At 36.1% G+C, this 57671-nt stretch carries 55 protein-coding genes (1 of these 55 running past the window's edge); 30 read left to right on the top strand and 25 right to left on the bottom strand.

The genetic code is table 11. The features are described from left to right. Positions 1 to 1707, bottom strand: the 5' portion of a protein-coding gene (gene ccsA, locus ACFSQ0_RS03510; RefSeq protein ID WP_379044190.1) for a cytochrome c biogenesis protein CcsA. 1533 nt of this gene lie to the left of the window's left edge; only the first 1707 of its 3240 coding nucleotides appear in the window; its start codon is at positions 1705 to 1707; the stop codon falls past the left edge of the window. 127 nt (positions 1708 to 1834) lie between these two features. Here ccsA and ACFSQ0_RS03505 point away from each other — a divergent pair, with 127 nt between their 5' ends. From ACFSQ0_RS03505 to ACFSQ0_RS03485, 5 genes are all read left to right on the top strand, one after another. Further along, entirely contained in the window at positions 1835 to 2584 is a 750-nt protein-coding gene (locus tag ACFSQ0_RS03505; protein ID WP_379044187.1) for a Rossmann-like and DUF2520 domain-containing protein, read from the top strand. Then, the gene (locus tag ACFSQ0_RS03500; RefSeq protein ID WP_379044184.1) at positions 2581 to 3087 is read left to right on the top strand and encodes a KdsC family phosphatase; all 507 of its coding nucleotides are present in this window, start codon (positions 2581 to 2583) and stop codon (positions 3085 to 3087) included. Before ACFSQ0_RS03505 ends, ACFSQ0_RS03500 begins: the two co-directional genes overlap by 4 nt. A gap of 1 nt (position 3088) precedes the next feature. Continuing rightward, positions 3089 to 4018, top strand: coding sequence for a geranylgeranylglycerol-phosphate geranylgeranyltransferase (locus tag ACFSQ0_RS03495; RefSeq protein ID WP_379044181.1), 930 nt, complete (start codon positions 3089 to 3091; stop codon positions 4016 to 4018). After that, a complete protein-coding gene (locus tag ACFSQ0_RS03490; RefSeq protein ID WP_379044178.1) occupies positions 4018 to 4608 on the top strand; it encodes a Maf family nucleotide pyrophosphatase in 591 nt (196 codons plus the stop codon). Before ACFSQ0_RS03495 ends, ACFSQ0_RS03490 begins: the two co-directional genes overlap by 1 nt. 71 nt (positions 4609 to 4679) lie before the next feature. Then, a complete protein-coding gene (locus ACFSQ0_RS03485; protein WP_379044175.1) occupies positions 4680 to 5228 on the top strand; it encodes a mechanosensitive ion channel domain-containing protein in 549 nt (182 codons plus the stop codon). On the opposite strand, the gene ACFSQ0_RS03480 is transcribed toward ACFSQ0_RS03485, so the two are convergent. Next, positions 5225 to 5722 carry a GTP-binding protein gene (locus ACFSQ0_RS03480; protein WP_379044172.1) on the bottom strand — a complete coding sequence of 166 codons (498 nt, stop codon included), beginning with the start codon at positions 5720 to 5722 and terminating at the stop codon, positions 5225 to 5227. The two genes, ACFSQ0_RS03485 and ACFSQ0_RS03480, sit on opposite strands and share 4 nt — an antisense overlap. A 51-nt stretch (positions 5723 to 5773) precedes the next feature. Here ACFSQ0_RS03480 and ACFSQ0_RS03475 point away from each other — a divergent pair, with 51 nt between their 5' ends. Continuing rightward, positions 5774 to 8278: a PIG-L family deacetylase gene (locus ACFSQ0_RS03475; protein ID WP_379044169.1), complete on the top strand. Its 2505-nt coding sequence runs from the start codon at positions 5774 to 5776 to the stop codon at positions 8276 to 8278. A 98-nt stretch (positions 8279 to 8376) separates the two neighbouring features. Beyond that, a complete protein-coding gene (locus ACFSQ0_RS03470; RefSeq protein WP_379044166.1) occupies positions 8377 to 10053 on the top strand; it encodes a sodium:solute symporter in 1677 nt (558 codons plus the stop codon). A gap of 45 nt (positions 10054 to 10098) precedes the next feature. Here ACFSQ0_RS03470 and ACFSQ0_RS03465 read toward each other — a convergent pair whose 3' ends face one another. Continuing rightward, entirely contained in the window at positions 10099 to 10947 is an 849-nt protein-coding gene (locus tag ACFSQ0_RS03465; RefSeq protein ID WP_379044163.1) for a DUF2911 domain-containing protein, read from the bottom strand. A 127-nt stretch (positions 10948 to 11074) separates the two neighbouring features. On the opposite strand from ACFSQ0_RS03465, the gene ACFSQ0_RS03460 reads away from it, so the two are divergent. Together ACFSQ0_RS03460 and ACFSQ0_RS03455 are read left to right on the top strand one after the other, a co-directional pair. Next, positions 11075 to 12598 carry a helicase HerA-like domain-containing protein gene (locus tag ACFSQ0_RS03460; RefSeq protein WP_379044160.1) on the top strand — a complete coding sequence of 508 codons (1524 nt, stop codon included), beginning with the start codon at positions 11075 to 11077 and terminating at the stop codon, positions 12596 to 12598. Then, a complete protein-coding gene (locus ACFSQ0_RS03455) occupies positions 12598 to 13188 on the top strand; it encodes a pseudouridine synthase (protein ID WP_379044157.1) in 591 nt (196 codons plus the stop codon). The genes ACFSQ0_RS03460 and ACFSQ0_RS03455 overlap by 1 nt, the downstream gene beginning before the upstream one ends. A 9-nt stretch (positions 13189 to 13197) precedes the next feature. Here ACFSQ0_RS03455 and ACFSQ0_RS03450 read toward each other — a convergent pair whose 3' ends face one another. Then, on the bottom strand, positions 13198 to 15144 hold the full coding sequence (locus tag ACFSQ0_RS03450; protein WP_379044154.1) for an endonuclease: 1947 nt from the start codon (positions 15142 to 15144) through the stop codon (positions 13198 to 13200). 176 nt (positions 15145 to 15320) lie between these two features. On the opposite strand from ACFSQ0_RS03450, the gene ACFSQ0_RS03445 reads away from it, so the two are divergent. Beyond that, positions 15321 to 15950: an NAD(P)H-dependent oxidoreductase gene (locus tag ACFSQ0_RS03445; RefSeq protein WP_379044151.1), complete on the top strand. Its 630-nt coding sequence runs from the start codon at positions 15321 to 15323 to the stop codon at positions 15948 to 15950. A 69-nt stretch (positions 15951 to 16019) separates the two neighbouring features. Here the strand turns inward: ACFSQ0_RS03445 and ribB are convergent, their stop codons facing one another. The 6 genes from ribB to ACFSQ0_RS03415 all read right to left on the bottom strand — a co-directional run bounded on the left by ribB (position 16020) and on the right by ACFSQ0_RS03415 (position 22764). Next, a complete protein-coding gene (gene ribB / locus ACFSQ0_RS03440; RefSeq protein ID WP_379044148.1) occupies positions 16020 to 17162 on the bottom strand; it encodes a 3,4-dihydroxy-2-butanone-4-phosphate synthase in 1143 nt (380 codons plus the stop codon). Positions 17163 to 17181: 19 nt separating this feature from the next. After that, positions 17182 to 18690, bottom strand: coding sequence for an LptF/LptG family permease (locus ACFSQ0_RS03435; RefSeq protein ID WP_379044145.1), 1509 nt, complete (start codon positions 18688 to 18690; stop codon positions 17182 to 17184). A 21-nt stretch (positions 18691 to 18711) separates the two neighbouring features. Further along, on the bottom strand, positions 18712 to 19353 hold the full coding sequence (locus ACFSQ0_RS03430; RefSeq protein ID WP_379044142.1) for a LolA family protein: 642 nt from the start codon (positions 19351 to 19353) through the stop codon (positions 18712 to 18714). Positions 19354 to 19366: 13 nt separating this feature from the next. Then, a complete protein-coding gene (locus ACFSQ0_RS03425; RefSeq protein ID WP_379044139.1) occupies positions 19367 to 21811 on the bottom strand; it encodes an FtsK/SpoIIIE family DNA translocase in 2445 nt (814 codons plus the stop codon). A 70-nt stretch (positions 21812 to 21881) separates the two neighbouring features. Next, positions 21882 to 22244, bottom strand: a complete 363-nt coding sequence (locus tag ACFSQ0_RS03420; RefSeq protein WP_379044136.1) for a diacylglycerol kinase — start codon at positions 22242 to 22244, stop codon at positions 21882 to 21884. Positions 22245 to 22503: 259 nt separating this feature from the next. Next, positions 22504 to 22764, bottom strand: coding sequence for a DUF983 domain-containing protein (locus ACFSQ0_RS03415; RefSeq protein ID WP_379044133.1), 261 nt, complete (start codon positions 22762 to 22764; stop codon positions 22504 to 22506). Positions 22765 to 22952: 188 nt separating this feature from the next. On the opposite strand from ACFSQ0_RS03415, the gene ACFSQ0_RS03410 reads away from it, so the two are divergent. After that, complete coding sequence (locus tag ACFSQ0_RS03410; RefSeq protein ID WP_379044130.1) at positions 22953 to 23819, top strand: helix-turn-helix domain-containing protein; 867 nt, start codon at positions 22953 to 22955, stop codon at positions 23817 to 23819. Between the two features lie 158 nt (positions 23820 to 23977). Here ACFSQ0_RS03410 and ACFSQ0_RS03405 read toward each other — a convergent pair whose 3' ends face one another. From ACFSQ0_RS03405 to ACFSQ0_RS03395, 3 genes are all read right to left on the bottom strand, one after another. Further along, positions 23978 to 24598 carry a peroxiredoxin-like family protein gene (locus tag ACFSQ0_RS03405; RefSeq protein WP_379044127.1) on the bottom strand — a complete coding sequence of 207 codons (621 nt, stop codon included), beginning with the start codon at positions 24596 to 24598 and terminating at the stop codon, positions 23978 to 23980. Positions 24599 to 25060: 462 nt separating this feature from the next. After that, on the bottom strand, positions 25061 to 25894 hold the full coding sequence (locus ACFSQ0_RS03400; protein WP_379044124.1) for a DUF5694 domain-containing protein: 834 nt from the start codon (positions 25892 to 25894) through the stop codon (positions 25061 to 25063). A gap of 74 nt (positions 25895 to 25968) precedes the next feature. Beyond that, a complete protein-coding gene (locus ACFSQ0_RS03395) occupies positions 25969 to 26952 on the bottom strand; it encodes a hypothetical protein (RefSeq protein ID WP_379044121.1) in 984 nt (327 codons plus the stop codon). 110 nt (positions 26953 to 27062) lie between these two features. On the opposite strand from ACFSQ0_RS03395, the gene ACFSQ0_RS03390 reads away from it, so the two are divergent. The 8 genes from ACFSQ0_RS03390 (at position 27063) to ACFSQ0_RS03355 (ending at position 36261) form a co-directional block, all read left to right on the top strand. Further along, positions 27063 to 27710: a hypothetical protein gene (locus ACFSQ0_RS03390; RefSeq protein WP_379044119.1), complete on the top strand. Its 648-nt coding sequence runs from the start codon at positions 27063 to 27065 to the stop codon at positions 27708 to 27710. Positions 27711 to 28999: 1289 nt separating this feature from the next. After that, positions 29000 to 30028 carry a serine hydrolase domain-containing protein gene (locus ACFSQ0_RS03385; protein ID WP_379044117.1) on the top strand — a complete coding sequence of 343 codons (1029 nt, stop codon included), beginning with the start codon at positions 29000 to 29002 and terminating at the stop codon, positions 30026 to 30028. Positions 30029 to 30238: 210 nt separating this feature from the next. Next, entirely contained in the window at positions 30239 to 30952 is a 714-nt protein-coding gene (locus ACFSQ0_RS03380) for a class I SAM-dependent methyltransferase (RefSeq protein ID WP_379044114.1), read from the top strand. A gap of 242 nt (positions 30953 to 31194) precedes the next feature. Beyond that, entirely contained in the window at positions 31195 to 31563 is a 369-nt protein-coding gene (locus tag ACFSQ0_RS03375; RefSeq protein WP_379044111.1) for a hypothetical protein, read from the top strand. 370 nt (positions 31564 to 31933) lie between these two features. Next, the gene (locus ACFSQ0_RS03370) at positions 31934 to 32344 is read left to right on the top strand and encodes a hypothetical protein (protein ID WP_379044108.1); all 411 of its coding nucleotides are present in this window, start codon (positions 31934 to 31936) and stop codon (positions 32342 to 32344) included. A 430-nt stretch (positions 32345 to 32774) separates the two neighbouring features. Continuing rightward, positions 32775 to 35279: a heavy metal translocating P-type ATPase gene (locus tag ACFSQ0_RS03365; protein ID WP_379044105.1), complete on the top strand. Its 2505-nt coding sequence runs from the start codon at positions 32775 to 32777 to the stop codon at positions 35277 to 35279. Between the two features lie 152 nt (positions 35280 to 35431). Beyond that, the gene (locus ACFSQ0_RS03360; RefSeq protein WP_379044102.1) at positions 35432 to 35656 is read left to right on the top strand and encodes a hypothetical protein; all 225 of its coding nucleotides are present in this window, start codon (positions 35432 to 35434) and stop codon (positions 35654 to 35656) included. Positions 35657 to 35847: 191 nt separating this feature from the next. Next, on the top strand, positions 35848 to 36261 hold the full coding sequence (locus ACFSQ0_RS03355) for a hypothetical protein (protein ID WP_379044099.1): 414 nt from the start codon (positions 35848 to 35850) through the stop codon (positions 36259 to 36261). 263 nt (positions 36262 to 36524) lie between these two features. Here ACFSQ0_RS03355 and ACFSQ0_RS03350 read toward each other — a convergent pair whose 3' ends face one another. The 3 genes from ACFSQ0_RS03350 to ACFSQ0_RS03340 form a co-directional block, all read right to left on the bottom strand. Beyond that, positions 36525 to 36773 carry a DUF6952 family protein gene (locus tag ACFSQ0_RS03350; RefSeq protein WP_379044096.1) on the bottom strand — a complete coding sequence of 83 codons (249 nt, stop codon included), beginning with the start codon at positions 36771 to 36773 and terminating at the stop codon, positions 36525 to 36527. Next, a complete protein-coding gene (locus ACFSQ0_RS03345) occupies positions 36754 to 37065 on the bottom strand; it encodes a thioredoxin family protein (RefSeq protein WP_147862375.1) in 312 nt (103 codons plus the stop codon). The genes ACFSQ0_RS03350 and ACFSQ0_RS03345 overlap by 20 nt, the downstream gene beginning before the upstream one ends. Positions 37066 to 37176: 111 nt before the next feature. Next, positions 37177 to 37815 (bottom strand): peroxiredoxin, encoded by a 639-nt coding sequence (locus ACFSQ0_RS03340; protein ID WP_379044093.1) that lies wholly within the window; start codon positions 37813 to 37815, stop codon positions 37177 to 37179. Positions 37816 to 38085: 270 nt separating this feature from the next. Between ACFSQ0_RS03340 and hutI the strand changes: the two genes are divergently transcribed. Beyond that, complete coding sequence (gene hutI / locus ACFSQ0_RS03335) at positions 38086 to 39321, top strand: imidazolonepropionase (RefSeq protein WP_379044090.1); 1236 nt, start codon at positions 38086 to 38088, stop codon at positions 39319 to 39321. Position 39322: 1 nt separating this feature from the next. After that, a complete protein-coding gene (locus ACFSQ0_RS03330; RefSeq protein ID WP_379044087.1) occupies positions 39323 to 40297 on the top strand; it encodes a formimidoylglutamase in 975 nt (324 codons plus the stop codon). A gap of 303 nt (positions 40298 to 40600) precedes the next feature. On the opposite strand, the gene ACFSQ0_RS03325 is transcribed toward ACFSQ0_RS03330, so the two are convergent. From ACFSQ0_RS03325 to ACFSQ0_RS03310, 4 genes are all read right to left on the bottom strand, one after another. After that, positions 40601 to 41044: a DUF4168 domain-containing protein gene (locus tag ACFSQ0_RS03325; protein ID WP_255504465.1), complete on the bottom strand. Its 444-nt coding sequence runs from the start codon at positions 41042 to 41044 to the stop codon at positions 40601 to 40603. Between the two features lie 152 nt (positions 41045 to 41196). After that, positions 41197 to 42738 (bottom strand): acyl-CoA carboxylase subunit beta, encoded by a 1542-nt coding sequence (locus ACFSQ0_RS03320; RefSeq protein WP_379044084.1) that lies wholly within the window; start codon positions 42736 to 42738, stop codon positions 41197 to 41199. 15 nt (positions 42739 to 42753) lie between these two features. Next, the gene (gene accC, locus ACFSQ0_RS03315) at positions 42754 to 44199 is read right to left on the bottom strand and encodes an acetyl-CoA carboxylase biotin carboxylase subunit (RefSeq protein ID WP_379044082.1); all 1446 of its coding nucleotides are present in this window, start codon (positions 44197 to 44199) and stop codon (positions 42754 to 42756) included. A 37-nt stretch (positions 44200 to 44236) separates the two neighbouring features. After that, entirely contained in the window at positions 44237 to 44722 is a 486-nt protein-coding gene (locus tag ACFSQ0_RS03310) for an acetyl-CoA carboxylase biotin carboxyl carrier protein subunit (RefSeq protein WP_379044079.1), read from the bottom strand. Positions 44723 to 44890: 168 nt separating this feature from the next. On the opposite strand from ACFSQ0_RS03310, the gene ACFSQ0_RS03305 reads away from it, so the two are divergent. From ACFSQ0_RS03305 to ACFSQ0_RS03265, 9 genes are all read left to right on the top strand, one after another. Next, positions 44891 to 45301, top strand: coding sequence for a hypothetical protein (locus ACFSQ0_RS03305; protein WP_379045385.1), 411 nt, complete (start codon positions 44891 to 44893; stop codon positions 45299 to 45301). Positions 45302 to 45475: 174 nt separating this feature from the next. Further along, entirely contained in the window at positions 45476 to 46945 is a 1470-nt protein-coding gene (locus tag ACFSQ0_RS03300) for a potassium/proton antiporter (RefSeq protein WP_379044076.1), read from the top strand. A gap of 203 nt (positions 46946 to 47148) precedes the next feature. Further along, the gene (locus ACFSQ0_RS03295) at positions 47149 to 47877 is read left to right on the top strand and encodes a DUF3667 domain-containing protein (protein WP_379044073.1); all 729 of its coding nucleotides are present in this window, start codon (positions 47149 to 47151) and stop codon (positions 47875 to 47877) included. A 49-nt stretch (positions 47878 to 47926) separates the two neighbouring features. Beyond that, positions 47927 to 48490: a pentapeptide repeat-containing protein gene (locus ACFSQ0_RS03290; RefSeq protein ID WP_379044070.1), complete on the top strand. Its 564-nt coding sequence runs from the start codon at positions 47927 to 47929 to the stop codon at positions 48488 to 48490. A gap of 174 nt (positions 48491 to 48664) precedes the next feature. Continuing rightward, positions 48665 to 48961: a hypothetical protein gene (locus tag ACFSQ0_RS03285; protein WP_379044067.1), complete on the top strand. Its 297-nt coding sequence runs from the start codon at positions 48665 to 48667 to the stop codon at positions 48959 to 48961. A 528-nt stretch (positions 48962 to 49489) separates the two neighbouring features. Beyond that, the gene (locus ACFSQ0_RS03280; RefSeq protein WP_379044064.1) at positions 49490 to 50368 is read left to right on the top strand and encodes an AraC family transcriptional regulator; all 879 of its coding nucleotides are present in this window, start codon (positions 49490 to 49492) and stop codon (positions 50366 to 50368) included. Positions 50369 to 50393: 25 nt separating this feature from the next. Then, the gene (locus ACFSQ0_RS03275) at positions 50394 to 51272 is read left to right on the top strand and encodes a pirin family protein (protein ID WP_379044061.1); all 879 of its coding nucleotides are present in this window, start codon (positions 50394 to 50396) and stop codon (positions 51270 to 51272) included. 340 nt (positions 51273 to 51612) lie between these two features. Then, a complete protein-coding gene (locus ACFSQ0_RS03270) occupies positions 51613 to 52329 on the top strand; it encodes a pirin family protein (protein WP_379044058.1) in 717 nt (238 codons plus the stop codon). Between the two features lie 173 nt (positions 52330 to 52502). Continuing rightward, a complete protein-coding gene (locus tag ACFSQ0_RS03265; RefSeq protein ID WP_379045361.1) occupies positions 52503 to 53027 on the top strand; it encodes a YceI family protein in 525 nt (174 codons plus the stop codon). A gap of 788 nt (positions 53028 to 53815) precedes the next feature. On the opposite strand, the gene ACFSQ0_RS03260 is transcribed toward ACFSQ0_RS03265, so the two are convergent. The 5 genes from ACFSQ0_RS03260 to ACFSQ0_RS03240 all read right to left on the bottom strand — a co-directional run bounded on the left by ACFSQ0_RS03260 (position 53816) and on the right by ACFSQ0_RS03240 (position 57545). After that, the gene (locus ACFSQ0_RS03260) at positions 53816 to 54199 is read right to left on the bottom strand and encodes an HU family DNA-binding protein (protein ID WP_379044055.1); all 384 of its coding nucleotides are present in this window, start codon (positions 54197 to 54199) and stop codon (positions 53816 to 53818) included. A 1104-nt stretch (positions 54200 to 55303) separates the two neighbouring features. Continuing rightward, on the bottom strand, positions 55304 to 55606 hold the full coding sequence (locus ACFSQ0_RS03255; protein ID WP_379044052.1) for a type II toxin-antitoxin system RelE/ParE family toxin: 303 nt from the start codon (positions 55604 to 55606) through the stop codon (positions 55304 to 55306). 1 nt (position 55607) lies between these two features. After that, a complete protein-coding gene (locus ACFSQ0_RS03250) occupies positions 55608 to 55829 on the bottom strand; it encodes a hypothetical protein (RefSeq protein WP_379044049.1) in 222 nt (73 codons plus the stop codon). Positions 55830 to 56030: 201 nt separating this feature from the next. Continuing rightward, a complete protein-coding gene (locus tag ACFSQ0_RS03245; RefSeq protein WP_379044047.1) occupies positions 56031 to 56462 on the bottom strand; it encodes a hypothetical protein in 432 nt (143 codons plus the stop codon). Between the two features lie 450 nt (positions 56463 to 56912). Further along, positions 56913 to 57545 carry a hypothetical protein gene (locus tag ACFSQ0_RS03240; protein ID WP_379044044.1) on the bottom strand — a complete coding sequence of 211 codons (633 nt, stop codon included), beginning with the start codon at positions 57543 to 57545 and terminating at the stop codon, positions 56913 to 56915. Between the last annotated feature and the right edge of the window lie 126 nt (positions 57546 to 57671).

The following is a 57671-nucleotide window of genomic DNA, read 5'->3' as shown; positions in this document are numbered from 1 at the left end:
TTCTGAAGAAAAAGTGTTTACAGGTTTCATCCTACCACCCGCATCCTGAATTACTAAATGCCCGAATTTATCTGCGTGCTCTTTAGAAACTTGTGTAGCTTTTAAGATAGAGTCAATTCGCTTTTTAGGCATCATAGCTTCTAACATATCCATATGGCTATGCTCTTCGTTGGGCGGTGTAGCCTCAGCAGCTGCTTGTGCTATACTATCTAAATCTGCCTCGTGGTGCGTATGATTTTCTTGTGCCCATGAGGTTAAACCAAATAGCAAAGCGATTATGGTTATTTTAGCCTTTTTGGCTTTTAACTTCTCTAATCTTTTAGTTAACTCTCCAAAACGAGATCCTGGTTCAAACAATAAAATCATCATGGCTAAATAAAGCAGGAAGTAACCGATATAGGTAATCCAAGTTCCCCACCAATCATGGTTCACTGACAAGATGGTACCTTTTTCATCTGGATTAAATGAAGCTTGGAAAAAGCGATACCCTTCATAGTCGAGCACATGGTTCATATAAATATCATAATCAAATCTTTCGTCCTCACCTATCACTTCTACCTTACTTTTAAAAGAAGCATAACTAGGAGTTGGATTATCCTCAGTACCCGGATGTTTTTCAGCAATAAAATCATTCAGCTTAAGCGAAAAAGGCAACTGATATTCTTTGCTTCCGTAACGCAAATAAACCTCTAAATCACCAATTTCTAGTTTTTTATAATCGTTCAGGTAACCCTTACCCCCTAATAACTTAATCTCTTTGGTTTCACCTTGGGTACTTACATTTAAAACCACACCATCTTGTTGGTTATCTACTCTTTTTTCTGAGGCTTTAACATCATACTTTCCTTTTACCATGGGATCTGGAAATACAAACTGCATTCCCGCCATCTGGTATAATGAACGCATCATAAGCGGCTGTACAGAATCTACTACAACTTTTCCTTGCTTCTGGTCGGCCATACGCATATAAGTCCCCTCAAAAGGAGTTGAGATGCTTTGTTGTTGATCATTGATAATGATGTTAATGGCTCCGTCGGTAGGCTTATTCAACGTAAAAAGTACATTATGAATTGAGGTAATTTCGCCCTCTTCTAAATAATGATCGTGTCGATCGCCACCTCCAGCTTCAACTATTTTTAAGTAATTCTTACCATTTTCATCCTCAATGAGCCCTTCTTCGGCACCGTGAATGAAATCTGTCACTGCAAACTCAATATGCTGACCTTTAAAATCGGTACTCAATGTTTGCTTATTATCTACCTTCGGGGCTAAAGTCAAAGGTAAATTAACGGTTCGTCTAAGATGTTCTCCTTCCACCTCACCATCTACTAAGACAGAAAGATAGGTTTTTTCAGATAACATTATATTACTTGTCTCGCCTTCACGAATGGGCATTACACCTTCATAACCAATATACCTTGTTACCCCGGCTCCAATTATTATCAAAATAAAAGAGAGGTGTAGCAGTAGCGTATTTAATTTTTCTTTTCGTAGCAAGCGATAACGCTTAATATTACCGATAAAATTCAAGGCAAAAATCAGCATCATAGCTTCAAACCACCAAGCGTTGTAAATCCAAGCTCGAGCTGTAGCAGTAGAATATGAATTTTCAACAAAAGTACCTACAGCCATGGCTACAGAAAATGCGATAAAGAGGAAGGCCATTGTACGTGTAGAAAAAAGAATTTTGGCCAGTTTATTTTGCATAGCAGTCATTTTTTTATAAACACTGCAAATTTACCACCTTTAAAGTTATTTTTACTGCTTTTTTCATAACTTATTGTAGGCATTATTTTAATTTTTTAATGCAAGAAACTTTTAATATTTTAGCCCCATGCTTGAAATTTGCATCATAGGAACGGGAAGAGTTGGGAGTCAACTTGTTAGGGTTTTATCGCACACAAATAGCGTAAAAATCACGCAGATTTACAACCGAACAAAAACAAAACTAAAGGCTTTTGAATCTATTGCTCCTACCACTTCTGAAATTAGCGATTTAAAAAGTGCCGATTTAGCCTTAATAGCGGTAAAAGACGATGCCATTGCTCCACTTATTTCTAGTATTGCCTCTATTTTTCCTACCATCGCACATACATCGGGTAGCTTAGGGTTGCAAAAGCACGGGCAAAATAATGCTGTATTCTATCCGCTGCAAAGTTTTAGTCAAAAAGAAATCGACTTTAATCAAGTACCACTATGTATAGAAGCTGATAACCGTCAAACTTTTGATACCATTGAAAATCTGGCAAAAAAAATAAGCACCCAGGTTTATAGCGTAACAACAGAGCAACGTAAATATTTGCATCTAGCGGCTGTTTTTGCCAATAATTTCACGAATCAAATGTATGCTATGGCTCAAAAAATTTGCCAGGCGAATAATTTAGATTTCGAAATATTGCATCCATTAATTCAAGAAACAGCGACAAAGATTAAAACTACGCCTGCTATAGAAGCACAAACCGGACCTGCTCTTAGACAAGATACTCAAACCATGCAAAGACACTTAAAACTTTTAAGCACACCAGAAGAAAAAGAAATTTATAGCCTGCTTTCACGGGCCATTCAAAACACGCATAAATTATGAACTACAAAGAAATTTTAAATCATATTCAAGCCTTTATTTTAGACGTAGATGGCGTACTTACCAATGGTACTGTACATATTGCTCACGACGGTGAATTGCTAAGGAGCATGAATATAAAAGACGGTTATGCATTAAAGAGAGCAATAGATGCCGGTTATCAAGTTTGTATAATTTCTGGTGGTAAAAATGAGGCAGTTAAGAAAAGGCTAAATGGTTTGGGCATAAAACAAGTTTATCTAGGAATTGAGAATAAAGTAGAGGTGTTAGAACAATTAGCAAAAGAATATAAACTGAACTTAAATCAAATGGCTTATATGGGCGACGACATACCCGATGTATCTCCTATGCAACGCGTAGGCTTACCAACTTGCCCACAAGATGCAGTACCCGAGGTAAAATCCATTGCAAAATATATTTCTCATAAAAATGGCGGCCAAGGATGCGTACGCGACTTAATTGAACAGGTAATGAAAGTACAAAACAAATGGATTAAAATTGACTAACATGCCAATTAAAGCTTTTTTCAACCTCATTCGTTGGCCCAATTTATTGCTAATTGCCTCGTGTTTATTTATCATTAAGTTCAGCTTATTTTCTATAGAAGCATACCCTGTAGCTATTACGCTAAATTGGTTTGGGTATAGCTTATTAATCGCTTCGAGCGTATTTATAGCTGCGGCCGGTAATATAATTAATGATATACAAGATGTTGTTGCCGATAAAGTAAATAAACCCAAACGCGTAATCGTGGGGCGTTTAATCTCTGAGAAGACTGCATTCAATTGGTTTCTGCTTTTTAATGTTCTCGGGATCCTGCTAGGATTTTATTTAGCTAATCTTATTGGCAAGCCCATATTTACCATGCTATTTATTGGTAGTTCGGGCTTGCTTTACTTATATGCCACTACGTTAAAATCGTATTTGTTAATTGGCAATATCTTAATAAGCGCCCTGGTAGCGCTGGTCTTTATTTTACCAGCTATTTTTGATTTAATGCCGGCTATAACTCCTCAAAACCAAAGTTTACAAAAATTTTTCTTCTCTATATTAACAGATTACGCAGTCTTTGCGTTTGTTGTTAATTTAATCAGAGAAATCGTAAAAGACCAAGAAGACATAGCAGGTGATCATAAAATGAAGTTTAAAACTTTACCTTTGGTATTGGGCAAACAACGAACCAATATAATATTGTTTGCATTGGGATGTCTAGCAGTAGTTGGTTTGGTATATTATGTGCTAACTTATTTTTATGAAAATACACTTGTTTTAACCTACAGCCTTATTGGTCTGGTCTTGCCGCTTTTACTTTTTGTAGTAAAGGTTCCTTCTGCCAACTCAAAAAAGGATTTTAGACAACTTAGTTTACTGCTCAAAATAACTATGAGCTTGGGCGTTTTATCTTTGTTACTTTACGGATTTATACACAGCAGCTAATGGCTAATTTAAGTTTACAACAAAAACTAAAAGATAGGCAAATAATATTGGCCTCGGGATCACCACGCCGACAAGCGCTTTTAACCGATTTAGGTCTACCTTACCGGATTGAATTAAAACCCGTAGAAGAGCTATTTCCAGATCATCTCCCACCAAAAGAGGCTGCAGAATACTTAGCAAAATTAAAAGCAAATGCTTTTGACCATTTAAAAGATTCAGAGATCCTAATTACTGGAGATACTGTAGTAGCCATCGATCAGTTAATATTAGGAAAACCCAAAGATAAAGAAGAGGCTATCAAAATGTTAGAATTACTTTCGGGTCGTAAACATCAAGTTATTTCTTCTGTTTTTCTTAAATCAAACCAAAAATCATGCTGTTTTTCTGCCATGACGCAGGTAAATTTTAAATCGCTTACGTCCGTAGAAATTGAATTTTACGTGAATACTTTTAAACCTTTTGACAAAGCGGGAGCATACGGTATTCAAGAATGGATAGGACAAATAGGTATTACAGGTATAGAAGGCTCTTATTATACTGTTTTAGGTTTACCTATACATTTACTTTATAAAAACTTGTTGCAATTTTAATTGTTAGCGAAGTATTAATTCTATTTTGTACTTGAACAGAATGCAATACCTTTGATTAAATAATTAACGGCATGCACAACTATTTTAACACCTACCAAAGAGAGCTTTTTATAACCCTTGGTATTCTTATCTTTTTAGGAATATTAAAGTACTTATTCAACAAGGCTACGCATAAAATTTATCAAAAAGAGGCGATCCATCAGGCTCGTTTTAGACTTATTATTCGCTATATCAATGTGTTTATTGTTTTTTTAGCCATCTTCTTATTGATGGTTGCTTGGGGTGTTAAGATCCAAGAGATTTCGTTGTTGTTCTCGTCTATTTTTGCAGTTATCGGTATTGCGCTTTTTGCCATTTGGTCTATTTTAAGCAATATCACTTCGGGTATAATTATGTTTTTCTCGTTCCCTTACCGTATTGGTGATCGCATCAAAATTCATGATAAAGATTTTATTGCTGAACCCGCAATTATTGAAGATATAAAAGCTTTTCATCTTTACCTAAGACTCGAGAACGGCGAATTGATTACGTATCCAAATAACTTGATTTTACAAAAACCGGTTTCGCTCATCCAGAAAGACGCCTTACTCGATAAAAACAATTCCGATTTTGTGGATTAAGCGGCAACACCCAAGGTTTTTTGGTAAAATTGAAACATAGCTTCCATATCGGGTCTTCCCTTCATTCGCCCTAAACGCCCACCAAAATATAAAACCACCCAAAAGAATACGATGAGTATCATTAAAAAAACCTGCCAAAAATAAGAGTTACCTAGATTGTATTGGGTGTAAGTCCATACTATTAAACCCAAAAAAGCGGTAGCCAGTATAAGATGAGTAAACATAAAAAGTGTCCATACCGAAGGATTAGGACCAAAAAAACCGTGAATTGAGGTTTTTTCTTCGTCTTTATTGAGTTCTAAATGCAGTTGTGGTGACCAAAAATGCTGTTCTTTTCTAGGTAATTTAATAAAAATGTGCTCGTCAAAATACACGATTTTATACCGAGATTGCTTAGTTTTTTGATCAACAAATCGTTTAACCACCTCCTCCAGCGGTAATTTTACCGTCTCTTTAAATCGAGGCCGTAAAACTATTTGGTTGTTTAACTCCATAGGCTTCTGTAATAAAAGCGAAAAAATAGTATATTCGAGCAAAAAAACGCTATGAAACAAAGCAGCCTTTGTTTATATATCTTTTTACTATTGCTAAGTAAAAGCTTTGCACAATACCAATCTGCTTTAAATTCTGCCGAAATATATCAAAAAATACAACAACTTAACGTATTAGGCAGTGTTTTATACATCGCAGCGCATCCCGATGATGAAAATACCGCTTTAATAAGTTATTTTGCTAATCATAGAAAAATGCAAACGGCATACCTCTCCCTCACTCGAGGTGACGGTGGGCAAAACTTGATTGGTCCTGAACTCCGAGAAAAATTAGGCTTAATTCGTACCCAAGAATTAATTGCTGCGCGTTCCATTGATGGCGGACAGCAGTTTTTCTCAAGGGCAAATGATTTTGGTTATTCAAAAACACCCGAAGAAACTTTTTCTTTTTGGAATAAACCCGAAATTTTACACGATGTGGTGTTAGCTATTAGAAGGTTTAAACCCGATATTATTATCAATCGTTTTGATCACCGAACATCAGGCACCACCCACGGTCACCATACGGCCTCGGCAATTTTGAGTTTAGAAGCCGTAGAAAAAGCTGCAGACCCACACTATAAATTAAAATCTAGTTTTAATTTTCCAACTTGGCAGGTAAAACGTGTATTTTTTAATACCTCCTGGTGGTTTTATGGAAGTCAAGAAAAATTTGATGCAGCTGACAAATCGAATATGATTAAACTTGATAAAGGATTATATTCACCCATCACAGGGAAATCTAATACAGAGATTGCATCACAAAGCCGAAGTCAGCACAAATCTCAAGGATTTGGAAACACACCTATTCGGGGTCAGCAACCCGAATACCTCGAACTGGTTTATGGTAAGCCCTTACAATCAAATGATATTTTCGAAGGTATAAATACACATTGGTTAAGTTTAGAAAACGGAAAGTCGGTTCAAAACCAACTCAATAAAATCATTCGAAATTATGATTTCACCGCCCCCGAAAATAGTATTGAAGCCTTAATAGACCTGAGAAAAAAAATTAAAACGGTAAAAAACAAACATTGGAAAGATATAAAATTAAAAGCTTTAGATAATATCATTGCCGCTTGTGCAGGGCTATATTTAGAGAATGTAACCCAAAAGGCGTTGGCTACACCACAAGACAAACTTAATTTACGACTAGAGGTTACACAACGAAGCGGTTCTCCTCTTACCCTTGAAAAGTTTTGGATTAAAGGTTTGGGGGTAAATCAAACCTTAAATCATCAACTAAGCACCAATCAACCCTTCCATACTACGGTAAGCGCCATAATACCCGCAAAAACGGCCTATAGTAACCCTTATTGGCTAAATAAAAAGCCATCCCTTGGATTGTATAAAGTTCCGAATGACTCTTTAATCGGTTTACCCGAATCAAATGCAGCTTTTGAAGTGACTTATCAATTTAAAATTAAACAGGAGACAATTCAATACAAAGTTCCTGTACTTTATAAATACAATGATCCAATTGCAGGCGAAGTTTTTGAATCTTTTTATATTGTGCCGCCTATTAGTATAGGCTTACCTAATAAACAGCTTATTTTTGCCGAAAATACACCTAAGGACATACAAGTTGAATTGAAGGCTTTTCGCAAAGATATAGCTGGCGAACTTACTCTTGATTTACCAGAGAACTGGAAATATACCAGCGAAAATAAAATTCTTCATTTTAAAGAAAAGGGTGAAATCAAAACCGTGAAACTACGCATATTTCCGCCAAAGCATTCCGCGCAAGCGCAATTAAAGATATCATTTAAGCACCAAAATAAAAATTACCCCTACACGGTTTCGTTTATCGATTATCCGCATATTCCTAAACAAGTCTTATTAGAACCAGCCGAATTGAAACTTAATCGTTTAGATTTAAAAACAAAAGCTGAAAAAATAGCCTATATTGTTGGTGCTGGCGATGCCGTACCCGAAGCTTTAAAAGTGATGAATTATAAGGTTGATCTGTTGCATTTAGATCAGCTTACAAGCGCGCAAAAACTTGAGCAATATGATGCTATTTTATTGGGGATTAGAGCATTTAATGTTTTACCCGAATTAAAATTTAAAAATTATTGGTTATTTGATTATGTAAAAAACGGTGGTAACTTAATTGTGCAATACAACACTAGCCGCGGATTAGTGACCGAGGAATTAGCACCTTATCCGCTGCAATTAAGTAGAGATCGAGTAACCGATGAAAATGCCAAAGTAACTTTTATCGATAAAAACCATCCGGTTTTAAATACCCCCAATGTCTTAGAAAAAAGTGATTTTGACAACTGGGTACAAGAACGCGGATTATACTTCCCCAATACTTGGTCTGATCGTTTTACGCCAATTCTTAGTATGGGAGACCCCAACGAGTCGCAAACACAGGGTGCTTTATTGGTAGCACCTTATGGTAAGGGCTATTATATTTATACCGGTTTGAGTTTATTTAGAGAACTGCCTGCTGGAGTGCCCGGTGCCTACAGATTATTAGCTAATTTAATTGCCTTAGAAAATGAAGAAAACTAAACCTAAATATGTTTGGAAACAAAAATATAGTCTATTGCTGCTTGCCAATTTGCTATACGTAATTTTATTTTATGTTTTTATGAAATCTTTAAGTTAGTATGCATCCATTAGATATAACCGTACTGGTAGGTACCTTAGCTTTTATCGTACTTTTTGGTTATTTTAAAACCAGAGGCAGTAAAAATGTAAATGATTATCTAAAGGGAGGAAATCAAGCTCGCTGGTGGACGGTAGGCCTTTCGGTTATGGCAACACAAGCTAGTGCCATTACCTTTTTGTCTACTCCTGGTCAAGCTTTTCACAGCGGGATGGGTTTTGTGCAGTTTTATTTGGGTTTACCCCTTGCCATGGTAATTATAAGTATGATTTTTGTTCCACTTTACCATCGTTTAAAGGTGTATACCGCGTATGAATTTTTAGAAAGTAGATTCGATTTAAAAACACGTAGCCTCACAGCGGGGCTGTTTTTAATTCAGCGCAGTCTGGCTGCAGGTATCACCATTTATGCACCATCTATCGTATTGTCTGCTGTAATGGGTTGGGATTTATATACCCTTAACATCATTATTGGTATTTTGGTAATTATATATACAGTTTCTGGTGGAACCAAAGCGGTTTCGGTAACCCAAAAACAACAAATGGGAGTGATTTTTATTGGTATGTTCACTGCTTTCTTTTTACTGATAGATTACTTACCGAACCCCATCGGGTTTACACAAGCCCTAGATATTGCTGGAGCTGCTGGGAAACTTGAGGTGCTCGACTTTTCTTTTGATTTTGAAAATCGTTACACCTTATGGTCGGGCCTTATTGGTGGAACCTTCTTGGCACTATCCTATTTTGGGACAGATCAAAGCCAAGTACAACGCTACCTAACGGCTAATTCTGTAAAACAGAGTCAAATGGGACTTATTTTTAATGGGTTTTTAAAAGTACCTATGCAGTTTTTCATTTTGTTGGTAGGTGTTTTTGTTTTTGTGTTCTATCAATTCAACCCTACCCCTTTAAATTTTAATCCAGCTGCCGAAGAAGCGGTATTGCAATCAAGTCAAGGTCCACAATATAATCAGTTAAAAGCAGAGCTAAAAGCTATAGAACAAGAAAAAGCCCAAGTAGCCCTTGCCCTTTCGCAGGATGAAAAGCATTTTGGTCAGAATAAATTGGTTTTTAATGAATTGCTTAGCGAGGAAAAAGACATACGCCAACGTGCTAATGCTTTAATAAAAGCTAGTGACGAAAAATTACAAACCAACGATAAAGATTATGTTTTCATACATTTTATTCTTCATAACCTCCCCAAAGGCTTAATTGGCCTGCTACTGGCCGTTATTTTATCGGCTGCCATGTCTTCTACGGCATCTGAGCTAAATGCTTTGGCCTCTACCACGGTAATCGACTTATACAAACGCAACATAAAAACAGAGAAAAGCGATAAGCATTACCTCCTAGCCTCAAAATTATTTACATTTTTTTGGGGGATTTTTGCTATAAGTGTAGCTTGCACAGCCGATTTGTTTGATAACTTAATTCAATTGGTCAATATTATCGGATCTATTTTTTATGGAAACGTATTGGGAATATTTCTATTGGCTTTCTTCGTGAAATATGTGCAGAGTAAAGCAACCTTCATTGCTGCCATCGTAACCCAAATTATAGTGTTGATTGGTTGGTACTTCGATTGGATGCCCTACCTATGGCTCAACCTATTTGGAGCGGCGCTAGTAGTAGGATTGGCCATTCTTTTACAAACCACCATAAAACAAAAAACAAACTAAGTTCTTTAACTTAGTTTGTTTTTATTATTTTAGGAAGGCTTATCCTTACATAGCTCCCCATTCTTTTAAAGAATCGGTATTCATCTTTATATAATCGGCATTACCTGCTTTTCTAGCACCCGCTAAAGAAGCTTTGGCTGATTCGATAGCTTGCTCTTTAAGGCCCGCTTTGGCTTCAATTAAAGATTTCTTGCGTAAAACCCAAAAAGGAGCTTTTCCTTTTTGCATTTCTACAGATTTACCAATCCAAGTAAGAGCTTGTTTGATATCATTACCCGACTCGTAATAGTAATTCGCAGCTGCATAATAATCATTAGCCGTAGGTCCGTTTAAGGTCTTCTCTATGTTTTTCATGGTTAATTCTTGGGTAGGAAGTTGCACAGGTAATTTTACCATTGTGTTTTCCCAATGCATCACCAAGTTTCCTCCATCATTGTGCAAGTCGCTAAAGTAAATTGTAAAAGTTTCTTGTGTGTTGGCTGTTTTGTGTGTTTCGGCTTTTAAGCTTGCCACCACCTTGCTCTCATCCCAATTTTGTGGTAACCCCCAATTACTGGTATCGTTGTACAGATAGATTTCCCAATATTTTTTATGTGGAGTTACATAGATAGCGTAACTACCCGGTTTTAATTCGGTACCGTTAAAGTTGACCATGGTGTTAAAGCTAATGACCGTATTTTGATTAGCTCCAGCTCGCCACATCTTACCGTAAGGCACTAAATTTCCAAATACCTCTCTATCGCGCATGGAGGGTCTAGAGTACTCAATATTAAATTCGGTTAAACCTACATTTTGCTTTATACTGCTCTTTGGACTTGGCTGAGGGGTTTGTAACTGGGCATGACCTTGAAAACTAAGCAAAATAGCGGTTACAAGTAAAAATAATTTTTTCATCTTTTTTATTTTTTAGTTATAACTACAATAATACTCAAATCAGTGCTTTTTTTTGCTTATTTTTTAATGATATCTTATCAAAATTATCTTAAAATTTAGTATACTCGCTCTACAATTCACTACTACAATGAACAACGAAGCTAACTTTATACAAGAAATACAAGGAGGATATAACTGCAAAGGAGATTCAATTTTTTTAGGTGCCGGTATGCTAAATGAAAAACCCATAGCCGATGCTGTGGTTAAAATACCTCTTAAAACCCTTAACAGACATGGATTAATTGCCGGTGCCACGGGTACTGGAAAAACAAAAACCTTACAAATTTTGGCTGAAAACATGAGTCAAAAAGGGATTCCGGTTTTGCTAATGGACTTAAAAGGTGACCTTAGTGGTTTGGCACAAGCTTCGTCTATAGCCGATAAATTAAAAGGACGTCACGAACAAATCGACTACCCTTTTACCCCAAAATCCTCTCCTGTAGAATTATTATCACTATCGGGTGAAAAGGGTGTTAAGTTACGTGCGACGGTTAGCGAATTCGGACCGGTTTTATTGTCTCGCATTTTAAACCTTAGCGATACCCAAACGGGTATTTTGGCTATTATTTTTAAATATTGTGATGACCATAAAATGCCATTGCTGGATTTAGAAGACCTTAAAAAAATGCTTCGCTTTATTACCGAAGAAGGAAAAACCGAATTTGAAGAAATTTATGGTAGTGTTTCTAAAGCATCAACAGGTGCCATGCTTAGAAAAATTGTTGCCCTAGAGCAACAGGGAGCTGATCTTTTCTTTGGCGAACCTTCTTTTGATGTAAATGACTTAATGCGCTTTAACAGTAAAGGAGAAGCTTATATCAACATAATACGACTTACCGACATACAAGATAAACCGGCATTGTTTTCAACTTTCATGCTAAGTCTTTTAGCCGAAGTATATTCTACTTTTCCCGAACAAGGTGATGCAGACAAACCTAAATTGGCCATTTTTATCGATGAGGCGCATCTGGTTTTTAAAGAAGCTAGCGATGCCTTAATGGGGCAAATTGAGAGCATCATTAAACTCATCCGTTCTAAAGGAGTAGGTGTGTTTTTTGTAACCCAAAACCCAACCGATGTACCCAAAGAAATTTTAAGTCAACTAGGGCTTAAGGTTCAACATGCTTTGCGTGCCTTTACGGCACGTGATCGTAAAGCCATTAAATTAACGGCAGAGAATTACCCTATTTCTTCTTTTTACAAAACCGAAGAGACCCTTACACAATTGGGAATAGGTGAAGCTTTTATTAGTGCACTCGATGAAAAGGGTAAACCCACTCCCCTAGCGGCTACTATGTTACGTGCCCCTATGAGCCGAATGGATGTATTACAAGATAATGAAATTGAACACTTGGTAAAAAGCTCTAGCCTGGTGACCAAATACAACCAGTCAATTAATCGAGAAAGTGCATATGAGATTTTAAATAAAAAGATAGAAAAAGCAAGCCAACAAGAACAACTTGAAAAAGCACAAGAGCAACGCAAAGAAGTGGCTAAAAAACAAACTCGAAAAATCGGTGAATCGGCTACTACAAAAGCAGTATTAAAAGTGCTAACAAGCGCCACCTTTATTCGTGGGGTAATGAGTATACTCAATAAAGCTTTTAAATAATGCATCGACATTTTAAGTTATATAAACCCTACGGTTATTTAAGTCAGTTTATCACCAATCAGCCTAAAGCTAAAAAGAAAAAGATGCTAGGAGAACTCTTTGATTTCCCAGAAAATACCATGGCGATTGGTCGTTTAGATTTAGATTCTGAAGGCTTACTCTTATTAACAACCGATGGTAAAATGAGTTTTGCTGTTTTGTCTAAAAACGTAGAGAAAGAATACTATGTTCAGGTTGATGGCCTCATTACCCCCACGGCACTAGAGCAACTTAAAAACGGCGTGCGTATTAGTATTCAGGGAAAGCCGTACGATACCTTACCTTGTAAAGCATGTAAATTGGAGCAGACACCAAATTTTCCACCTCGTGCAAAAAAAATAAGAGATGAACGCCACGGCCCAACAAGCTGGGTGTCAATTTGTATTAATGAAGGAAAGTTTAGACAGGTAAAAAAAATGACGGCTGCCGTTGGTTTTCCCACTTTGCGCCTCGTAAGAGTACGGGTAGGAAGTACCAAATTAGAGCAGATGAATGCCGGTGAGGTGCAAGAAATCACTTCTTCGCTTGAAGCGGAATTTGCTTCGCGTTAAGTAGATAATTTATTGCACTACAATTTTAAATCTTAAGCTTTTATCAATACTTTCTAGTTGCAGGAAATATATGCCACTTGGTAAATCAAGTTTTATTTCTCCTTGAGTATTTCCTTGTTGAACAAGCCTACCTAAGCTGGAGTATAGTGTAAATTCGCTGCGCTGTTTTAAACCTTTTATAAAAAGTGTTTTGTGTGCTGGGTTAGGATAAATCTGTAAAACCGAATTAGAGACTTTGGTATTTGATAACGGGTTGTTCCAAGTTTGCCCCTGCTTATTACCCCATATGTACTCAATTAAATCGGGATGATCTATAAACGGATTTCTGTTTTTTTGCCAAGTATAGATGATATTATTTCGATTCATCTCAAAATCATCGGGCGGATCGTTTCTATGCCAATTCAATAAGATGTCTAAATCACCTAATTCACCCGTAATTTGGCTGTAGCCAGAAACAATAGATAAACCATTGTAGCGCAACGCCAAAAAGAAAACACTTCTAGCCACATCACCTTTAAAACTCCCTTGGTTATTGGCGGGTCCAGTATACTGCCCGTAATGTTTATTCCCACGTGCAGAGTTTTCAGGGCCATCTACTGCTCGCAGTCCGTGTGCATCAGAGTTGGCGTGACGTAAAGAATCGGCGTTGGTTGCCCAATACACCGATATACCATCGGCTGTTTCATCTTCTTCTATGCTAAAAAATCCGCCTCTTGAGCGAGGAAAAGTATGTTCTCTATTCCAGGTACCCGTATTGATAGAGCTCGTCTGAAAATCTATTTTTTGTTTTACACTCTCGGTATACACTTGCCAAATTTGATTGTTATTTTCAGGATTTTCATCGGCTTGTTTTAAAATATCAATCACATCGCTATAGGTATGCGCTCGTACCAGGTTAGGGTCGGCAACAATCGCCTGCAAAGCGTCTCTTAGTGAATTTCCTGCCAGTTGATCGATACTTGAATAATATCCCGAAGGAGCGGTACTACTTACCGTATTATAAGTCGGATTTAAAGGAGTTCCCCAAGGAGATATGCTGAAATCATTATCGATAATACGCAAATCGATAAAATTATTTAATGCCAACAACTCAGGAGGTAAATTTACAAAGCGTACACGAGCAATTTCATCGCCTTCATCTAAATTGTCATCTATTATCTGTAAAGTTGTGCTGGTGGTATTGCTCCCTGCCGGTATGTTAAGCTGGATATTCCCTGTGAAATCGGCACTTGAAAATCCCCCTTGATCTAATTGTATACTAAAACTAGTAGTTTGCGCAACATTTTGTTCTGTAGTAAATTGTATTTGAATGCTTTCTCCTTCTTGAAATTCAGTTTTATTAAAACTCATTTGTATTCCGTTGAGTAGAATGCCACTGCCATCATTCAGTTGTCTCGGTGTAGGTGTTTTAACATCATAACCACCTTGATTGTTTAACTGAATGGATTCGTTGTCTTTATTGCCATTTGTATTTTCATCTATTTGCGTAGTTTCGCCCAACAGATTAAGCAAACTGGTGGCCGTTGGGTCGCTTGTGCCATACACCAAAGCGTCTATCAAATTGGTAGTTGTAGCTAGAGTCCCGTCGGGAAAATCGGTGGGAGCGGCTTGGTAAATAGCCACTGCGTCTGCTCCATTCTGTATTAGATTGGGTGCAATAATGTACTGAGGAACGGGTGACACTGTACTGCTTCCTATTAATAAAATGCCATTTACATCGGTCGTATAGCCGCTTAAATCTAGCGTGAGATAACTTGTATTTCCTCCAGAGGTAGACCCATTAAAGAAGACCAAAACAAAACCGGTTAAATCAAAATTAGGCGTATTCGACTTTAACTCTACAAACTCCTGGTCATCTATACTGGGGGTATCACAATCTAGCTCATTAATTACCAATTGAGCGTTAACCCAAGGAGAAAAAAGTAATAGAGAAATACCAAATATTAAATTGCGCATATTTATAATTTTTACAAAGGTAAGCCACTTTTCAACTAAAAACGCTGAATAAACAGACTTAATCTAGATTTTTAGTTTAATTAATGTTTTAATAGCCCTATAGATTTTATAAATCACCAAAGGTTTCTTGATTGCCTTTATCTTTGTAATTTAGCCTTATTTGAAAATTAGAACTTATGAACGTATTATCAAGCTTGAATTGGCGGTATGCAACTAAGAAATTTGATACCGAAAAGCAGGTGAAAGACGATAAAATAAACTTACTTAAGAATGCTTTTAACCTAACGGCAACCTCCTATGGTTTGCAACCAGTAAAGATGCTCATTGTAAAAAATAAGGATTTGCAAGAAAAAATGATGCCGGCGTGTTTTAATCAAAAACAAGTAAATACGGCGTCGCATATTTTGATTTTAGGTATACCTGGAACCATAGATGAGCAATTTGTACGCAATTATTTTGATTTGGTAAAAAGCATACGACAAACTCCTGATGCCGTCTTAAAACCATTTCAAGACTTTTTAGTAGACGATTTTAAGAAATCAACTACAGAAAAGATAGAGCGTTGGGCTACTAACCAGGTATATTTAGCGCTAGGTAATTTACTTACGGTGTGTGCCATTGAGTCAATTGATTCGTGCCCAATGGAAGGTTTTAATCCAGAAATACTAAGCGAAGTACTTTCGTTAAAAGACTATGATTTAAAACCCAAATTGCTTTTACCCATTGGTTACCGCGCCGATGATGATGCTTTTTCTCAGATGGCCAAAGTGAGAAAACCACTCGAAGAAACAATTATCGAGCTGTAAGTTATAGCAATCATTTAAAAAAAGCTTGTCTTGTTCGACAAGCTTTTTTTGTTATTTGAATAAAATCGACTAATAGTTTACATATTCGGTTATTTCTAAACCATAACCAATAATTCCAACTCTTTTGGTTTGCTCGGTATTTGAGAGTAATTTGATTTTATGTATACCTAAATCGTGTAGAATTTGCGCTCCAATACCAAAATCTTTATGATCCATTTCTAGTTTAGGTGCTTTCATAATACCTCGCTGCTGCTGTTCTTTGAGTTCTTCTAAACGATGCAACAAATTCAGCGTAGACTGCTCTTGATTGATGAATACAATTACTCCCGATTGTGCTTTTTCTATTGCTTTAAACATATCATCAAGTTTCTCATCGGCGTTATTGGTAAGTGTGCCTAATATATCATTATTCACTAGGGTCGAATTTACTCGTACTAATACCGGTTCGTCTTCTTGCCAGTCTCCTTTGGTTAACGCTAAATGAACTTGATCGTTAGTGGTTTGTTTATATGCCCTTAGGCGGTACGTTCCAAAGCGAGTATTGATAGTAAAATCTTCTTTTTTCTCAATAAGCGAATCATGACGCATACGGTATGCTACCAAATCTTCGATAGAGATAAGTTTTAAATCAAATTTTTTCGCCACCTCTACCAATTGAGGTAAGCGAGCCATGGTACCATCTTCGTTTAAAATTTCTACCAAGATTCCAGCCGATTTAAATCCGGCTAGACGTGCCAAATCAACCGCAGCTTCTGTATGTCCCGTTCTTCTTAATACTCCCCCATTTTTTGCTTTTAAAGGAAAAATATGGCCGGGCCTTCCTAACTCATGAGGTTGGGTTTTTTCATCGACTAAGGCTTTAATGGTTTTTGCTCTATCGTGAACAGAAATACCAGTAGTACAACCATGCCCTATCAAATCTACAGATACGGTAAATTGGGTATGGTGCAATACGGTATTATTACTCACCATCATTTCAAGATTAAGCTCATCACAGCGATCTTCTGTTAGCGGCGCACAAATAAGTCCGCGACCGTGTTTTGCCATAAAATTTATCATCTCTGGGGTTACGGCTTCGGCAGCAGCGATAAAATCGCCTTCGTTTTCACGGTCTTCATCATCTACTACAATAACCATTTTACCCTGCTTAATAGCTTCAATAGCTTCGGGAATGGTATCGAGTTGAATTTTCTTTTTATTTTCTTTAGTCATAGCTTTTTTTTCAAATTTACTATTTCTTTGGTTTACGCGTAAGACCTAACTTTGCCGATAGGCGCTTAATTGGTAAAACAATAGCATCTGTATTTATAAATCCTTGGTCTGTAGTCGCTCGATAAGTCAAATAAATGCTCAAAGGCATCATTATAAATGTAGATAACCAACTGGCTAAAAACGGACTAATAGCTCCGTTCTCGGCACTATTGGTAGCAAAAATACCAATAAAATGATAAGTTAAAAACAATAAAATTGCCACTACCATAGGTAACCCAAGTCCACCTTTACGGATAATGGCTCCTAATGGTGCACCTACAAAAAACAAAATAAAACACGAAACGGCCAAGGCAAATTTACTATGCAATTGGATTTCGGTTTTATTGATGCGGGTTGACTTGCGTCTTAGAATATTTTTCTTCCCTTTAATACTAGACAATGAACCACGTGCAGTACCTATTGCGATATTTAAAATTTGTTGAGTTTCGGTGGGATTATAACTCGCATATAGATCTTCTAAACTATCAATTTGATAAGACAAGGTATCGGTTTGCTTTACTTCTAGACCTTTGGTATTTTTTAAAGTACTGGCGGTTGTTTTTCTTACCCCAAAATTATCGCTATATGCCTGTACACCACTTCGGTTTATGATGTTGGTATTAAAATTTATTTTCTCTTGATTATAATCCGCCGAAAGCGAATCTAAAGCCACTCGAAGTTCCTGACTGTCTAGCATCTTGTAGCTGTAATTGTATTTCTCTTCGTTTAAATCAACATCGTTAAAATTTGATAAATCGATATTAATGGTATAAGTATCAAAATAACTTTTTACAAAGGGTTTGCGTTGCCGCTCTTTAAAGTCGTTAGGTTGAATTTCATCATAATAGTTACCTTCAAACAATATCAGCGACAAAAAGTCTGAATCTTCACTACTGGCTAGTTCTCCTCTTTTGGCTTTTATTACGGTAAAGTTACCCCTGTTTTTTTGATTTTTTTTGTGGATTATTACATCTCGTAAATATTGATCGTTATCGCCAGATTTTTCGGTAACCTTAATATTGACATCTCCAATATCATTAAAAGCCCCCTCAACAATAGCCATTGCGGGCTTAAGCTTAGATATATTTTTTCGCAGGTTAATCGACTTAAATTCGGCCCAAGGAATTACATTGTTTGCAAAGAAAAAAGCAATAATACTCAGTAAACCAATAAAATAAATCAAACTACGCATTGCCCTTTGCAGCGAAATGCCCGATGATTTCATAGCAGCAAACTCATAATTCTCGGCAAAACTACCAAAGGTCATTATAGAAGTAACCAAAATAGTTAACGGCAAGACCAGCGGTATTACTTTAGGCATAATGTAAAACAAAAACCTGCCAATTACAAAATAGTCTAGGTCTTTACCCGCCAGTTCTGATATATGTAGCCAAATACCTTGTAGCACAAAAATAAACATCAAGACTACAAAAACCGCAAAAAAGGTTTGTACAAAACTGGTAAAAATATACCGATCTAGAATTTTCAAGAAAAAAGGCTTTAGCTTGTTTTACAACTGGTTGATATAGTACCCGTTATACTTAGTTTTGTCAAAGATAAACAAAGACTGTGACAAGGGCTCGTTAGTATTAAATTGATTTACTTTAATGGTTACTTTAGTGCCGTTATCTTGAATTTGAATTAATTTATAGATGTGTTTGGTTTGTTTATCAATACCCAATAGAATCTCTTTTACTTCGGCTTGACTGTCAATTGGCGTTAACTTAATAAATTGTATTGTTCTACCCTTAATATTTTGCGTAATATCCCATTTGTAGGTATAACCCTCTTCATAAAAACTTAACATTTTTGATGGGGTAATACCTTCATCTTGGTTAGGATTATAATTTGAAATAGTAATTTCCTCATCCTCTGGCACAATAGTATATAATTTTTTACCATCAAAAAGGCGAGTAATCCCCATTAAATTTAACCGATAAAGTTCATTTTTTAAACTTACCTCACCACGGGTTTCTTGTTTAATATTTTCATTGGTGTTTTCTAAAATATAGTCAAAGTGTATTACCATATTATCATAAGATTTCACTTTGGCCGACACTTCATTTAGTAATTGCTCTGCTTTCGCTGAATTTTGAGCGTTAACACTAAATATAGCTAGCAATGCTAGACTAAAAACCATTAATTTTTTCATGCTGTTAACTTTTTTATGCTTCATTTAAAAATTCTTCCAATGCGTTTAAGTCGGTTATCAAAACTTGTCTGGCTTTACTACCTTCAAAAGGACCCACAATACCCGCAGCCTCCATTTGGTCAATAATTCTACCGGCACGATTGTACCCTATCTTTAACTTACGTTGCAATAAAGAGGCAGACCCTTGCTGTGCGGTAACCAATACTTCGGCAGCTTGATTAAACAGACTGTCGCGCTCGCTCACATCTATATCAAGACCTGTGCCATTTTCTTCTCCTTCATATTCTGGCAAAATGTGCGCATCGGGATAAGCTTTTTGCGCGCCTATAAAATCGGTTATTTTTTCAACCTCGGGTGTATCTACAAAGGCACATTGCAAACGAATCAAATTATTACCTTGGGTATAGAGCATATCTCCTTTCCCTATCAATTGATCGGCACCTCCTGTATCTAGTATGGTACGCGAATCTATCTTACTGGTCACTCTAAAAGCAATACGTGCGGGGAAGTTTGCTTTAATCATACCCGTTATTACGTTAACCGATGGTCTTTGGGTGGCTATTATCAGGTGTATTCCTATTGCCCGCGCCAATTGAGCCAGTCGCGCAATGGGAATTTCAACCTCTTTACCCGCGGTCATAATTAAATCGGCAAATTCATCGACCACCAAAACGATATAAGGCAAAAATTTATGACCGTTTTCCGGATTTAATTTTCTTGCTTTAAATTTCTCGTTGTATTCTTTAATGTTGCGCACCATAGCGTCTTTTAACAGTTCATAGCGACTATCCATTTCAATACATAGCGAGTTAAGCGTATGAATTACTTTGGTATTATCGGTAATAATAGCCTCTTCGGCATTAGGTAATTTTGCCAAATAGTGGCGCTCAATTTTGTTAAATAAAGTAAGCTCAACCTTTTTTGGATCTACCAAAACAAATTTCACTTCGGCCGGGTGTTTTTGATAAAGCAATGAAGTAAGTATAGCGTTTAATCCAACCGATTTCCCCTGACCTGTTGCCCCGGCCATTAGAAGGTGAGGCATTTTTGCCAAATCGGCAACAAAAGTCTCGTTTGAGATATTTTTTCCTAAAGCAATAGGCAATTGCATCTCGGCATTTTGAAATTTAGTCGAGCCGATTACCGAACGCATACTTACAATACTCGGATTTTTATTAGGCACCTCTATACCGATCGTCCCCTTCCCTGGTATGGGTGCTATAATACGAATTCCTAGAGCCGATAAAGATAAAGCGATATCATCTTCTAGGTTTTTAATTTTAGAAATACGCACGCCTGCTTCGGGAACAATTTCATATAAAGTCACGGTAGGCCCTACTGTAGCTTTGATTTGCGCAATTTCAATTTTATAGTTTTTAAGGGTATTAACAATATTGTTTTTGTTATTCTCTAGCTCCTCTTGGTTTATGGTAATTCCGCCTTTACCCGAGCTGTGGTCTACCAACAATTCAAGGGTAGGAAACTTAAAATTTTTCAATTCTAGAGTTGGGTCAAACTCGCCAAAATCTTTGACCAATTTGTTGCTCAAATTGCCCTCATCTACCTCTTCTTCTGCTGCTTGCTCTACTTCCATCGCCACATCATCGGTTTGATTACCAATGATAATTTTAGCGGGTTCAGCCTTGTCATCCGCTTTAGCTGAAACCTTCTCCGGTTGAGTATTTTCAAAAGTTATCGAAGAACCAAGGGTTTTCTCCTTTTCTTCGCCATTTTTATCTAGATTATTATCTTCTGCAGCTTGAGCTTCGGCTTCAGCTTTTGCTTTTTCTTGTTCAAGAAAGGCGTCTATTTCAGCTTGTTCTACATCTTTAGCCTCATCAAAATCGGCTTTCACCTGAGCTCGAGTCGTTTTAAAATATTGCCCCAAGACGTCTGGTGTTAAATTATAACGGATGATCAAATAGGCTAAAAAAAGAAAACTCAACACAAGTATGGTACCTGCAAAGCCTAAATAATCTCGCAGATAATCGTTGAGTTCATAACCTACAATACCGCTTAATATGGCTTGTTCGGGTGCAAAGAAACCTAAAACCGTACACAACCATAACATCAAAAGTAAGCCCCAAAACCAGTAAGATTTTAATTTTGCCGCAGGCTTTCTAAAGAACCAATAAAATCCTGTAACGCTCAACAAAAAAGCAATTTGATAGGCCGCGATACCAAATCCTTTAAACATAAAGAAATGACTGATTCCCGCCCCAAATTTATTCATCACATTATTTGCCTGCACACTCCTATCGGCGAGTGCAGTAATGGTATCTTGATCGGCTTTCCAGTGAAACAAATAAGAGGTAAAAGCCAAAAGCAAACCTAGTCCTAGGAAAAATAAAAATAGCCCCGCTAGTACCTGTTGTTTTTTGCTTGGCACCCAATTTATTTTCTTAACTACACGTTTTTTGGTCTTTACCGATTTTTTAGATGTTTTTTTCTTAGCCATTCACATTAATTGATTCGCAGACAAAAGTACAAATATGATTAATTAAACCACAGACGCCTGCATTTTAAATTTAGAAATTTATGTAGGGCCAGTAAATTAAAAGGCCAATAACCACAGCAACGCAAGCGCCTATGAAAACCGCTCCTGCGGCTAAATCTTTTATCTTTCCTATATTTTCATGAAAGTCTGGATGTATAAAATCGGCTATTTCTTCAATGGCCGAATTAGCTCCTTCTAATCCCATCACCAAACCTATGGCAAGAAGTTGCATCATCCATTCTGTTCTGGAAATGCCGACAAACCACCCCAGTAAACAAACGCAAACGCCAATAAAGAATTGTGCTTGTATGCTATGTTCATACCGCAAAAGCAAATAGGCTCCTTTAATAGCATACAAGCCACCTTTAAGTCTACCGCGTATAAATTTTTTCATGTGTATAAAAATCCGTTTAGGTAAATATAGAGTTTAAGCCTTTACCCTCAAAATTTGTTTTATAATTATACACAATAGAGTAACTATTAAAAAGGTTTAACCTGATTCATCAAGATATATTAGCCTTCAAAGCTATAAGCCGATCTTTCGATCGGCTTATAGCTATCTTTTTTTGATAAAACGCTTGTAGCTAAAACGCTAACTAGAGATTATAATAGACCAATTTTATTTTAAATAAATGGGTCCGAATTTAGAATTTCTAACTTTTCGAATTATCACGATAGAACAAATAAGTCCAAATTGAACGGGATAATCGAAAATTAAAAGTGCTTAACAAAAAGGCTACCCCAACGATCACAAGAAACACGTGTAAAGGAGATAGGTCAATAAAGTGCCAAAATACAACTAAGCAAGTTATCATTTGTGCAGCTGCTAAAGAATAGCTTACAAACATAGCTCCAAAAAAGAAACCAGTCTCACGTTCAAATTTATATTGACAATTTGGACATTTTTCGTGCATCTTCGGAATCTTAAATCGAAAAGGGTTTCCTCCATTTATAAACATTTTACTTTTGTAGCAATTCGGACACTTGCAATAAAACGCATTGAGTAGTGATTTCATAGTCATTTTTGAAATCCAAAACTACAGGAATTTAATGCACTTCTTGTTAAGGATTTTCACTATTTTTTGTACTTTTCGGACATGTTATGAAAATACCCATTTTACATCTTGAACAATTCGAACAAACTCAAGCCCAGACCTTTTATATAAGTCGGCTTTCTGATCACCTATTTACAAAACGTAATCTTGTGCATAAAACCCATAGTCACTCGTTCTATTTAGGGGTATTGTTTACACAAGGAAAAGGAATACACGAAATTGACTTCAACGCCTATACAATTCAACCGGGTAGTTTTTTTTTGCTAAAACCTGGACAGACCCACAATTGGAAGTTTGATGACCCACCGGAGGGAATTATTTTTTTCCATTCAAAAGCATTCTTTAAACTGAATTACATACAACATAATTTCAACCTCTTCCCTTTTTATCAATCTAACCTAAATCCGCCTTTTCTTAAATTAAATCAAAAAGAGACTGAAAAAATAAACTCAGAACTCATTGAATTAAAGCAAGAATTTCATTCCAACCAACTCTTTAAGGAGCTCCAAATACTTAATTCACTCAATAGCATCTATATTCTATTGTCTCGACTTTACCTTAAAGATATTGAACCTAGCTTATTGAAAGCAAAACCCAATACCAAATTATTAACTGATTTGGAGCGTTTAATAGAAACTCATTTTAAGCAAGAGAAATTACCTAGATTTTATGCAGCACAATTACATACTACAACAAAAAATTTGAACCGTATTGTACAGAAAAACCTAGGCAAAACCACAAGTGATTTGATTGCAGAAAGAATTGTATTAGAAGCGAAGCGCCTAATCGTTCACGCAGAATTGAGCTTAAGCGAAATCGCCTATACCTTGGGATTTTCCGATTATTCTTACTTTTCGAGATTCTTTAAACAAAAATCTGGAACTAGCCCCTTACAATTTAAAAACAAATTTTAACAAAAATCTTATTTGCCTTAATACTGGGTTACCCAAATCATTCATACTCGTTTTTATAAATCAAGCATTTTATATAAAATAGGGATTAAAATCGGCAATCGTGTACTGCACTCATTTTCTTTTAAGTAGAATGCTTAGGAAAACCCAGGAATTATAACTTATTTGTTTTGCTTTAAAAACTCTGTAATTTCACTCGGCTCAGCACGCTTACGATAATCAGCGTCTATAAAAGCATAAATTATTTTACCTTCTTCGTTTATGATATAGGTAGCTGCCAATGGCAGTTCATTCGAATCATCCCCATTATGTTCATTTAAGGCAAAAGACTGATTATATAAATTAGATACCTCTTCAGTTAACTTGAAAACAATACCATATGATTCTGCTACCTCATTCCCTAGGTCACTTAAAACTTCGAATTCTAATTCATGTTTTTCGGATGTGCTTAAGGATTCGTCTGGTAATTCTGGAGATAGGGCTATGAGACTAGCTCCTTGCTTTTCAAAATTAGGTAACTCTTCTTGCAAAGCGCTCAAGGTTAAATTACAATAAGGACACCATCCTCCTCTAAACCAAGTTAGTATAACTTTACCATCCTTGTAATAATCAGAAAGTTTCACAGTTTCGCCCAGGTCATTTTTTAAGCTAAAATCTGGAGCTAAATCACCTACTTGTTTTGCTGTAGATAATACTCCACTATTTTTTACATCGTCAAGTCCTTCTTGATGAGCCAATTTTACTTGATTATCGGCTTTTTCATTAAAAGCGGCCTTCCTCATTTCTTATTGCGACTTTAGACTTATCGTCTCCCTATTATCTTTGATTACTGTATCTTTAAGCATTTGTTCAGGTTTATTTCCCTTTTCCTTTTTAGCTTCTTGGCAAGCAATTAAGCTCAAACCAAGAAGGGTCAATCCTAATAATAAGTTTTTCTCCTCATCGGTTTACACTATTTAATATATTTGTTTAAATCTAAAAACAAAAGTAGATATAGAAGTAAACACAACAACCCTGTTTAGTCTTAATAAAATGTTACTGTTTTCGTTCTTATATAGATTACTTATGGCTAATCTTATTTCTATAAATATATGTTGATTTATCAAAAAAATAATTAATGTATAGCCATAAAATCAAAATTTCAAATTCGCTATAAATGAAATTACTTTATAGATGCGGAGCAAAGGAATAGGAATAAAGGATAAAAAAATAAGTTATTGTCTAACGAAAAAAATCGACACAACTTAAGGTTCTAGGTAATCTAGAGTATTACACATTTTAAATTTAGGACTTCTCCGAAAAAATTCACGAAGAAAAGCAGTATGAGCTGTACCCATTAGAATGAAAACTCGATCATCAGGTTGCATAGGAATCCGGTTTAGGTTGGCAAAAATTTTCATATTTCTGTGATAAAAACGCGCGGCATTGTCGGGTCCTTCAAAACCATCACCTATACCTACATAAAGTAATTTATCTGCATTGGTATTTATGGAGTAATCTAAATGTAAAGGTTCATTTATCAATTGTAATTTACCCAGCAAAGAAAGCTGATCATAGCCTTCTTCTCGTTTGGCCAACTCCGGGTAATCTTTAAAGGGCTCTTGGGTTAGTTGCAAATACGTTTTGGGATCTATTGAATTGGTATAATCGGGGCTCCTCTCAATAAAATCACCCACACTATAATTATAGCCCATATGGTTATCTATACCATAGATTTTATCGACCCCTGCTAAGCGTCCTACTTCAAATCCTAGCATGCTGCTTTCACCGAATTGAAGATTTAAATCTTTAGGGTTTCTTAAAAAAGCTTGGTAGGCGGCATTTAAAACGGAGTCTTTTTCCGGCAAAGTTTCTACACAAATAATACTAGGCTTAAATTCGGCTATTATTTTAGCTAAAGCCCGCACCTCCCGTTTGGCACTTTCGCTATGTTCATCAAAGCTTGTTTTATTTGCATCTGGGGTGTATCCAAAATGAAAGGTACCAAGGTTTAAAACCTTGATCTTCGAATCAGTCGATTCTTCAATATTTTCTTTTTTCTGAAATGATAAGCAGGAACAACTGATAATTGAACTCAAAACAAGTAAGCTTGCTATTATAACCTGAATTTTTCTAAAATTAGCAACCATATAAAAGTCTTAGTATTATGTTACTATTGAATCTTGACATTCAACGGGCCCACCCAAGCTGTTTTAGATCCGTCTAAACATACAGTGCGCACATAAAAATCGTAATTAACATTGGGTGAAATTTGGGTGTATGTAATTTGTGTTCCATAATCTGATCGTGACTCAATGGCCGATGATTCAGGAGATTTATGTTTTCCCACCAAATTAAACTCGTAGGTTTTGTTGTTACCATCGTCTTTCCAACTTATACTAGCCCCAACAGGATCTCCAAAGAAATTATATTCGGTAAAATAAGACAGGTTGTAAGGTTCTAAACATACATTTTGATTCTGTTCTGCAAAATAGGAAACAGGACCCACCCAGGCACTATGTCCTAGATCAATATTACAATAGGCCCGCACATAAGCATCATACACTTTGTTTTTTTCTAAACTTAAATCAAAAATCGTTTCGCTATTGGAACTTAGCTTTTGGCCTTGCCCCACTTCAAAGCCTTGTGCACCATACTCTACCTCGTAAAATGAAGCATCATTTTCATTATCATAGTAATTCCACGCTATGTATCCATTAAATTCTAATGCATAAGGATTCTCACAAAAAGAAGAAATATTTATCGTTTTTGGACCAAACCAATCGGTTTTTTTACCGTTTTCTTGAACACCGCGAATCCAGAAATGATATACTACATCGCTAGCAAAAATCAAATCTCTAATTGGTTTTTCAACCCGTTCCTGATTAGAGGTAGTAAAAAAATCGGCATACTCGGCTTTCACGTCATAACCCGCTTCCGCGAAAGCGATTTCGAAATAGTCAAATTCGCCACGAATGCCATAATAAAAGTCTAATGAACTACCGTTTTGAGACACCTCAAAATAATCGATTTGATTCTGAGAAGCATTGCTTTCATCATCTTTAGTACATCCATATAAAAGGCCGAGAACCAATACTAAATAAGCCTGCACCTTTAACTTCGCTATATCAGCAACCACTTTTCTTAGAACTAACATTTCCTTAAATTTTGCGGATCAATATACGCTAATTTTTCATTATTTTTAATAATTTTAGCACAACAGAGATTTTAAACCATCAACTTCTATCGTTTAATAAATTCTATCAATTGAAAAAAGTAAACAAAACCAATCGGTTTTTAATTTTAATACCAACTTTATTGGTAACACTCCTCAACTTTTCGTGCAAAGAAAATGTAGAATCGGCAAATGGACAACAAAGTGAATTATTGACTAAGATTGAGGCCGTACAAGAACAAATAATGGCGCAAGGTGATATCACGAAAACAGAAGAACAGGCTCTTAAAAGTCTCTGCCAAATAATTGCTCGTAATGATGGCTTAGCTCGTTATACCTCTGAAAATAGCATACTACTAAAGAATGTGCAAACGCCACCTGTCTTTCCTGGTTGTGAGAATCAAAAAAAAGAAGACATTACCGCCTGTTTTTATGAGAAAATAACTACCTACATTGAAAAAGAATTTAATACACAAATAATTAAGGACCTTAATCTATCACAACCTAAACAACTGGCCGCCTTTTTTATTATAGACGAAACGGGAAATAGTACAGGTTTAAAGGTAAGAAATGCCGAAATTACGGTACAGGCCGAAGTTTTGTCGGTACTAAGAAAACTACCCGTTATGCAACCTGCTAAGCATCACAATGAAAAAGTTTCGGTGCTATGCTCTATTCTAATTACTTATAAAGAAAATATAAAAGTAAAGCTTACCTACCTACCAGAAAGACCAGAATAAATTTGATTTTCGCATATTTTCTAACCAACTTATCCGCACCAAAGTTTAAATAGCAATTACTATAATAGCTAAATTTATAGATATAAAAAACCCGATATACTTTTGTCGGAGGTGAATATTAAATTCAATCACCTCATAATCTACAAATTTTTATAGCTTTGAGAATAGCTTTTATTTGATCATCCTAATTTCTATCAGCCAAATTTACAAACCTATTTAAATCGACCAATGTAGCCTAAATAAGCAGCTGAATTAATTATAGAGAATTAGCGCATCCCTTATAAACACTATTAACGTACTTCATACCTCCTGTTACTTTCTACGTCTAAAACAAGTATTCTTACTACTTGGCAAGATAAGTTAAAATCCTAAGATACTTCATAGCTCCCTCGAAGTTAGCTCGATACTCCTTCGATAAAACTTCGATAAACCCTTATATTTCGAGGGGTCAACGAAGAAGTATCGAAGGAGTTACGAAGCAGCTATGCTTTTACCCTCCTTATTGCTGGGGAATTTTCTTACGTGAATTTTAAGCAACTAAACCTATATCAAGACATGTACTCTACCAATATTTTGGTCAGGCCTCATAAAAATTCAATTCTCAATACGAAAAACAACAGCTATAAAATATTTGTTCAATTCGGTTAAAACCGATATAATATCGAGTAGATTTTAATTTGGTTGTTGTATATACACGTCTGGAAATCAAACGGACTTTTCATTCCCCGTGCCTTGTTTTAAATAACGCTGGTTCAACTACTTTTATGAATAAAAGAACTAAGCAAAGATTTTGAGTTGTACAGGAAAGAAAATTACCATTAAAATAGCCGACCAGGCAACGTTTCGCATTGCTAAAAATTGCTAAGAAAAACTACCTAATCACTAGGCCTTGTTTTAAGAAAATAACTAAACGATTCAAATTAAATTGTCGTGTGGAGAAAATCACAATAAAGAAGTTTATTTAAATGGAGATATGGAGTTGTGATGCAAATCACAAAATCCGTTTTCAGCCAACAAAACTCCAGAGCCAATTTTGAAAATCGTAACCTTTAAGTTACATTTATAGTGATAGAGAAAATTAGAAAGGTAATAGCTTATAAAAACTATTTTCAAGATTTTCTGACTAAACAACCAATAAAAGTTCAGGATAAGATTTTTAAAGTAACCGAAGCAATAGAAACATTTGAACAAATTGCTCAAAACTTAAAATCTTCACTATCTTTAATGAGGCTGAAAATTATTTTTAAGGATAGAATGACCAATATGACGAATTTACCTTAAAAAACAAAATGACTAAACCTAAAAAAATAAAGCAGATTGTGAAATCAGTGTTACTGATTGGAACCTTTATTTCTTTATTTTTTGTGCCCTGGGTTTTGGTAAAGGCTTGGATTTCACCATTACCAGATAGCCTTCAAGAACAAGTAGATGAAGCATTAGGATATGGTTTTGACGGAATGATTGTTTACGTAGATCAAGCAGGAAAAGATCCTCAATTCTATACAGGAGGATGGAAAGAAAGAGAAAAGCAAATACCCGCCGAGCCACAATCATTATTCAAAATTGCCAGTATCAGCAAATTATATACCGCTGTAGCAGCCACAAAATTGGTAAAAGAAAAGCGCTTGTCTTTTGACCGCACTTTAACCGATTACCTTCCCCAACTACGATACCGAATAGAAAATGCCGATGAAATCACCTTAAAAATGATGATTCAACATCGCTCTGGAATTCCGAACTATACAGACAATCCATCGTTTTGGGAAAACGAAGAAAAAAATTACAAAACTCCCCTAAAATTTGCTTTAGACTTGCCGGCCAGTTTTAAACCAGGTAAAGATTATGAATATTCAAATACCAATTATATATTGTTACGGCAGATAATGGATAAGGTTTTAGCATACAATCACCACGAATATATAAAAGAAAAAATTTTAATACCCTTAAACCTTAAAAACACCTACTTTACAATTGACGAAGTAGATATAAATGATTTAATGAGTGGGTATTACGTGGGAATTGAAAAAGATTTCAAATTCAGAGACAATGGAATGATAGCAACAGCAGAAGATGTGGGAATATTTATTAGAGCCTTGAATGATGGTTCCGTATTTCAAAAAGGAGAACAAGAAATCTATCCCTATAAATATGAACATGGCGGTTTAACAGTAGGCTACCAAAGCTTGGCAGAATACCATGAAGATATTGATACGGTGGTGGTTCAATTTATCAATACAACCAATTTTGAAGGTTATGAGTATAATTTGTCTGAAATAATAATCAATCGAATGGTGAAAATCATAAAAAAGAGGAGTTAGGTAAAATCACATTTATATTCATCACTTTCGCGGAATTAAATAAAACAGATCTAGTTGAATTTTTCTTTTAAAAAATGGTTTTTCTCAGTAACCAACGTAAGATTTATGTCAATAACCAATAATTCTACTTATAGTGGATAAAATACTACTAGAAACCATTATATTTGAGTGGGGATAATGAGTTGCCAGTAATTATGACCAACACTAGGAATGAAAGAAATCTACGAGCCTAAATTTGTTGAAAAGCTATTTGATAAAATGAGTAGTTCGTATGCAAAAATGAATTACATAACCTCATTTGGATTTAGTGAAAGATGGAGAAGACAGTGTGTCAAGCAAATTGAAATCGAAAAAGGAAAAATAGTTGTCGATTTAATGACTGGCATGGGAGAATGTTGGAAACACATTTTAAAAGATTCAGACAAAAACTCAAAACTAATTGCAATGGACTTCTCTTCTGAGATGATAAATCGTGCGGAGAAAAATAAATCGAAATTCAAAAAATTTAAAATTGAGATACTTAAAGAAAATGTTTTTGACAATTCAATTCCGAACGAATCTGCTGATTATGTAATTTCAGGTTTTGGGTTAAAGACATTTAATGATGATCAACTTGGAAAATTATCAAGCGAAATTTATCGAATTTTAAAACCAAACGGAAAGTTTTCCTTAATCGACGTTTCTGTTCCAAAAAGTAAAATAATAAAACCCTTTTATATGTTTTACTTGAAAAATATTATTCCTATTTTAGGAAAAGTATTTCTTGGAAGTCCAGAGACTTATAAAATGTTAGGAGTTTATACAGAAGAGTTTGGAAACTCAAAAAATACATTTCGAATTTTTAACGGTCATGAATTTGAAGTTGAATATGTAGAATATTTTTTCGGTTGTGCAAGTGGAATAAAAGGAAGAAAAATAAAATAGCCGACACTAATAATTATGCATTAGAAAATGCTTTATCACACATACTTAAATTATCGCTTTCGCGGAATTAAATAAAATAGATCTAGGTGAATTTTTCGTTTAAAAATGATTTTTCTCAGTAATCAACGTAAGATTTATGTCAGTAAACAATAATTCTGGTTTTATCGGATAAAATACAACCACAAACCAGTATATTTGAGTGGGGATGTTATATGCCCTAAAAAGATCAAAACTTCCTCAAAATGGAACAAATAAAAATAATACTCTTTGCCTTAGCTTCTTTCTTTGGTATTGAAAATGGTAGAATAGCTGCTGAGAAGGCCGACATCACAATCTATCCAGAGAATAAAAAAATTGAAGTTGTTCAAGAAAAATTGTTTAGTATTCTTCAATCAAAAACAAATAGTACATTGGTAGTAGAGCAATGGAATAAAATTCTTGATCTGAAAAGAGATGAAGAAGCCTGGTCAGAAGAGTTAAATGAATTTCCAATCAAAAACTTTGAGCTTTTCACGAATAACAATACAATTCAACCACACTTCATACTTCATTATCCAGAGGAAATTAACCTTAAAGCATTGGGAATTTGGTATAACAAAAAAAAAAAATGAATTTTCAATTAATAACATTCCGCAACACAATCTAAAAACCGATGATGGAAAATTAGTAGGGAATTATTGGGTTTTTAAAGCTAAGGATACCATCGCCTTTAGTATAGAACCATTTCTTCAACTGCCAAAAGCCTATGAAAAATTAAAAACGCCATTAGAGAAATTAGTAATATCAGAAAATTAATACCCTCAGCTGGCCAATTGATTTTTCAATAAGATCTAAAGGATTCAAAATTAGATGAAATTTCGTACTTTCCCTAATTCGCTTCAAAGGTCACTAATAGCTAGAAAGCAAAAATAAAATGAAACCTAAATCTAATCCGCTAAGGAAAGTAACTAAACATAAAAATCACCTAATAAATATCGAAATATGAAAAATTTAATAAAGCTATTCTCTGTAATCATGAGTTTATTATTCATCGCTGCTGCTTGTAAATCTGACCCACAACAATGCGATATCAACCTTAATAATGGTGAAAAATGGCAAGTAAATGCCGAAATGAAACCCCACATTAAAAAAGGAAATGAATTACTGACCGATTTTATGGCTGCAAAGAATAAAGACTACAAAAATTTAGCCGAGAATTTAAAAACACAAAACAACCGCTTGATTAAAAGTTGTACCATGAAAGGAGAAAGTCATGACGAATTGCATAAATGGCTCCACCCCCATATCGAACTTATTGAAAAGCTGTCAAAAGCCGAAAATAATGAAGAAGCAGAAGCGATAATTTTTAAGCTCCAAAAGTCTTTTGAAAACTATGAACACTATTTTCAATAAGCCTTAAAAAATCTTTTGGTAAAATTTTATTACAAGAACTTACACTTTAAATTTAACGGACATAACATGGTCAGAGTGCATTAGGAGCGGTTATAGCAAATAATATACCCTATAGACAATTTTTTTTGATCAGTAAAAGCAGTAATAAGTTCCCTTTTCTAGGGAAGAAGACTTTTATACCCCCTTCGGTTTAAATAAAATTAGTAAAATAAACCAAGAAGAAAACTCGTAAATACCTACACTTCTCACCTTTGTAAACCGATTATTGGGTATATTTGATTTGTGGTTTACGGTACCACGAGATTCTTTTGGCCTTTGAACGATTTAAAGGATATAACAATAAAAACAACCCATACTAAATTCGATAATACACACTGAATAAATACAATAAAAACGATTTATCATAACCGTTTTTTTTATCATAAGAATAATGGAACATACCTATCACATACACGGAATGAGCTGTAACGGTTGTCGTACTCACGTTGAAGAAACCCTTGCTAAAGTAAAAGGTGTTTCTAAAGCAACGGTAAATTTAGATGAGGCATCGGCTACAATTGAAACCGAAGAAAATATTCCTATAGAAAAATTTCAAGCAGCCTTAGAAAAAGCTGCGGGTAATTATAGTATTCATCATCCTAACGAACAGCCTAAAAATAAAGAAGATAAAAAGAAAAAAACCGCTAAAGGTAAAGGCACGGGTATCTTTTATTGCCCTATGCATTGCGAAGGTGATAAAACCTATGATAAACCTGGCGATTGCCCTGTTTGCGGAATGGATTTAGTCGAAGAACAAAACCTGTTTACGGCGTCATCAGAACAATGGACCTGCCCCATGCATCCAGAAATAATTGAGGATGAGGCAGGCTCGTGTCCCATCTGCGGAATGGATTTAGTCCCCAAACAAGCAGATTTATCTTCAGAAGAAAAAACCTATAAAAGCTTACTAAAGAAATTTTGGTTAGCGATGATATTCACGCTGCCTATCTTTATCATTGCTATGAGCGAAATGATCCATAATAATCCATTGTATGACATTATGGAACAGCGATATTGGAATTGGGTACAGTTCGTATTATCTATTCCTGTTGTATTTTATGCCGCTTGGATGTTTTTTGAACGGGCGTATAAAAGTATAAAAACCTGGAACCTCAATATGTTTACCCTTATCGGAATTGGTGCAGGGGTGGCTTGGGTATTTAGCCTAATAGGAATGTTATTTCCAGCCGTATTCCCCGAACAATTTTTGTCTGAATCTGGCGCAGTACACGTTTATTTTGAAGCTGCAACCGTAATACTAACGCTGGTACTACTAGGTCAGTTACTAGAAGCGCGTGCGCACAGCAAAACCAATTCCGCAGTAAAAGAATTACTCAAATTAGCGCCCAATAAAGCGATTAAAATTGTAAATGAAGAAGAAGTTGAAGTCAGTATCGAAGAAATACAAATAAATGATACTCTAAAGGTAAAACCAGGCGATAAAATTCCTGTCGATGGCATCATTACCGAAGGAGAAACCGCTGTTGATGAATCGATGATTACGGGCGAACCTATTCCGGTGAGTAAAACTCAAGGAGATAAGGTAAGCAGCGGTACTATAAATGGGAACCAGTCTTTTCTAATGAGAGCTGAGAAAGTAGGAAGCGACACCTTACTTTCGCAAATTATTCAGATGGTAAATGACGCCAGCCGAAGTCGCGCGCCTATCCAAAATTTAGCCGATAAAGTTTCGGGGTACTTTGTCCCTATTGTAGTCATTATATCGGTAATTACATTTATAGTTTGGTCCATATGGGGGCCAGCACCAGCTTATGTTTATGCACTGGTCAATGCGATTGCGGTGCTCATTATCGCTTGTCCATGCGCTTTAGGTTTGGCCACTCCAATGTCTGTAATGGTTGGTGTGGGTAAAGGTGCCCAAAATGGGGTGTTAATTAAAAATGCCGAAGCCCTTGAAAAAATGGATCAAGTAGATACTTTGATTGTCGACAAAACGGGTACTATAACCGAAGGAAAACCTACCGTAGAAAAAATAGGCTCTTTTACCGATGCGTTTAGTGAAAAAGAGATCTTACAATACATTCTTGCTTTAAATACCAATAGTGAACATCCCTTGGCGGAAGCCACGGTTAACTACGCAAAAGAGCAAAATACTAAACTATTAAAATCTAAAGATTTCAGCGCCTTAACTGGAAAAGGGGTTGAAGCTATCATAACGGATAAAAAAGTGGCCCTGGGTAATCCTAAAATGATGAATTATGCTAAAGCAAGCATCACGGCTCATATGCAAGAAGAAGCCGAAATTTATCAAAAGCAAGGTAAAACGGTTTCGTTTTTAGCCATAGCAAATACTGTAGTAGGTTATGTAGTTATCGGCGATAAGATTAAGAAAACCAGTGCCAAAGCAATTAAAACCCTACAAGAAAAAGGCATTGCTGTTATCATGCTTACAGGCGATAATCACAACACCGCTCAGGCTGTCGCAAAGGAAGTAAATTTAGCCGATTTTAAAGCCGGTATGTTACCCGAAGATAAACTCCATAAAGTTGAAGAATTACAGGAAAGCGGCAAAGTGGTAGCCATGGCAGGCGATGGTATTAACGATGCTCCAGCCTTGGCCAAAAGCGATGTAGGAATTGCCATGGGAACCGGTACCGATGTCGCCATAGAAAGCGCCATGATAACATTGGTTAAAGGCGATTTACACGGAATTGTAAAAGCAAAAAACTTGAGCCATGCCGTAATGAAAAACATTAAGCAAAATTTATTTTTTGCGCTTGTTTATAACACCTTGGGGGTACCCATAGCTGCTGGTGTTTTATTTCCATTTTTCGGGATATTGCTCTCCCCTATGATCGCTGCATTAGCAATGAGCTTTAGTTCGGTTTCTGTAATCGGTAACGCGCTCCGATTACGTACAAGAAAAATAGAATAAAAGGCTAGGCGAAACAAAATCCTATGCAAAAGACAATTCAATTGACAGCTTGGCACAAACCATAACAAATGTATTATGTCAGCTTAGACTGGATGTGTATTTTTCTGTAACTTCTTGATTTAAATGAAATAAATATAAAAACTTTATCACTTATGAAAATGAGCAAACTAAATAAAGAGACTATTAAACACGGGGTTTATAGTGGCTTTTTTTATGCTCTTGGTATGGCTTTATTCGATTATTTGGGGCACCAGGACTTTGATTTATGGAAGTTTATTTTTGGGCTTTTATTTTTCGGTTTTTTTATGGGATTACTCTTTAGACCAACCTTAAGAAAAAAAATAAATTCAGCACAGAAAAAAGATAGATTGAAATAGTTTTTTGTTCGTAAAAATATAGGGCTAAATTTTCTTAGGATTTAGAAGATTATTTATTTTTTAAACAAGAAATTTTATAGTGTTTAAGCTTATTCTAATTAATTGTTTCATCTTCACGGGCAATTATGTACAATTCAAATTAAAGCCATAAAATTTCATTAAATAACCCAAAAACTATTATCCCCTTTACTATGAAAAAATCAATTTTATTACTATTCTTAGCACTAACTAGTATAAGCTTTGGCCAGGCCAACTTGGCAAGAGATTTCTCAGAAATTTTTAATAAGACTAACAAAGATGAAATTAATCGAATTGCCCATAAATTAAACTATAAGCCAAATGAGGAAATAAGAGTTTTTGTTTTTTTCAAAATTAATGAAAAAGGAAAATTTTATGATATAAATGCGCGTAGCGAACACCGCAGGATTGAAAAAGAAGTAATTAAGCTTTTTAAAGAATTTACAGCAGATAAAACTACCTACGTTGAAGAAGAGAAAATCGGGAAAAAACTGGCACTACCAGTTGTATTTAAAACAGAAAACGAACGAGCAAGGAAACGTAGACTAAAAAAGGAAAAGAAACTTAAAAGCAAACGCGAAGACTAAAAACGCATACCTCTTAAAATTTTTTTATGCAAGTTCAATAATCACTACAAATTTGACAACTAAAAGCTTTTCTCAACTTTTGAAAATATCGCTTGGGTGGTACTGACTTTAATTGCTTGGACTTGCTATTTGCCGTATCTTGTGTTTAGCGTGAATGTAAGGCTCTCTAAATAAACACTTCAATTCGCATTACTGCATTAGATTTTAAAATAAAAAAACCAGCAAACATCAAGTCTGCTGGTTTAACCTAAAATTTGGGATAACTACTGATCGATTGAACCCAATACTTTTTTAGCAAATGCATTGGCTGCATCGCGCTCAGATTGGCCATCTGCAATCATTTGTTTAACCTCAATGGCGCCACAAAGATTGGTAATCAATTCACCTATTACATCTAAATCGGTTTCTGTTGCCGAACGATGCTCCGAAAAAGACTCCAATACCTCAATCGTGTGTTCGAGTGCCTCTTCAGAATGATTTTTCTGGAAATGTCTAATTACTGGTAACTTCATCTACTAAAGCTTTTAAAGGTTCTAATTTATTGGTCTGTACTTGATTTACAAACTCCCCATCTTTAAAGGTTGCAAATGTGGGTAAATTGTCCACTTTTGCTAACTTTCTAGACTCAGGAAACTTCTCTGCATTTACCAAAATAAACGTAGTATCTTCGTGTTCTTGAGCTAGTTTTTTAAACTTTGGCTTCATCAAACGGCAGTTACCGCACCAGCCAGCCATATATTGTACCACAACGCGATTGTTGCTGTTCACAATCTCTTGTAAATTATCTTGATCTAACTCTTTCATAGCAATTTTTCTTTAATTAGTAATTTTGCATTTTGTAGGCTTTCAAGCTTGTTTTAAATCAAATTGCAAACCTTTTCGCCTACAAAATGCAGTGTAATTTTCTTCCTTTTCTTAGTTTGAAGACAAATAAGAAGCTACTCCCTTGCTATTCGCTTGCATAGCATCTTTACCTTCTTCCCAGTTTGCAGGGCAAACCTCACCATTTTTCTGTACGTGGGTATAAGCATCAATCATACGTAAGAATTCAGACACGTTTCTTCCTAATGGCATATCGTTTACTCCTTCGTGAAAGATTTTTCCTTCTTCATCAATAAGGTAAGTTGCACGATAAGTCACATTATCTCCTTCTACAGTATATGCACCAGTTTCCTCATCGTAGTGCTCGTTTTCGATATCTAAAATACCTAAACGTGAACTTAAGTTACGATTTGAATCAGCTAAAATTGGATACGTTACTCCTTCAATTCCACCATTATCTTTTGGGGTGTTTAACCAAGCAAAATGAACTTCTGCTGTATCACAAGATGCACCAATTACCATTGTATTTTTAGCTTCAAAATCAGCTAAAGCTTCTTGAAAAGCATGCAACTCAGTTGGGCATACATAAGTGAAATCTTTTGGGTACCAGAATAATAATACTTTCTTATTATTTTTCTTAGCCTCTTCTAAAACATTGATTTTAAAGGTTTCGCCCATTTCATTCATTGCGTTTACCTCTAAGTTTGGGAATTGTTTTCCTACTAATGACATATTTAAAAATTTTAAAGTTATACTTGTTTTACACTCACAAAAATATAGAATAATAAAGGCAAAAAACAAGTTTCATGCTTGTTCTTTTTTATTACACTATAAGAGTATTCTATAACATTTATTAAAAATAATAGTTTTTACTTATTTATGTTGATTTCACTAGGCTTAAAGCCGATTGAGTAGCCAACAACAAACCTGTTGGAAACCGCAAATAGTCCAATTTTAAGTTGTTTTATTTTACATGTAGGCAAGGTTGATTATATTTACCCTATGAAAACACTATTTACGCATATCAAAGGTTTGGTACAAGTAAGAGAAGAGACATCTACTTGGTTAGCCGGAGAAGCCATGAGCCAATTACCAGTACTAGAAAATGCTTGGTTATTAATTGAAAACGATAAGATACTCGACTATGGCAGCATGCCCAATTTACCCGATAAAACTTGGGACGAGCAAATTAACTTATCTGGTCAATTTGTGCTACCCGCTTGGGTAGACTCACATACGCACTTGGTCTATGCTGGCAATCGCGAACAAGAGTTTATCGACCGTATTAAAGGCCTAACTTACGAAGAAATCGCAGCTAAAGGCGGTGGCATTGTTAACAGCGCCAAAAATCTACAAACAACCCCAGAAGACGAACTTTACATTCAAGCCGCTAATCGTTTAGAACAAGTTATGCAAATGGGTACAGGGGCTATCGAGATCAAATCGGGGTATGGCTTAACGCTTGAAGCGGAATTAAAAATGCTAAGCGTTATAAAAAAACTACGCCAACAATATGATTTACCTATAAAAGCTACCTTTCTGGGTGCCCACGCGGTTCCACCAGAATATAAAAACAACCAAAAGGCTTATGTAGATCATCTGATAAATGAAATGTTACCAGCGGTAGCCGAACAGGGAATTGCCGATTATGTGGATGTTTTCTGTGAGAAGAATTATTTTAGCGTAGCCGAAACCGAACGTATCATAGAAGCCGCACAGCAATATGGCTTACCCGCCAAAATTCACGTGAACCAATTTTATGCTATTGGCGGTATAGCAGCCAGTGTAAAACACAACGCCAGGAGTGTTGATCATTTAGAAGTTTTAACCGATACCGATTTAAAGGCCTTACAGCACACGCAAACCATGCCAGTTGCTTTGCCTTCGTGTTCTTTCTTTATAGATATTCCCTACACCCCAGCAAGAAAAATTATAGACGCTGGCCTGCCATTGGCCATTGCAACCGACTACAATCCTGGTACCACGCCCAATGGCAATATGAATTTTTGCTTATCGTTAGCGTGTATTAAGATGAAAATGACACCTGAAGAAGCTATTAATGCCGCCACCCTCAACGCGGCATACGCTTTAGACTTGTTAGACACCCACGGCAGTATTACACCGGGTAAGCAGGCTAATCTCTTGATTACCGAAAAGATACCCTCGTACGGATTTTTACCTTACTCTTTTGGTCAAAACCATATTGAGCAAGTTTATATAAACGGAAAACGCCTTTAATATGAAAAACTTTACTTTTTTTACACCCACTCGTGCTCAAGAACTTACGAAAACCAGAGTTGGAGAAGTTAAAATGGGAGAAAAACTGGCCTTTGTCAATCATTTTGATGATTTAGCCAACCGTCCCGAAGAATTTATCATTATCGGTATTCCAGAAGATATTGGAGTACGTGCCAATTACGGAAAAGCGGGGACCGCAGCCGCTTGGGAAGCGTTTTTAAAGGCTTTTTTAAACATCCAAGTTAATCCTTATAACACCACTAAAAATTGCCTAATTCTAGGTGAAATTTTAACCAAGGGCAGTATGCAAGATGCCGAAAAAACCAATGATCCTAAAGAGTTGGGCGAAATTGTTAGCTTTAATGATACCACGGTTACTCAAGTGGTGCAAAAGATTATTGAGGCCAATAAAACACCAATAGTAATTGGTGGCGGTCATAACAACGCTTACGGTATCATCCGCGGTGTGGCACTGGGATTAGATCAACCTATTAATGTCCTAAATATAGATGCCCATACCGATTTAAGAAATACCGATTACCGTCATAGCGGAAATGGGTTTAGTTTTGCTAGCAAAGAAGGTTACCTTGATCGTTATGCTATCTTTGGTTTGCATCAAAACTATACACCAGACTATATTTTTGAAGCTATTAAGGCCAACAAACAACAAAACTATGTATGTTACGAAGAGATTATGCATCTTACCGCTCTAGATAAATTAGTGAAATTCAAGAAAACAGCCGATTTTGTACGCAATCAATTTGGTCTAGAAATAGATTGTGATGCGGTAGCCAATTTTGCTAGTAGTGCAGCAACCCCTACAGGTTTTGATATGCGTGAGTTGCGTAGTTTTGTGAATTTAGCCAAAAAGCAAAAAACCCATTACTTGCACATCTGCGAAGCCATACCTGATGAGAACGGACAAGTTGGTAAAGCACTAAGCTACCTTGTTTCAGATTTTATACGGGACGAATAAAATTTTTTAAATAAATAATACCCCCAATTCGGCAAATACCAATTGGGGGTATTTGATTTAATAGCTTTGGTTTGCCTAAACTGATTATTTCTTTATAAATTTCTGGGTAAACCAATCGTCAAGTTTAGCTATTTTGGGATATACAATCCAATGCCAAATGCTCAATAGCCACAAGCTTAGAATTATTTAAATTGCCGTGAGCAACTTGTTTCACATTTCAATTCATAAAAAGATATTTTAAAGTATAAAAGCATAAAAAAAGCTGCCTCAACGGCAGCTTTTATATTGTAAAGCAAATCAAATTTATTCTTGCTTCATCATTAAGTTTTGCAATTTTTGTTGCAATTCTGGATTTTGTTGCAAAGCAGCTCCAATCTGTTGGTAACGCTCGATACTAAGTCCTTTGTCTTGAATGATGCTCATCATATCTTTTTGCAATTGTGGCTGCATTTCTTGCACCTTAGCCACCACTTTTTTGTAGCTCTTCATCTCGGCAGGAGTTGCTTCTACCTCTTGGTTCGGGTTTACAGATGCTTGCTGGATAGCTTGAAAACGTTGTACCTCCATACCTTCTTTCTTCATATAGGCTACCATTTCTTGCTGTAGTTCTCTATTTTCAACCTGCACTGCTTTATAAGCCTCTGCAAATTTTGCCAAATCGGCATCGCTAACTTGAGCTTCTTGAGCAAAAGCATTAGCACTCAACAGCATTACCATAGCAAAAAATACATTTTTAAATCTTCTCATTTCTATTCTTAATTTAGATTATTAAATTTTTTCAATTTTAAGCAAAAAAAATCAACTCGACGAAAAATTTTTATTTTTCTTAGGATTGTTTATGCCTTACTTAACTATTAAACAATTAACAGGCCAAAATCCCTACCTTTTTTTTATTTCGCTTAAAGCGGAATGTTTCCGTGCTTGCGTTTTGGTCTTAAAACTTCTTTGTTCTCCAACATGCTAAAACCTTTGATTAGCTTTCTACGCGTATCCTTAGGCAAAATCACCTCATCGATAAAGCCTCGTTTTGCGGCTTCAAAAGGAGTGGCAAAAAGTTCGGCATATTCGGCTTCTTTTTCGGCCAATTTTGCTTCTTGATCTTCGGCCTCCATAATTTCTTTTCTAAAAATAATTTCACTGGCTCCTTTTGCTCCCATAACGGCAATCTCTGCGCCTGGCCAAGCAAAATTTAAATCGGCACCAATGTGTTTAGAGTTCATTACATCATAAGCTCCGCCATAGGCTTTACGTGTAATCACGGTAACCTTAGGAACCGTCGCTTCGCTTAAGGCGTATAATAATTTGGCTCCGTTTAAAATAATCCCGTTCCATTCTTGATCGGTACCGGGTAAAAATCCAGGTACATCTACTAGTACTAATAGAGGAATATTAAAAGCATCGCAAAAACGGGTGAAACGAGCTGCCTTTTTAGAGGCATCTACATCTAGCACTCCGGCTAAGCTCATAGGTTGATTGGCAACTATACCAATACTTTTTCCGCCTAGACGGGCAAATCCTACAATAATATTATCGGCATAATCTTTATGGATTTCAAAGAAAGAATCTTGATCTATAATTCCATCGATTACCGCGTGCATATCGTAAGGTTTATTTGAACTTTCGGGTACAATATCGGCTAAACCTTCACGCAATTCATCGCCTAAGCTATAGGGTAAATCTGCTGCTTTTTGCTGATTGTTTTGAGGCAAATAGCTGATTAATTTTTTCACATCTTCAAGGCATTCAATATCGTTTACCGCCGTTCTATGCGTTACCCCCGATTTGGTAGCGTGTGTACTGGCACCACCCAATTCTTCTGAGGTCACCTCTTCATTGGTAACCGTTTTAACCACATTTGGACCCGTAACAAACATATAACTGGTATCTTGCACCATAAGAGTGAAGTCGGTCATAGCAGGTGAATAAACCGCTCCCCCAGCACAGGGTCCCATTATTGCTGATATCTGAGGAATCACACCCGATGATTTAACATTGCGATGAAAAATATCGGCATAACCGCCTAGCGATTTCACTCCTTCTTGAATTCGCGCTCCACCAGAATCATTAAGTCCGATCATTGGGGCACCAACCTTCACCGCCAAATCCATCACCTTACAAATCTTTTCGGCATGGGTTTCAGACAAAGAGCCACCAAAAACGGTAAAATCTTGTGCAAACACATAAACCAAACGCCCCTCGATGGTACCATAGCCAGTTACCACCCCATCGCCATAAAATTTTTGCTTATCCATACCAAATTCGGTGGTTCTGTGAGTAACCAAAATTCCTATTTCCTCAAAAGAACCTTCGTCAAGTAAATAGTCTATACGTTCTCTAGCGGTAAGCTTCTTTTTTTCGTGTTGTTTAGCGATTCGTTTTTCGCCACCCCCCAAATGGGCTTGTTTTATCTTTTCTTCCAGTATCTTTATATTCTTACTCATAATTCTCTCAAGTCTTTATTTTATGCGCGGTAATCTAAGCTGTTTTTGATCGGTTAAATATTGGCGAAGAGCCACCAAGGCTGCCAATCGCGCTTCTTTTTTGTTGGCTTCTTCTAATAAGCTAGCCGAATAGTATTGTTTCACAAAATGAGTGTCAAAATTCCCTTGACGGAAGGCCTCGTGCTCCATTACAAATTTACCAAAGCTTAAAGTAGTCTCTACCCCTATAACCCTATACCTATCAATAGCCTCAATCATCTTTTGAATAGCTTCTTCTCGGGTTTTTCCGTAAGTAATCAACTTAGACAACATCGGGTCATAATAAATAGGTACCTCCATACCTTCTTCAAAACCATTGTCTACTCGAATGCCTTCACCATGCGGCACTTGATAAGTAGATAGCGTTCCTACGCTTGGTAAAAAATCGTCTAACGGATTTTCTGCATATACACGTAATTCCATAGCGTGCCCATTGATCTGTAAATCTTCTTGCTTAAATCGCAAAGCTTTTCCGCGAGCAATATTTATTTGCTCTTCAACCAAATCTATACCTGTAATCCATTCGGTTACGGGATGCTCCACCTGCAAACGCGTATTCATTTCTAAGAAATAGAAATTACGCTGTTCATCAAATAAAAACTCAACTGTTCCTGCTCCAACGTAGTCACAAGACTTGGCTACTTTAACGGCCGCTTCACCCATTTGTTGGCGCAAGGTTTCATCAAGGACTACCGATGGTGCTTCTTCTACCACTTTTTGGTGCCTTCGTTGAACGCTGCATTCGCGTTCAAATAAATGCACGACATTGCCGTGGCTATCGGCTAAAATTTGAATTTCGATATGCCGTGGTGAAGCAACGTACTTTTCAATGAAAACAGCACCGTCTCCAAAAGCCGATTCGGCTTCGCTAATTGCGCGGTTCATTTGTTCTTCAACATCGGCTTCCTGCTCTACAACACGCATTCCCTTACCTCCACCACCGGCAGAAGCTTTAATTAAAATAGGAAAGCCAATTTCTTTGGCAATTGCTTTTGCTTTGTCAATATCGGTAATGGCTTCATCTATTCCGGGAACCATAGGTATGTCATACGCTTTAACCGTTTCTTTAGCGGCAAGTTTACTTCCCATCACCTCTATGGCTTTTGAACCCGGACCAATCCAAGTAATACCGTTTTCTTCTACGGCTTGTGCAAATTGAGCATTCTCACTTAAAAATCCATATCCAGGATGAATACCATCTACTTTCAGTTTTTTAGCTTCGGCAATAATTACCTCTCCTTTAAGATACGATTGGTTTGAGGGTGCTGGCCCTAGACAAATGGCTTCATCAGCAAATTTTACGTGCGGTGCATTGCGGTCTGCTTCAGAATAAACGGCTACCGTTTTTATACCCATTTTCTGGGCGGTCTTCATAATCCGTAAAGCGATTTCTCCTCGGTTGGCAACTAATATTTTCTTCATAATGATTTTGTACTATTATAATAAACCACTCGGGCCATTACTCCATTTCGATAAGCAATTGATTTTTTTCTACGGTCTCTCCTGTATTAATCGCAATGTGCTTTATTTTGGCATCGCGTGGTGCAGTAAGCGCATTTTCCATTTTCATCGCCTCGAGTACCATAAGGTAATCGCCCTCTTTAACCTCATCGCCTGGCTTTACATTTACTTCGATAATAAGTCCGGGCATCGGAGCTTTGATTTCATTCACCATAGCACCTGCATTCAACTCTAATCCCATTTCTGAAATTAAACGATCTAAATCGGTTTGTATGGCTACCGTATACGGATTGGCGTTGATGCTTACATTATAGACTTTATCGATAAAATTATGCTGGGTAATCGCCGCTTTAAAAGATTTATTCTCCTCTAGACCGTGAAACGAATGGTTAGGAAGGTTTTGTAAATCGAATTGACGGATTTCTTCTTCGCTAAAATCAAAATCCCACTGCTCATTTACTTTTACGTGGTACCGCTTACTCATAGTGGTTATATTTACTAAATTTATTGTGCTGCGTAAAGATATAAAATTGACAAAAAGCAACCGAAGCTTTGCTGAAATAATTGTTTTTTTTGCCTTGCCCGCCGAGTAAATTAAAATAAGGCCAAGAAAAAAAGAATTATTTGTATATTCGAAAAAAATAAAACAACTATGATTTCAATTAAAACAACAAAAACTTTTGTTATGGCTTTGGCTTTAGCAGGCGGACTAATCAGTTTCTCTTGTGAAGACCAAGCGAAAAAAGAAAAGGAAACGGCAACAGCTGAACCCACTACAGAAACCAGTAATACAGAGGCGGCTGCCAATAATCAAACCACTAATGCGCAGGACATCCCTAGTGGAGACGACCCCAACCCACCGCATGGGCAACCGGGCCACCGATGCGACCTTAAAGTAGGTGCGCCACTTAATTCAAAACCAAATCAGATTCAGAACACCGTTACCCCAGTGAACGGAAACCCTGTTGAAGCTGCAACCAATACCAGTAATCTAAAGGTGAATCCGCCACACGGGCAACCAGGTCACCGTTGCGATATTGCAGTTGGAGCTTCTCTAGAATAAAACCAACCACAATTTTTAAAATAAAAAAACTGCTTGACCAACAAGCAGTTTTTTTTATACCTATATTTTAAACAGTATAAAATTCAATCATTTCTATACCAAAAACACAGACAAATATTTAACTTTATAGGCTGACATTGGCTAGCCTTTAAGCTAAGCTACTAAAACTACGGAATGAGTATTACCATTGAAAACATTGTCTTAATCGGTTCTATTTTACTACTCATTAGTATTCTGGTGGGTAAAACTTCTTATAAATTTGGGGTTCCCACTTTGTTGCTCTTTTTGAGTATCGGAATGCTAGCAGGATCAGATGGTATTGGTGGCATTTACTTTGACAACCCTAAAATTGCTCAATTTATTGGTATTGTTTCGCTTAACTTTATCCTTTTCTCGGGAGGTTTAGATACCAAATGGCAGTCGGTAAAGCCCATTCTTAAAGAAGGTATTGCTCTCTCTACCTTAGGGGTGTTGCTTACGGCAGTTTCATTGGGTTTATTTGTTTATTCGATTACCGATTTTACCCTATATGAAAGTTTATTGCTGGGCGCTATTGTATCTTCTACCGATGCTGCTGCGGTTTTTTCTATTCTAAGGTCAAAAAGCTTAGCGCTTAAAACCAACTTACGACCCACACTCGAATTAGAAAGCGGTAGTAACGACCCTATGGCCTATGTATTAACCATCGCTTTTTTATCTTTAGTAGTAAATCAAGATCAAAGCTTTTGGAGTATCCTACCGCTCTTTTTACAGCAAATGATACTGGGCGGCGTATTAGGAATAGCTTTTGGATATTTAAGTAAGTTAGCTATTAACAACATCAGACTTGATTTTGAAGGGCTTTACCCGGTTTTGGTCATTGCACTTATGTTTATCACCTTTTCGGCAACCGACTTTCTGGGCGGAAACGGTTTTTTAGCCATTTATATTTGTGCGGTATATCTAGGCAATCATGAGCTTATCCATAAAAAAACCATACTGCAGATGTTTGATGGACTAGCTTGGTTGATGCAAATAGTTCTTTTCCTAACCCTAGGTTTACTGGTTTTTCCATCGCACATCATTCCGTATCTTGGTATTGGACTGGTGGTTTCATTATTTTTAATCTTTATAGCACGCCCAGTTGGCGTATTTTTAAGCTTGATATTTTTTAAAATGAAACTTCGTAGGCGTTTTTATATTTCTTGGGTAGGTTTGCGTGGTGCCGTACCCATTGTGTTTGCCACCTATCCTCTACTAGCGGGTATTGATAAAGCACCGATGATTTTTAGCATTGTATTTTTTGTTTCGGTTTCATCGGTCTTATTACAAGGAACTACGCTTTCTATTGTAGCAAAATGGTTAAATGTAGGCTTACCCGAAAAAGACAAACCACTGGCTCCCAACGATCGGTATATTTTAAACCTGCCCAAATCGGTAATGGAGGAGGTACAGATAAACGCCCAAGATTATGCTGTAGGAAAGCGAATCGTAGATTTGCATTTTCCCGATTCGGCCTTTATTAGTATGATAAAAAGGAAAGATAATTTTGTAAGACCGGGAGGTTCTACAATTATTGAAGCGCATGATATACTGGTGGTGCTCTTAGACCACGAAGACAGTATGCAAGAAGTAAAACGGGTTCTACAAGTAGGCTTTGTTTAGTGCGGTTTAGGAAAACTTTTTGGACTTTTAAGGCTATAATTTCAAGCTTGATTTAATTTAAATTCTTTTTCGCTTCCGCGGAAGCGAAAAACCAACTCAATTAAAAATTGTAAAGATTAGTAAACTATTTAATTTAAAAAATAATTACATTTACTTTATCACAAATTGCGCAATACCAAGCGCTAATAACAATTCAAGTTAATTTGCCTAATTGTAAGCACTGTAAACCAGATAAAGCGGCCCAATTTTGTTCTTCTTGCGGCGCCCACTTAAAACCCAAGCGTATCGACGCGGGTTATGTAGTGCAAGAATTAAAAAGCATACTTTATTTAGAATTTGGTATCTTTTATACCATTAAAGAATTAGCATTAAGACCAGGCAAAACCACAAAACGATATCTATGGGGAGAGCGTAAAAGGTTTATCAAACCCATTTTGTTTTTAATTGTCTGCTCTTTGGTGTATACCTTAGGACAGCGGCTCTTTGATTATGAGATATTGACCATTAGCTTTAGCGAAGAAACTAAAAAAAGTCGACCTCTAGCTTTTGAACTCTTAAGTTGGTTTACCGACAATTACGGCTACTTAAATGTATGGATGGCTTTATTCATTGCTGCATTTTATCGTTTATTTTTTAGACGCATTAATTATAATTACTTTGAGATCTTTGTGTTTCTTTGCTATATTCTAGGGCTATTTATGTTGTTTTATTTTGTCTTAGGCTTAGTAGATAACCTTGTTGGCCTTCCCTTTCTTCAAATTGGTTTGCCGCTAAGTTGGATTTACCTAATGTGGGCGGTCAAACAGTTTTATCTAGACAATAGAAAACGTGTCTATATAAAAGCAATTTTAGGTTATAGCTTAGGAACATTTACCAGCCTATTGTTATTTGTAGCAATAAGCATGGGATTAGATCTTTTATTGGGTAGCTAAGCAAACAATATTTAAGCTAGTGATCTCAAAATAACTTTTAAATTATTCTATGAAAACCGACTATTATTACGACCAGGAGTTTACACGAATCGGTTGTTTAGCGCCAGGCGAATATGAGCAGTGCCGTTTTGAACATTGCGATTTTTTTGAAAAAGACCTTTCTAAAATGCAATTTATAGACTGCCATTTTGAACACTGTAACTTTAGTATGGCGAGACTAAACAAGACCTTGTTTCGTGAAGCATTTTTCAAGCATTGTAAAATGCTCGGACTTCAATTTAATACCTGTGAACCTTTTGGCTTATCGGTTAGTTTTGCTCATTGTCAACTTGACCATAGTTCGTTTTATCAAAGCAAGCTCAAGCAAACTATTTTTGACCACTGCAACTTATCGGCTGTTGATTTTACTGAAGCCGACCTGACTCAAGCTGTTTTTGCACACTGCGATTTGAGTCAGGCTCGATTTGAGCGCAGTCAATTAAGTCAAGCTGATTTTAGAACAGCTCAACACTATCAAATAAACCCTAATTTAAATACCCTAAAAAAAGCTAAATTCTCATTAGATGGCGTTGCAGGCTTATTAGCCGAATGGGAAATTGTATTAGCGCCATAACCTAAATATTCTTAGAGACCTTGGCGGCAACGAAAGTTGGTATAGTTATTCTAAAAAGCTTTGCCGCTACCCTATTATAATATCAAAAGCTTTCACAACTAAGTAAAAATCTTGTTTTTAACAAAAATTAACGTATATTCATCGGCTGAAATGTAAAATATCAATCTTAAATACATGAGCTACGGATCAGGCCACATTATGGATATGATAAGTAGGATGAAACAAAACCGTAAACTTCGTCCTAGTAATCGCAATAAATTCAAAGAGAACAACAGGCAATCGATCCATTCTACTGCAGGTGGACAAGAAAAACCATTTTTTAAAAAAATAGCCCCCGACAAACTAAAACAGATTAAAGCACAAATTCAATTTAAAGCTAAACGCCAACGTAAAAAAGAACGCTTGATTTATGGTGTTTTCTATATTTGTTTTGCTTTGGCGTTAATACGACTATTAGTTTGGTTGCATTAAAAGCAAGTTTTTTTTGATTGTCTTGTTTACTACACTTTTTGTCTTTCGAGTTTGTTCTTTAAGGCATGTTTTCAATTAGCGTGGCGTTCTTAGAAATCTTGTATACCGCTTAAAATAAATCAATCACGGTAATTAAAAACACCTACTAGCGCGCAATTGCATCGTGTTCTCCTCACCCCATTTCCATCAATGGCCCAAATATTCAATTCTTCATTCAAGGATAAAACTAAAGTTCACAAAATAAAAACCTACTGAATCACGAAACTTGTAATTACGACTCATATTTTAAAAATAGTAATTTTTTTATGAACCTGCTAATGGATAGAAAGCCACAGGCTACAAGCCTGCGAGAGCGGGAGTCACGAGCGAGACATTCGCGCCAGCGAGGTCGACTAGGGGTTGCTATTCAATTTCATTTATTTTTAATACCTTAGGCTAAAGTTTGTTCACTAAGCACTCATAATTTCTATTAGTGACTAACTATTGCCCCCTACAGTAACTTTTAAATTATCCTAAAAGCCTTCCTCAATGGCAGAAAAAGTAAAAACTTACCAAAATGTGAATGCTCAGTCTGAAGAACTGAGTTTTGGTATTTCTAAAATGCAAGCCATTTATGCCAAACGCCAAGGTAAAATCGACAAGCCCCATCGGCATAATTTTTTTACCGTACTCTTGTTTAAAAACGCAAAGGGCCAACACAAAATAGATTTTAACACCTATACTCTGGGCAAACAACAAATCTATTTTATTGCCCCAGGCCAGGTACATCAGGTTATCGAGGAAAAAGCCTCCACCGGCTATTCAATGGTGTTTTCGCACCAGTTTTTAGTAGAGAATGCCATTCCGCTTAGCTTTATTGAGCGATTAAATCTTTTTCAAAACTACGGCGATACCCCTCCCTTAAAAACAACAAAGCAAGAATTTGAAAAAATAACCGACTATGCCGAGCAGATTTTTGATAGCTTTCATCAAAACACCCCCTATAAATTTATGGCCATTGGGGCGCTGCTCAAACTGCTCTTGATTGCCTGCAACAATAGCTGTACGTTAGATAGAGCAGCTACTGATGCTGAACAAATAGGAGAAAACCTCATTAGGGCGTTTAAAAACAGTGTTGAGCAAAATTATAAAAGCCAACACACCACAGCGTTTTATGCCGAAGCGCTTCACATTACCCCAGATCATTTAAACCGTACATTAAAGGTAAAAATGGGTAAAACGGCTAAAGATTACCTCACCACCCGATTGATTACCGAGGCCAAACGCCTGCTTTATTTTAGCGATTTAACAAATAAAGAAATTGCTTACCATTTAGGTTTCAATCAGCCCGGTAATTTTAGTGCCTTTTTTAAAAACTACACTAAAGTTTCGCCAAGCGCCTTTAGAAAAAGACTTCTCAAACACTGAAGTTTCACCTATAAAACAATAGACTATGTCAAATATCAACTTAATCATACCCGAACGCGCTGCCAATATCGGTAATTTTTTAGTCGGTAGACTATTGCCTTTCCGACAAAAGCGTATGCTGGGTCCATTTATTTTTATTGATCATATGGGACCGGTGCAACTGAGTAAACGCGAGCATTTTGATGTCTTACCGCATCCGCATATAGGGCTCTCTACCCTAACCTATTTATTTGAGGGCAGCATTATGCATCGTGATTCTATTGGTAACGCCGTAGAAATTAAACCAGGTGCTGTAAATTGGATGACCGCCGGTAAAGGGGTGGTACATTCTGAGCGTACACCAGATTACCTACGCAAGACTAATCAAGAATTGCATGGTTTGCAAATTTGGGTGGCTTTACCCAAAGAAAAGGAGTTAATTGAACCTAGTTTTACGCATATCAATAAAGAAGAGTTGCCTACTTGGCAAGACAAAAACATCCATTACAAATTAATCGCAGGCGAAGCTTTTGGCAAGCAATCACCAGTACCCGTGCATAGTAAACTCTATATGTTAGAACTTAAATGCTCTAATGCCCAAGAAGTTACACTAGGCGAACAGCTTTACGGAGAAGTGGGTTTATATATACTACAAGGCGGCATTAAAACTGAAAACCAACATTTTGGAGAAAAGCAATTACTCATCGCTAAAGATACGAAGCTCTGCTCGTTCACTATGGAAGCCGATTCTGTGGTTTACCTATTTGGTGGTGAAGCTTTCGAGGAAGAACGTTTTATCGATTGGAATTTTGTTTCAAGCAGTAAAGCCCGTATTGAAGAAGCTATAAAAAAGTGGAAAGCACAAGATTTCCCAAAAATTGAGGGCGAAACAGAATTTGTACCCTACCCAGATAGAAAACTGTAATCCTTAAATGGCTTGCTTTTAGCTATTACTATGGGCAAAAGGCTATCAATTTTCTTAGCAACAAAGCATTGCATTGTTACCGGCACTCTTTTTTTTTTTGGTACTAGTTGGTAGTTATAACCACAACCCAAAGCAGGCAAAATGCCAGATGTCGGATTTTAATAAGCTTCGCCCCAGTTTTCATATGGTACAAGCGGTAAAATCTTATCATCTTTGTAGCACAAAACAACAGTAGTGGTTTTAATCGGCTACCAACATGTATTTTAAGAGGAGTTTTTTTTCGCTTAAAGCGGATTAAATTACTAAAAAAGAATAACATCACTACAAAAAAAGAAAAGCCATGCAGTATATTATTCACCCATCAGCGTCTAGAGGCCAAGCCAATCACGGTTGGCTAAAATCAAGACACAGTTTTAGTTTTGCCCACTATTTTAATCCCGAAAGGATGCACTTTGGTGTACTACGCGTTTTAAACGATGATCAAGTAGCGGGAGGTATGGGTTTTGGTACGCATCCGCATGATAATATGGAGATTATATCTATCCCCTTAAAGGGTGATTTAGAGCACCAAGACAGTATGGGCAATGTTGCGGTAATCAAAGAGGGAGATGTGCAGGTGTTGAGCGCTGGTACGGGCATCACACATTCAGAAAAAAACAAAAACCAAGACCAAGAAGTTCATTTTCTTCAAATTTGGTTATTTCCTAGACAACAAAATGTAAAACCGCGCTACGATCAAATTTCGGTTAAAGATATAGCGGTCAAAGATGAATTTTATCAAATTCTTTCCCCAAATAAAGAAGACCAAGGCGTTTGGATTCATCAAGATGCTTGGTTTCATTTAGGCGATTTTAGTCAGGGAGTTGAAAAGGAGTACCAACTTAAACAAAAAGAAAACGGCGTGTATGTTTTTGTATTAGAGGGTAATCTTGAAGTAGAGGGACAGCAATTGAACCCTCGAGACGGAATGGGTATTTGGGAAACCGACAGCCTACGGGTTAAAGCCTTAAGCGAAGCACGTGTACTTTTAATGGAAGTCCCCATGCAATTGGCATAATAACAAGGACTAGGTCTTCGCATAATATCAAAAAATAAAAGTATAAGCATTAGCTGGTTTAGCGCTTTTAAAAGTCAACTGCATTAGTTGACTCAGCCTTCCTATGCTTTAAGGCGAAGGCGCATTACTTATAAAAATTTAAACAATTTATAAATCCTAAAAAACAAAACATGATGAAGGAAAAAACAATTTGGAAAATCGATCCTGCACACGCAGAAGTAGCTTTTAAGGTAAAGCACATGATGATTTCAACGGTGAAAGGAAATTTTGACGATTTTGAAGCACAAGTGACCACCGAAAACGATGACTTTAAACAAGCCGATTTTCAATTTTCGGCTAAAACGGCTTCGATTAATACCAAGAATGAAGATCGGGACACACATTTAAAATCGGATGACTTCTTTAATGCCGAGCAATACCCCGAACTTACCTTTACTTCTAAATCTTTTGACGGTCAAACTTTAATAGGCGATCTAAGCATTAGAGACGTGACCAAGGAAGTTCAATTAGCCGTAGATTTTAACGGTGTGGCGGTTGACCCCTACGGTCAAACCAAGGCAGGTTTTGAGATTAGGGGTAAAATAAACCGCAAAGATTTTAATTTGACCTGGAGTGCCCTTACCGAAGCAGGAAATATGGTAGTATCAGACCAAGTGAAGCTGGTTATTGATGCGCAATTTATCAAACAAAATTCTTAATAAATTAATATAAATATTTACACAACAAGCAGTAGTACGGCTGCTTGTTGTGTTTAGAGTAAGATGTAGAAAACTAATAAATTGCTCTTGAACTAAAATAGCACCCTAACTTGCTTGAATTACTGCAGTTGGAGCGGTCGAAAACTTTTTACATTAGAGTATTAAACGAAGTAAATAAATATGATGCTCCCCTCCTATCGCAAAATAAATATTGCTTTGGATCACTATAAAGCTAGGGTTTTTAAGGTTGAGGCTGCATCAAGCAAAACAGGTAGAAAAGGCTTATACCATCAACTTATAAGACTTTTAATCGAAAATAATTACTTTAAATCTGCAAGCCCTTTGCAATTTATTCTATTTTATATAAAATTTTATTTGATATTAGCTGCGAAATTCGCTTAAGTTGTCTATATTTGTTATACATAAGTATTACTTATGTGCTACGTTAAAAACCTTTATTTAACAAGCTCAAAAAAGATCGCAAGTTTCTAGCCGCCAGTACTTTTTGAGCTTTTTTTGTGTCTTTTTGGGTCGGTTTTTAAAGCATCTTTAAAAAGCTCAGCGGCTTATTTTACAAACTGCTGTGCTTACAACCACAAGCTGCTGGGTTTATCATGATAAACTGCGGTGCTTATGATTACAAACTGCTGGGTTTGTGAAAGGAAAAAGGGAAGAAATTTATAAGAAAGGAAGTTGGCGAGGTTAACATTTATCCGACGCACAAAAAAAAAGGCCTCGTTTTTTCAAACGAAACCTTTATTTAATCAACTTAAATAAATCGCAAGTTTCTAGCCGCCGATCAATTTAAAGTCCATTGTCTCGAGTGCTTTACGCACACGTTTACCGGGTCTGTAATTTAAGCGTATTTGCTTGACATTACTAATGTTTACCTCCTCGGGAGTGGCACTCGGTTCTGAGCTTACCCCTACTTGAAAGTTTCCTAAACTACCCAGTTGCACTACACGTCCTTGTGAAAGTTCATCGGTCATATTATGTACCAAGGCACTTAATACCGCTAAACAATCCGGTTCACGAACGGTAGATTGGTTCGAAATTAAATAAGCCAAACGATTAAGGTCGGTTAAACCTGTTTTTACCGCTTGTGCATAAAACTGCTGTGGTGCAGTTACATCTTGTGGGTTTTTCTTACCCACGGTCTTCAAATTAATCATTTTTTTATTAAATTTAAATTATTGTACAGCATTTTCAATACGTTTTATTAGAGGTCAGCTACCTGGTAGCCTGGTTCTGGATGCTGTAAAAAAAACCAGAAAAAATCTCAGGGTACATTTTTAACACTATGTCATAGGCGTTGCTTTAACATCTTTGTTTAAACAAAAATTATTTAACACTTTAAAATTAAAGCAATTTATAGTAATAAAAAAAAATATTGAAAATACTTATTAACAGAAATTTCCACATTTTATGTGTTAAAGAAATATTAATGCGCTTATTTATAGGTTTTTCACTAGTAAAACCAAACCAATCTGTAACCAAAAAAAGGAGGTTCACCTATCACTATTTTAGCGTTTAGCCAACCACACCCATATTGCATAATATTGATATAATGCGCTAAAAACATTTCTTTTAAACAAAAAGTAATTTCAATTTAATCTTTCCAGCACTGGTCAAAATTTCAGTAATATTATCAGCATCAATAAAAAATAATGGCCTAGACCAGATTTTTTTACTGCAATTAAAAATTGGAGCAATGTGTTGCTGTTTTGATAGATCGATAAGCAAGTAATTTAAACTGCATATTTAACCCCTTATAGTTTGGAAAAGCAGATTTTATGGTCAATGTTATTACTACTCGTTAAAAGATTTGCCATACCCCTACAACCTAGTTTTCAAAGAAAGTTTTGTTTGGAATAGTTGTTAATTCTAGGATATGCCTTTCATGTAAAACGAGCGTAGTTAAACTATCAACCCGAAAGCGCTGTGAAATCTTATGAGCAATATAATTAAAGAAAAAATAAGGAGATAAAAAATGAACCTGTATTGCTACAGCTGCCTTTATCTATTCACGAAAAAAGCCAATTTCTATTATTGGCCCTCCTTAAGGCTATACTTGTACCCCTTTAGAATTTGATCCTTCGAAAGGTTAATATAAGGTGTAAACTGTATGGTAACGGTTTGTGTATGAGTAGTGCGGGATTTAGCGGTTAACTTTGCAAGTACACACCAAACTAAAAATCCGCGAGTCCCGAAGCTTCGGGATTCAGAAGTAGGCGAGAACAAGCAATTACTTATAGCCATTGTTGGGCTTTTGTTTTTTATATTTCTTTATCCAGTTTATTCGGATTTTGTCTTGTGTCAAATAACGTAACAATATTTATTCGTTTAGCATTATAGCGATAATATATAGTCGTTTGTTTTGTGATTACGCATTTTCTTAAACTTTTTCCTTTTTTAGATTCGGGAAATATTTCAGGCTGGTTTTTAATTATCTCAATTGATGAGTCTAATTTTTCAACAAAATCTTTTTTTACTTTAACAGACCATTTTTCTATTAAATACTCGAAAAGTTCTTCTAATTTCCTTTCTGCTGTTTTTGAAATAACAACTTTTCTGTTCAATTTATCTGTGTTTTTGTATAAAAGATTCGTAATCCGTTATTTCTCCGTTTTCTATTTCACGAGAAGCTGTTTCAATTTCTTTACGTTGTTCAACAGATAAATCGTCCCAAAAGTCAGCAGTTTTTGCTTTTTTGAAGATTTTTTTAATTGATTCAATGATTTTAGGGTTTTCGGTGTCCAAAAGCATTTTTACCAATTCTATTTTTTCCGCTTGAATATTCATCTCATATTTATTTATAATCAAAAATAATGATTTTAACCTGAAATTTTGATTGGGAACGTTTTTTTTTAAATGAAGCCCAACGTGTTTGGCTATGGTTTCGGCGTGGAATCGTCCGCAGGACATTCCGCGTAAGAAATCAACTTGGTTAAATTTACATATTTTTTAAAATAGAGCATAAGCCACGCTGAATTATAGCCGTTGTTACCTACAGGATTTTTTATCTTTAAATATTCCCTTTTCATATGCTTCTCCATAGAGTTTAGGTAAAGTCCGTTTCCTGTCACGTTCTTTTTTTCTCTCGGCTCTTTTTAGAGAAACATAGTCATAAATCCATTCCTCAAGCAATATTATTTCTATCCGATTACAATTTTCCGTTATCTCGATTTCCTCTTCCTGCGTCATTGGGAAAATCAGTTTTATTTTATGAATGTCCGTTGAATATTTAAATTCAAAATTTCCATTAAAGTCAGTTGTGTCTATTGCTTTTAAGTCCGAAGTCATAATTACAACTCCAGGAAATTCGCTCAAATCTTGTCCTATTACTTTTCCAGTAATAATTCTTTCTTGTCCAAATGAAATCTGAAAAGCCACAAATGCTAAAATTCCAATTATATGTCGAGTGAGTCTTTTCAATCTTGTAGGTAACTCGTTATATCAACCCAAATATACACTTTTAATATCATTTTTTTATTGGATAAAGTGTAACTAAGTTATTGAGGAGTGAATGTGTTAGAGTCAGTTTTAACCAGTCGAGTTGACTCAGTTTAAAAGGCAAGGTGAACGCGATGCAACCGCGCACTAGCGGGGATAGCCATAAACCATTCAATACGCAAAGAGGTGCAATTTATAAGCTTTTTGGGTATCCTAAGTCTACCGCTAAGAAAAGAAATGTGGCTAATCATCTCTAAAAGAGCAGCACAGCAATAGATTAATCCCCATAGTACCAACCGACAAACAGCCAGGTTTGTCAACACGGCGTTCATGTCAGGCTCCCGAAAAAAGAAGTCGGGACAAGCTGTACCGGCCACACAGCTTGCCCCGATTTTTCATTGGGGAACGCTTAGTTATTGTACACCGTTATTTTTAGATTAAATGTTCAGATATAATTTCGCAAAGTCTTTCTGTCCATACAAATCCAGTAGATGACATATTAAGCACAAACCATCCTAAACCAACAGACATATAAAGATGTTTTCTAGTATGTTCAACTTTGTTTAAATCGGTTTCTTTCCAATTTTTCAGCGCATTAATATCAGATGTTGGAAGTTTTTCTATAATGAATGAAATTCTCCAAAATTCATCACGTGATATTATCTCATTTCCAAAAAGACATATTGCTTTTCCTATTAATTTAGCTTTAGATTTTGTTTCTAAATTGTCAATTATAGAAATTAATTTTTCTCCAGCTTCTGATTGATATTTGTCGTCTTCAAGCTTATTTATAATTTCTTCTCTTTGCTTTAGAGTTAGCCTGGACGATTCATTTAAAAAATGAAGAAGTTTTGTAATAAATCTATAATCGCGTATTGCAATTCCAGTTTTCCAAAATCCAGTAGCAACATTTATAACTGGAATTTCCTTTAAAAGACCATCTGCTAGTATTCTATCAACTCCGATTTCAAGAATATCTTTTCCAATATTAGTCAAATCAGAACTTGAAATTGTTTCAATTAATGAATTCGATAATTCTTTATTTTCTTCTTTTTCTTTGCTCAATTTTGTTTTTTCTAATGGTGTACAACGTCTCGCGCATAACGAAAGTGGCGAGCTAAAATGCGCAAGTTTTTCGGTTAAACTTATACTTTTATAAAAATACACAAAACTCTCGTTTTAGCTCTAAAT

The sequence above is a fragment of the Mesonia sediminis genome (genome assembly GCF_042684705.1).
GTDB lineage: Bacteria > Bacteroidota > Bacteroidia > Flavobacteriales > Flavobacteriaceae > Mesonia > Mesonia sediminis.
The sequence above is the reverse complement of the archived record's forward strand: the minus strand, read 5'-3'. Positions and strand labels throughout refer to the sequence as shown.

What these genes read in the sequence shown, in the direction of transcription:
- ACFSQ0_RS03505 (WP_379044187.1), top strand. Translation starts at nt 1,835, where the DNA reads ATGCTTGAAATTTGCATCATAGGAACGGGAAGAGTTGGGAGTCAACTT.
- ACFSQ0_RS03500 (WP_379044184.1), top strand. Translation starts at nt 2,581, where the DNA reads ATGAACTACAAAGAAATTTTAAATCATATTCAAGCCTTTATTTTAGAC.
- ACFSQ0_RS03495 (WP_379044181.1), top strand. Translation starts at nt 3,089, where the DNA reads ATGCCAATTAAAGCTTTTTTCAACCTCATTCGTTGGCCCAATTTATTG.
- ACFSQ0_RS03490 (WP_379044178.1), top strand. Translation starts at nt 4,018, where the DNA reads ATGGCTAATTTAAGTTTACAACAAAAACTAAAAGATAGGCAAATAATA.
- ACFSQ0_RS03485 (WP_379044175.1), top strand. Translation starts at nt 4,680, where the DNA reads ATGCACAACTATTTTAACACCTACCAAAGAGAGCTTTTTATAACCCTT.
- ACFSQ0_RS03480 (WP_379044172.1), bottom strand. Translation starts at nt 5,722, where the DNA reads ATGGAGTTAAACAACCAAATAGTTTTACGGCCTCGATTTAAAGAGACG.
- ACFSQ0_RS03475 (WP_379044169.1), top strand. Translation starts at nt 5,774, where the DNA reads ATGAAACAAAGCAGCCTTTGTTTATATATCTTTTTACTATTGCTAAGT.
- ACFSQ0_RS03470 (WP_379044166.1), top strand. Translation starts at nt 8,377, where the DNA reads ATGCATCCATTAGATATAACCGTACTGGTAGGTACCTTAGCTTTTATC.
- ACFSQ0_RS03465 (WP_379044163.1), bottom strand. Translation starts at nt 10,947, where the DNA reads ATGAAAAAATTATTTTTACTTGTAACCGCTATTTTGCTTAGTTTTCAA.
- ACFSQ0_RS03460 (WP_379044160.1), top strand. Translation starts at nt 11,075, where the DNA reads ATGAACAACGAAGCTAACTTTATACAAGAAATACAAGGAGGATATAAC.
- ACFSQ0_RS03455 (WP_379044157.1), top strand. Translation starts at nt 12,598, where the DNA reads ATGCATCGACATTTTAAGTTATATAAACCCTACGGTTATTTAAGTCAG.
- ACFSQ0_RS03450 (WP_379044154.1), bottom strand. Translation starts at nt 15,144, where the DNA reads ATGCGCAATTTAATATTTGGTATTTCTCTATTACTTTTTTCTCCTTGG.
- ACFSQ0_RS03445 (WP_379044151.1), top strand. Translation starts at nt 15,321, where the DNA reads ATGAACGTATTATCAAGCTTGAATTGGCGGTATGCAACTAAGAAATTT.
- ribB (WP_379044148.1), bottom strand. Translation starts at nt 17,162, where the DNA reads ATGACTAAAGAAAATAAAAAGAAAATTCAACTCGATACCATTCCCGAA.
- ACFSQ0_RS03430 (WP_379044142.1), bottom strand. Translation starts at nt 19,353, where the DNA reads ATGAAAAAATTAATGGTTTTTAGTCTAGCATTGCTAGCTATATTTAGT.
- ACFSQ0_RS03425 (WP_379044139.1), bottom strand. Translation starts at nt 21,811, where the DNA reads ATGGCTAAGAAAAAAACATCTAAAAAATCGGTAAAGACCAAAAAACGT.
- ACFSQ0_RS03420 (WP_379044136.1), bottom strand. Translation starts at nt 22,244, where the DNA reads ATGAAAAAATTTATACGCGGTAGACTTAAAGGTGGCTTGTATGCTATT.
- ACFSQ0_RS03415 (WP_379044133.1), bottom strand. Translation starts at nt 22,764, where the DNA reads ATGCACGAAAAATGTCCAAATTGTCAATATAAATTTGAACGTGAGACT.
- ACFSQ0_RS03410 (WP_379044130.1), top strand. Translation starts at nt 22,953, where the DNA reads ATGAAAATACCCATTTTACATCTTGAACAATTCGAACAAACTCAAGCC.
- ACFSQ0_RS03405 (WP_379044127.1), bottom strand. Translation starts at nt 24,598, where the DNA reads ATGAGGAAGGCCGCTTTTAATGAAAAAGCCGATAATCAAGTAAAATTG.
- ACFSQ0_RS03395 (WP_379044121.1), bottom strand. Translation starts at nt 26,952, where the DNA reads ATGTTAGTTCTAAGAAAAGTGGTTGCTGATATAGCGAAGTTAAAGGTG.
- ACFSQ0_RS03385 (WP_379044117.1), top strand. Translation starts at nt 29,000, where the DNA reads ATGACTAAACCTAAAAAAATAAAGCAGATTGTGAAATCAGTGTTACTG.
- ACFSQ0_RS03380 (WP_379044114.1), top strand. Translation starts at nt 30,239, where the DNA reads ATGAAAGAAATCTACGAGCCTAAATTTGTTGAAAAGCTATTTGATAAA.
- ACFSQ0_RS03375 (WP_379044111.1), top strand. Translation starts at nt 31,195, where the DNA reads ATGGAACAAATAAAAATAATACTCTTTGCCTTAGCTTCTTTCTTTGGT.
- ACFSQ0_RS03370 (WP_379044108.1), top strand. Translation starts at nt 31,934, where the DNA reads ATGAAAAATTTAATAAAGCTATTCTCTGTAATCATGAGTTTATTATTC.
- ACFSQ0_RS03365 (WP_379044105.1), top strand. Translation starts at nt 32,775, where the DNA reads ATGGAACATACCTATCACATACACGGAATGAGCTGTAACGGTTGTCGT.
- ACFSQ0_RS03360 (WP_379044102.1), top strand. Translation starts at nt 35,432, where the DNA reads ATGAAAATGAGCAAACTAAATAAAGAGACTATTAAACACGGGGTTTAT.
- ACFSQ0_RS03355 (WP_379044099.1), top strand. Translation starts at nt 35,848, where the DNA reads ATGAAAAAATCAATTTTATTACTATTCTTAGCACTAACTAGTATAAGC.
- ACFSQ0_RS03350 (WP_379044096.1), bottom strand. Translation starts at nt 36,773, where the DNA reads ATGAAGTTACCAGTAATTAGACATTTCCAGAAAAATCATTCTGAAGAG.
- ACFSQ0_RS03345 (WP_147862375.1), bottom strand. Translation starts at nt 37,065, where the DNA reads ATGAAAGAGTTAGATCAAGATAATTTACAAGAGATTGTGAACAGCAAC.
- ACFSQ0_RS03340 (WP_379044093.1), bottom strand. Translation starts at nt 37,815, where the DNA reads ATGTCATTAGTAGGAAAACAATTCCCAAACTTAGAGGTAAACGCAATG.
- hutI (WP_379044090.1), top strand. Translation starts at nt 38,086, where the DNA reads ATGAAAACACTATTTACGCATATCAAAGGTTTGGTACAAGTAAGAGAA.
- ACFSQ0_RS03330 (WP_379044087.1), top strand. Translation starts at nt 39,323, where the DNA reads ATGAAAAACTTTACTTTTTTTACACCCACTCGTGCTCAAGAACTTACG.
- ACFSQ0_RS03325 (WP_255504465.1), bottom strand. Translation starts at nt 41,044, where the DNA reads ATGAGAAGATTTAAAAATGTATTTTTTGCTATGGTAATGCTGTTGAGT.
- ACFSQ0_RS03320 (WP_379044084.1), bottom strand. Translation starts at nt 42,738, where the DNA reads ATGAGTAAGAATATAAAGATACTGGAAGAAAAGATAAAACAAGCCCAT.
- accC (WP_379044082.1), bottom strand. Translation starts at nt 44,199, where the DNA reads ATGAAGAAAATATTAGTTGCCAACCGAGGAGAAATCGCTTTACGGATT.
- ACFSQ0_RS03310 (WP_379044079.1), bottom strand. Translation starts at nt 44,722, where the DNA reads ATGAGTAAGCGGTACCACGTAAAAGTAAATGAGCAGTGGGATTTTGAT.
- ACFSQ0_RS03305 (WP_379045385.1), top strand. Translation starts at nt 44,891, where the DNA reads ATGATTTCAATTAAAACAACAAAAACTTTTGTTATGGCTTTGGCTTTA.
- ACFSQ0_RS03300 (WP_379044076.1), top strand. Translation starts at nt 45,476, where the DNA reads ATGAGTATTACCATTGAAAACATTGTCTTAATCGGTTCTATTTTACTA.
- ACFSQ0_RS03290 (WP_379044070.1), top strand. Translation starts at nt 47,927, where the DNA reads ATGAAAACCGACTATTATTACGACCAGGAGTTTACACGAATCGGTTGT.
- ACFSQ0_RS03285 (WP_379044067.1), top strand. Translation starts at nt 48,665, where the DNA reads ATGAGCTACGGATCAGGCCACATTATGGATATGATAAGTAGGATGAAA.
- ACFSQ0_RS03280 (WP_379044064.1), top strand. Translation starts at nt 49,490, where the DNA reads ATGGCAGAAAAAGTAAAAACTTACCAAAATGTGAATGCTCAGTCTGAA.
- ACFSQ0_RS03275 (WP_379044061.1), top strand. Translation starts at nt 50,394, where the DNA reads ATGTCAAATATCAACTTAATCATACCCGAACGCGCTGCCAATATCGGT.
- ACFSQ0_RS03270 (WP_379044058.1), top strand. Translation starts at nt 51,613, where the DNA reads ATGCAGTATATTATTCACCCATCAGCGTCTAGAGGCCAAGCCAATCAC.
- ACFSQ0_RS03265 (WP_379045361.1), top strand. Translation starts at nt 52,503, where the DNA reads ATGAAGGAAAAAACAATTTGGAAAATCGATCCTGCACACGCAGAAGTA.
- ACFSQ0_RS03260 (WP_379044055.1), bottom strand. Translation starts at nt 54,199, where the DNA reads ATGATTAATTTGAAGACCGTGGGTAAGAAAAACCCACAAGATGTAACT.
- ACFSQ0_RS03250 (WP_379044049.1), bottom strand. Translation starts at nt 55,829, where the DNA reads ATGAATATTCAAGCGGAAAAAATAGAATTGGTAAAAATGCTTTTGGAC.